General features: G+C 42.3%; 45 protein-coding genes (1 of these 45 only partly in view). 22 read left to right on the top strand and 23 right to left on the bottom strand.

Annotated elements, in window-relative coordinates:
• Positions 1–24 precede the first annotated feature (24 nt).
• The 3 genes from ACRZ9O_RS08415 to ACRZ9O_RS08405 all read left to right on the top strand — a co-directional run bounded on the left by ACRZ9O_RS08415 (position 25) and on the right by ACRZ9O_RS08405 (position 3,617).
• Positions 25–504, top strand: coding sequence for a hypothetical protein (locus tag ACRZ9O_RS08415; protein ID WP_459458212.1), 480 nt, complete (start codon positions 25–27; stop codon positions 502–504).
• 51 nt (positions 505–555) lie between these two features.
• Positions 556–1,581, top strand: a complete 1,026-nt coding sequence (gene thiL, locus ACRZ9O_RS08410; protein ID WP_459458210.1) for a thiamine-phosphate kinase — start codon at positions 556–558, stop codon at positions 1,579–1,581.
• A gap of 116 nt (positions 1,582–1,697) precedes the next feature.
• Positions 1,698–3,617, top strand: coding sequence for a polysaccharide biosynthesis protein (locus ACRZ9O_RS08405; RefSeq protein ID WP_459458208.1), 1,920 nt, complete (start codon positions 1,698–1,700; stop codon positions 3,615–3,617).
• Here the strand turns inward: ACRZ9O_RS08405 and ACRZ9O_RS08400 are convergent.
• On the bottom strand, positions 3,610–4,227 hold the full coding sequence (locus ACRZ9O_RS08400) for a phosphatase PAP2-related protein (protein ID WP_459458206.1): 618 nt from the start codon (positions 4,225–4,227) through the stop codon (positions 3,610–3,612). The genes ACRZ9O_RS08405 and ACRZ9O_RS08400 overlap by 8 nt on opposite strands.
• A 58-nt stretch (positions 4,228–4,285) precedes the next feature.
• On the opposite strand from ACRZ9O_RS08400, the gene msrA reads away from it, so the two are divergent.
• Positions 4,286–4,945, top strand: a complete 660-nt coding sequence (msrA, locus tag ACRZ9O_RS08395) for a peptide-methionine (S)-S-oxide reductase MsrA (protein WP_459458204.1) — start codon at positions 4,286–4,288, stop codon at positions 4,943–4,945.
• Here msrA and ACRZ9O_RS08390 read toward each other — a convergent pair.
• The gene (locus tag ACRZ9O_RS08390; protein WP_459458202.1) at positions 4,942–7,647 is read right to left on the bottom strand and encodes a putative LPS assembly protein LptD; all 2,706 of its coding nucleotides are present in this window, start codon (positions 7,645–7,647) and stop codon (positions 4,942–4,944) included. The two genes, msrA and ACRZ9O_RS08390, sit on opposite strands and share 4 nt — an antisense overlap.
• Positions 7,648–7,738: 91 nt before the next feature.
• On the opposite strand from ACRZ9O_RS08390, the gene ACRZ9O_RS08385 reads away from it, so the two are divergent.
• The 4 genes from ACRZ9O_RS08385 to ACRZ9O_RS08370 are packed head-to-tail and all read left to right on the top strand — an operon-like array spanning position 7,739 to position 13,300.
• The gene (locus ACRZ9O_RS08385; RefSeq protein ID WP_459458200.1) at positions 7,739–8,536 is read left to right on the top strand and encodes an N-acetylmuramoyl-L-alanine amidase family protein; all 798 of its coding nucleotides are present in this window, start codon (positions 7,739–7,741) and stop codon (positions 8,534–8,536) included.
• Positions 8,537–8,541: 5 nt separating this feature from the next.
• Positions 8,542–9,489, top strand: coding sequence for an MlaD family protein (locus ACRZ9O_RS08380; protein ID WP_459458198.1), 948 nt, complete (start codon positions 8,542–8,544; stop codon positions 9,487–9,489).
• A gap of 5 nt (positions 9,490–9,494) precedes the next feature.
• Entirely contained in the window at positions 9,495–10,316 is an 822-nt protein-coding gene (gene prmA, locus ACRZ9O_RS08375; protein WP_459458196.1) for a 50S ribosomal protein L11 methyltransferase, read from the top strand.
• Positions 10,317–10,363: 47 nt separating this feature from the next.
• The gene (locus tag ACRZ9O_RS08370) at positions 10,364–13,300 is read left to right on the top strand and encodes a DEAD/DEAH box helicase (RefSeq protein ID WP_459458194.1); all 2,937 of its coding nucleotides are present in this window, start codon (positions 10,364–10,366) and stop codon (positions 13,298–13,300) included.
• On the opposite strand, the gene ACRZ9O_RS08365 is transcribed toward ACRZ9O_RS08370, so the two are convergent.
• Complete coding sequence (locus ACRZ9O_RS08365) at positions 13,292–13,957, bottom strand: metal-dependent transcriptional regulator (RefSeq protein ID WP_459458192.1); 666 nt, start codon at positions 13,955–13,957, stop codon at positions 13,292–13,294. The genes ACRZ9O_RS08370 and ACRZ9O_RS08365 overlap by 9 nt on opposite strands.
• A gap of 72 nt (positions 13,958–14,029) precedes the next feature.
• On the opposite strand from ACRZ9O_RS08365, the gene ACRZ9O_RS08360 reads away from it, so the two are divergent.
• Entirely contained in the window at positions 14,030–15,352 is a 1,323-nt protein-coding gene (locus tag ACRZ9O_RS08360; RefSeq protein WP_459458190.1) for an Nramp family divalent metal transporter, read from the top strand.
• Here the strand turns inward: ACRZ9O_RS08360 and ribD are convergent.
• The 8 genes from ribD to ACRZ9O_RS08320 all read right to left on the bottom strand — a co-directional run bounded on the left by ribD (position 15,300) and on the right by ACRZ9O_RS08320 (position 26,545).
• Positions 15,300–16,283, bottom strand: coding sequence for a bifunctional diaminohydroxyphosphoribosylaminopyrimidine deaminase/5-amino-6-(5-phosphoribosylamino)uracil reductase RibD (gene ribD / locus ACRZ9O_RS08355; protein WP_459458188.1), 984 nt, complete (start codon positions 16,281–16,283; stop codon positions 15,300–15,302). The two genes, ACRZ9O_RS08360 and ribD, sit on opposite strands and share 53 nt — an antisense overlap.
• Positions 16,273–19,347, bottom strand: a complete 3,075-nt coding sequence (locus ACRZ9O_RS08350; RefSeq protein ID WP_459458186.1) for an efflux RND transporter permease subunit — start codon at positions 19,345–19,347, stop codon at positions 16,273–16,275. Before ACRZ9O_RS08350 ends, ribD begins: the two co-directional genes overlap by 11 nt.
• 7 nt (positions 19,348–19,354) lie before the next feature.
• Complete coding sequence (locus tag ACRZ9O_RS08345) at positions 19,355–20,446, bottom strand: efflux RND transporter periplasmic adaptor subunit (RefSeq protein WP_459458184.1); 1,092 nt, start codon at positions 20,444–20,446, stop codon at positions 19,355–19,357.
• A gap of 62 nt (positions 20,447–20,508) precedes the next feature.
• Complete coding sequence (locus tag ACRZ9O_RS08340; protein WP_459458182.1) at positions 20,509–20,991, bottom strand: Lrp/AsnC family transcriptional regulator; 483 nt, start codon at positions 20,989–20,991, stop codon at positions 20,509–20,511.
• 1 nt (position 20,992) lies between these two features.
• On the bottom strand, positions 20,993–21,481 hold the full coding sequence (gene gldH / locus ACRZ9O_RS08335; RefSeq protein WP_459458180.1) for a gliding motility lipoprotein GldH: 489 nt from the start codon (positions 21,479–21,481) through the stop codon (positions 20,993–20,995).
• Complete coding sequence (locus tag ACRZ9O_RS08330; RefSeq protein WP_459458178.1) at positions 21,453–22,946, bottom strand: PSP1 domain-containing protein; 1,494 nt, start codon at positions 22,944–22,946, stop codon at positions 21,453–21,455. Before ACRZ9O_RS08330 ends, gldH begins: the two co-directional genes overlap by 29 nt.
• A complete protein-coding gene (gene purD / locus ACRZ9O_RS08325; protein WP_459458176.1) occupies positions 22,936–24,222 on the bottom strand; it encodes a phosphoribosylamine--glycine ligase in 1,287 nt (428 codons plus the stop codon). The genes ACRZ9O_RS08330 and purD overlap by 11 nt, the downstream gene beginning before the upstream one ends.
• 7 nt (positions 24,223–24,229) lie before the next feature.
• Complete coding sequence (locus ACRZ9O_RS08320) at positions 24,230–26,545, bottom strand: RecQ family ATP-dependent DNA helicase (protein ID WP_459458175.1); 2,316 nt, start codon at positions 26,543–26,545, stop codon at positions 24,230–24,232.
• Between the two features lie 80 nt (positions 26,546–26,625).
• Here ACRZ9O_RS08320 and ACRZ9O_RS08315 point away from each other — a divergent pair, with 80 nt between their 5' ends.
• Positions 26,626–27,594 (top strand): KpsF/GutQ family sugar-phosphate isomerase, encoded by a 969-nt coding sequence (locus ACRZ9O_RS08315; protein ID WP_459458173.1) that lies wholly within the window; start codon positions 26,626–26,628, stop codon positions 27,592–27,594.
• A 3-nt stretch (positions 27,595–27,597) separates the two neighbouring features.
• On the opposite strand, the gene ACRZ9O_RS08310 is transcribed toward ACRZ9O_RS08315, so the two are convergent.
• Both ACRZ9O_RS08310 and crtD read right to left on the bottom strand, forming a co-directional pair.
• Positions 27,598–28,074: a DUF4293 domain-containing protein gene (locus ACRZ9O_RS08310; protein ID WP_459458171.1), complete on the bottom strand. Its 477-nt coding sequence runs from the start codon at positions 28,072–28,074 to the stop codon at positions 27,598–27,600.
• Between the two features lie 26 nt (positions 28,075–28,100).
• Positions 28,101–29,570 (bottom strand): 1-hydroxycarotenoid 3,4-desaturase CrtD, encoded by a 1,470-nt coding sequence (gene crtD / locus ACRZ9O_RS08305; protein ID WP_459458169.1) that lies wholly within the window; start codon positions 29,568–29,570, stop codon positions 28,101–28,103.
• A 90-nt stretch (positions 29,571–29,660) separates the two neighbouring features.
• On the opposite strand from crtD, the gene aspS reads away from it, so the two are divergent.
• Complete coding sequence (gene aspS, locus ACRZ9O_RS08300; RefSeq protein WP_459458167.1) at positions 29,661–31,424, top strand: aspartate--tRNA ligase; 1,764 nt, start codon at positions 29,661–29,663, stop codon at positions 31,422–31,424.
• Positions 31,425–31,487: 63 nt separating this feature from the next.
• Here the strand turns inward: aspS and ACRZ9O_RS08295 are convergent, their stop codons facing one another.
• From ACRZ9O_RS08295 to ACRZ9O_RS08285, 3 genes are read right to left on the bottom strand one after another with little or no spacing between them, the layout of a single operon-like run.
• Positions 31,488–32,117: a carbonic anhydrase gene (locus tag ACRZ9O_RS08295; protein ID WP_459458165.1), complete on the bottom strand. Its 630-nt coding sequence runs from the start codon at positions 32,115–32,117 to the stop codon at positions 31,488–31,490.
• Position 32,118: 1 nt separating this feature from the next.
• Positions 32,119–33,645: a SulP family inorganic anion transporter gene (locus tag ACRZ9O_RS08290; RefSeq protein ID WP_459458163.1), complete on the bottom strand. Its 1,527-nt coding sequence runs from the start codon at positions 33,643–33,645 to the stop codon at positions 32,119–32,121.
• A 33-nt stretch (positions 33,646–33,678) separates the two neighbouring features.
• On the bottom strand, positions 33,679–34,815 hold the full coding sequence (locus ACRZ9O_RS08285; protein WP_459458161.1) for a toxin-antitoxin system YwqK family antitoxin: 1,137 nt from the start codon (positions 34,813–34,815) through the stop codon (positions 33,679–33,681).
• A gap of 105 nt (positions 34,816–34,920) precedes the next feature.
• Here ACRZ9O_RS08285 and fcl point away from each other — a divergent pair, with 105 nt between their 5' ends.
• Both fcl and ACRZ9O_RS08275 read left to right on the top strand, forming a co-directional pair.
• On the top strand, positions 34,921–35,859 hold the full coding sequence (gene fcl / locus ACRZ9O_RS08280; RefSeq protein WP_459458159.1) for a GDP-L-fucose synthase: 939 nt from the start codon (positions 34,921–34,923) through the stop codon (positions 35,857–35,859).
• The gene (locus ACRZ9O_RS08275; RefSeq protein WP_459458157.1) at positions 35,859–36,596 is read left to right on the top strand and encodes a class I SAM-dependent methyltransferase; all 738 of its coding nucleotides are present in this window, start codon (positions 35,859–35,861) and stop codon (positions 36,594–36,596) included. The genes fcl and ACRZ9O_RS08275 overlap by 1 nt, the downstream gene beginning before the upstream one ends.
• Here the strand turns inward: ACRZ9O_RS08275 and ACRZ9O_RS08270 are convergent.
• The 4 genes from ACRZ9O_RS08270 to ACRZ9O_RS08255 are packed head-to-tail and all read right to left on the bottom strand — an operon-like array spanning position 36,593 to position 44,438.
• Entirely contained in the window at positions 36,593–40,492 is a 3,900-nt protein-coding gene (locus tag ACRZ9O_RS08270) for a S8 family serine peptidase (RefSeq protein WP_459458155.1), read from the bottom strand. The genes ACRZ9O_RS08275 and ACRZ9O_RS08270 overlap by 4 nt on opposite strands.
• An 18-nt stretch (positions 40,493–40,510) precedes the next feature.
• The gene (locus ACRZ9O_RS08265) at positions 40,511–41,098 is read right to left on the bottom strand and encodes a ribonuclease HII (RefSeq protein ID WP_459458153.1); all 588 of its coding nucleotides are present in this window, start codon (positions 41,096–41,098) and stop codon (positions 40,511–40,513) included.
• Positions 41,099–42,436, bottom strand: coding sequence for a dihydroorotase (locus tag ACRZ9O_RS08260; protein WP_459458151.1), 1,338 nt, complete (start codon positions 42,434–42,436; stop codon positions 41,099–41,101).
• Positions 42,429–44,438: an OmpA family protein gene (locus ACRZ9O_RS08255; RefSeq protein ID WP_459458149.1), complete on the bottom strand. Its 2,010-nt coding sequence runs from the start codon at positions 44,436–44,438 to the stop codon at positions 42,429–42,431. Before ACRZ9O_RS08255 ends, ACRZ9O_RS08260 begins: the two co-directional genes overlap by 8 nt.
• Before the next feature lie 130 nt (positions 44,439–44,568).
• Here ACRZ9O_RS08255 and ACRZ9O_RS08250 point away from each other — a divergent pair, with 130 nt between their 5' ends.
• Positions 44,569–46,134, top strand: coding sequence for a pseudouridine synthase (locus ACRZ9O_RS08250; RefSeq protein WP_459458147.1), 1,566 nt, complete (start codon positions 44,569–44,571; stop codon positions 46,132–46,134).
• Between the two features lie 144 nt (positions 46,135–46,278).
• On the opposite strand, the gene ACRZ9O_RS08245 is transcribed toward ACRZ9O_RS08250, so the two are convergent.
• Positions 46,279–47,205, bottom strand: coding sequence for a helix-turn-helix domain-containing protein (locus ACRZ9O_RS08245; RefSeq protein ID WP_459458145.1), 927 nt, complete (start codon positions 47,203–47,205; stop codon positions 46,279–46,281).
• Between the two features lie 294 nt (positions 47,206–47,499).
• On the opposite strand from ACRZ9O_RS08245, the gene ACRZ9O_RS08240 reads away from it, so the two are divergent.
• The 8 genes from ACRZ9O_RS08240 to ACRZ9O_RS08205 all read left to right on the top strand — a co-directional run bounded on the left by ACRZ9O_RS08240 (position 47,500) and on the right by ACRZ9O_RS08205 (position 53,989).
• Positions 47,500–48,525: a rod shape-determining protein gene (locus ACRZ9O_RS08240; RefSeq protein WP_459458143.1), complete on the top strand. Its 1,026-nt coding sequence runs from the start codon at positions 47,500–47,502 to the stop codon at positions 48,523–48,525.
• Between the two features lie 6 nt (positions 48,526–48,531).
• Positions 48,532–49,371 carry a rod shape-determining protein MreC gene (gene mreC, locus ACRZ9O_RS08235; RefSeq protein WP_459458141.1) on the top strand — a complete coding sequence of 280 codons (840 nt, stop codon included), beginning with the start codon at positions 48,532–48,534 and terminating at the stop codon, positions 49,369–49,371.
• Between the two features lies 1 nt (position 49,372).
• Positions 49,373–49,882, top strand: a complete 510-nt coding sequence (mreD, locus tag ACRZ9O_RS08230; RefSeq protein ID WP_459458139.1) for a rod shape-determining protein MreD — start codon at positions 49,373–49,375, stop codon at positions 49,880–49,882.
• A 69-nt stretch (positions 49,883–49,951) separates the two neighbouring features.
• Positions 49,952–50,557 (top strand): sigma-70 family RNA polymerase sigma factor, encoded by a 606-nt coding sequence (locus ACRZ9O_RS08225; protein ID WP_459458137.1) that lies wholly within the window; start codon positions 49,952–49,954, stop codon positions 50,555–50,557.
• A 38-nt stretch (positions 50,558–50,595) separates the two neighbouring features.
• Entirely contained in the window at positions 50,596–50,877 is a 282-nt protein-coding gene (locus tag ACRZ9O_RS08220; protein ID WP_459458135.1) for a phosphohydrolase, read from the top strand.
• Positions 50,878–50,889: 12 nt separating this feature from the next.
• On the top strand, positions 50,890–51,456 hold the full coding sequence (gmk, locus tag ACRZ9O_RS08215; protein WP_459458133.1) for a guanylate kinase: 567 nt from the start codon (positions 50,890–50,892) through the stop codon (positions 51,454–51,456).
• Positions 51,456–52,028 (top strand): nicotinate (nicotinamide) nucleotide adenylyltransferase, encoded by a 573-nt coding sequence (nadD, locus tag ACRZ9O_RS08210; RefSeq protein WP_459458131.1) that lies wholly within the window; start codon positions 51,456–51,458, stop codon positions 52,026–52,028. Before gmk ends, nadD begins: the two co-directional genes overlap by 1 nt.
• A gap of 17 nt (positions 52,029–52,045) precedes the next feature.
• Positions 52,046–53,989, top strand: a complete 1,944-nt coding sequence (locus tag ACRZ9O_RS08205; protein WP_459458129.1) for a ComEC/Rec2 family competence protein — start codon at positions 52,046–52,048, stop codon at positions 53,987–53,989.
• A 33-nt stretch (positions 53,990–54,022) separates the two neighbouring features.
• On the opposite strand, the gene typA is transcribed toward ACRZ9O_RS08205, so the two are convergent.
• Both typA and dxs read right to left on the bottom strand, forming a co-directional pair.
• The gene (typA, locus tag ACRZ9O_RS08200; protein WP_459458128.1) at positions 54,023–55,831 is read right to left on the bottom strand and encodes a translational GTPase TypA; all 1,809 of its coding nucleotides are present in this window, start codon (positions 55,829–55,831) and stop codon (positions 54,023–54,025) included.
• 95 nt (positions 55,832–55,926) lie between these two features.
• Positions 55,927–57,671, bottom strand: the 3' portion of a protein-coding gene (dxs, locus tag ACRZ9O_RS08195) for a 1-deoxy-D-xylulose-5-phosphate synthase (protein ID WP_459458126.1). Its footprint extends 208 nt past the window's final position; the window shows 1,745 of its 1,953 coding nt (coding positions 209–1,953); its start codon lies beyond the right edge, outside the window; its stop codon occupies positions 55,927–55,929.

Raw genomic sequence — 57,671 nt, 5'->3', positions numbered from 1 at the left:
TTTTACACACTAAAATAGATCACTATGAAAAATTTCATTTTCTTAATCTGTGCCATAGCCGTTATGGCATGCAGTGGAGCAGGATCAGATCCTGCACCTACACCGGTACCACCGACCCCTACGGTTGATGTGGCCACGTTAGTTAAGAAGGTTTGGACAGCTAGTTCCGCTCAATGGGACGGGGTCACTAAATATGATAAAACAAGTACTTCTAATGTTGTACAAGGTTATTCTCAGTTTAAACTTGATCTTTCCGCTGGAAGTGCTGTTACGTTAACTGAATTTGATGGGAAAATTTTCACAGGGACCTATTCCGTTTCAACTGATGGTAAAAGCTTGACACTTAATGGACTTACCAGCTCGGCAGGAGCTCCTACAGGAACGGGCGGAATAATAACTTATTCAATTTTGGCAACACCTACTGCGACAACCTTAAGTTTACAACAAACAACGGCCTATGTGAAGGCAAGTAGTGCCATTGTAAAACTAGCTTTAGTGAATTAATACGATTTAAAAAATGGAAAGCCGTCCTTGTGGCGGCTTTTTGCGTTATATATGGAAAAGAGAACTGAAATTGGCGAAATTGGCGAATTTGGATTAATTAATCACCTAGCCTTACAATTCACAGGAAAACAAGACTGGACAGAACTGGGTATTGGTGATGATACGGCGGTTTTAGATCCTAAAGGGAATAAGGTGTTGACCACGACCGAATTATTAATTGAAGGAGTTCATTTTGACTTAGCCTATACACCATTGCAACATTTAGGGTTTAAGGCAGTTTCGGTGGTTTTGTCTGATATTGCTGCTATGAATGCGATTCCTACGCAAATCATGATTGGATTGGGTTTATCAAATCGTTTTTCGGTGGAATCGGTAGATGCTTTGTACGAAGGAATTCGATTAGCGTGCGAAGAATACAAAGTGGATGTAGTAGGAGGGGATACGACTTCTAGTCCGCAGGGATTGATTTTGTCCATGGCGGCAACGGGAGTGGTAGAAGCGGATAAGTTAGTAAAGCGAGGAACAGCAAAAGCAAATGATGTACTTTGTGTTTCAGGGGATCTAGGTGCTGCCTTGATGGGATTACATTCATTGGAAAGAGAAAAACAAGTGTTTTTGTCTAATCCAGAAATGCAACCTGAATTAGAGGGCAAAAGTTATGTCGTTTTACGTCAGCTTAAACCGATGGCACGCTTTGATATCATTCATGAATTAAGAGAACTAGGAGTGGTGCCTACTTCGATGATCGATTGTTCGGATGGATTAGCATCTGAGATTATTCATTTATGTAATGCATCGGGATTAGGCGCCCGTATTTTTGAAAAAAATATTCCAATTGATGATGAGACGTATCTCTCAGCAACAGAATTTAATTTAAGTCCATTAACGGCTGCCTTGAATGGGGGAGAGGACTATGAGTTACTATTTACGGTCTCTCAAGAGGATTTCCCTAAAGTGGAGAAGATCGCGGATGTTACTGCTATTGGATACATGACTAATATCCGAGATGAACGTGTTATGGTCATGAAATCGGATTCAATCGTTAATTTAACGGCTCCAGGATTTGGTAATTCGTAATCCGTTCGTCGACAAAATTTGCCGTTTAATAAGTTTGCATTTGTTTTGGTGAATTAATTGGTAATTTTGAATGTTCATTATTTCACCTGTGTGCCCGTGTTTTAGTACAATCTATTATGACGAAGTCTTCCTTCATTCGGAAATATTCGAATCGCTTTCTCTCGAGATGGCTCGTATTAGTCTTTGATTCACTGATTGTCATCTTCTCCTTCTTTATTGCTACCTTATTACGGATGAATTTCCAGCTTTCGGAAATTGATTTAACCGTATTTGCATCCCAATTAGTCTTTGTACTTGGATTGCGCTTATTAGCGTTTTTGTTCTTCCAATCCTATGCAGGAATTATTCGGCACACGAGTATTGAGGACGCTATTCTTATTTTAAAGGCTGTTTTCACAGGAACAGTAGGGGCCGTTTTAGTCTCCGGAGTGATCAGAAATACATTAGGTTTTGAACACGTATTTAATTTATCAGCCTCTATATTAATAATTGACTTTTTTATCTGTCTTTTCTGGATGGTTATTCTTCGCTTCTTTGTGAAGAGCTTTTATGAGTCATTTGTTAATCAATTTAAACCCACCATTGGGGTACTTATCTATGGAGCTGGTTATACAGGGATGTTGACTAAGAATGTGTTCCAAACGGACCGTTCCACTAACTATAAAATTCTAGGCTTTATTGATGATAATGAATCCAAGATTGGGAAAACGATTGAAGGTATCAAGGTATTTAGTTTGCCAGAGGTATTGGATAAGTTTGTAGGCTCGAATGATGGAATGGAGGTTATTATGGCCTTCAATAATATGTCGGCTAAATCGAAACGCAAAATTTCAGATATCTTCTTAGATCGTGGCGTAGTAGTTAAAGCTTTACCTCCTGTCGATAAATGGGTGGAAGGTGAGTTTGCCATGAATCAAATTCATAACGTAAAGATTGAGGATCTTTTGGGTCGTGAGGTGATCCAAATGAACAATAAGCGGATTGGTGAGGAGATTTCAGGCAAAGTGATACTAGTAACCGGCGCAGCGGGATCCATTGGAAGTGAAATCGTCCGTCAGCTTATCGCTTATTTCCCCTCTAAACTTGTACTGGTGGATCAGGCTGAGTCAGCGTTATATGATTTAGAGTATGAATTAGCGGGCAAAGTTCCCGCCAACGTACAGCTTATTGTTAATGTGGCTGATGTATCTGATACGCGACGTATAGCTAAGATTTTTAAGAGTCATCAGCCTAATATAATTTTCCATGCTGCGGCTTATAAGCATGTCCCTTTGATGGAAAATAATCCGTATGAAGCGATTAAAACCAATGTGATTGGAACGCGGATTTTGGCTGAAATGGCCTCCGAAGTAGGTGTTGAAAAATTTGTGATGGTTTCAACGGATAAGGCGGTGAATCCTACGAATGTGATGGGAGCGACGAAGCGTTTGGCGGAGATGTATACTCAGTCTATGAATCAATTGGAAGGGGTAAAGACGAAGTTTATTGCCACTCGTTTTGGAAACGTATTGGGATCTAATGGGTCAGTAATACCCCTATTTAAGAAACAAATTGAGCGTGGTGGTCCGGTAACAGTTACACATCCAGAGATTACTCGGTATTTTATGACCATTCCTGAAGCATGTGAGCTCGTATTAGAAGCTGCGACCATGGGACAAGGCGGAGAAGTATTTGTATTTGATATGGGCGAATCTGTGAAGATTATAGACCTGGCTAAGAAGATGATTACTTTAAGTGGCTTGAGAGTAGATAAAGATATTGAAATCAGATATACGGGTTTACGTCCAGGAGAAAAGTTGTATGAGGAGTTATTGAATAACGATGAGAATACGCTACCTACCCACCATCCTAAGATTTTGATTTCAGAAGTAAATACGCCTTCCTATGCTTATATGGAAGTGGCGACAAACGATTTAAATCACTTATTGTCGAGTGGAAATAATAATTCCATTGTTGCTAAAATCAAGGAGATAATTCCAGAGTACAAATCAAACAATTCTGTGTTTGAGACGCTTGATAAGAAATCGATTAAATAATTCCTGCCTTTTTAACAATCCAGATAGCTGCCAAGGTAAAAATTGGTGCAGCGGCTATATCTAAACTATAATGCACGTGTTGTATAAGCAGTAGGGTCATGAGGACTAAACTCAGTCCGATGGCAATTCTTCTTTCTCGCCTGGAAGGCAAAAAAAAGCACACAAAAACCATCGTGGCTGTATGTCCCGAGAAGAATAAATCTTTCGTGATGGCCATATTTTCACCATAGATGAAAATCTCCGCCAAAGGATCATGTAAATCTACTAGGCCTGCGGGGGGATTTAAGGCCACAAAATAGATACTTATAAAACGGAATCCGGTCTCCATATTGAAGGCCCATGTGAACCAAAGGAATCTTTTAGGATCTTGTAACAACCGATATAACAAGTAAATAACGGACAAATAAATGATGCCAAAAATCGGATAGGAAACATTTAGGGAAGGAAGTACGTTAAGTAGTGGATCGTTCCACTGAATACCTTCACGCAATTGAATCCATTGGAAATAATCATCCGCTTTAAAAGGAAAAATTAGGAATACAGCTAGTGCTGCTACGAATTGTAGCGCAAAGGTGCGATCTTCAAAGGCGACTTTCCAGGATTGTTTCAAGTTTGAACGAAAATTGGGTAATTTGGGAAGCGAAATTAGTGCTAAAAAATAATATAAGATGAAAAAGATCTCAAAAATTACAGTAATAGTGTTGAGTATCATCACGAGCGCTTTTCATTTCTCCTGTGGAAGTGCTGGAGAACGAGGTGTGTCAGGTCAAAAAAAGCAAACAAATAAGATGGATCAGAAATTAGAGAAAATTACGTTTGGAGCAGGATGCTTCTGGTGTGTAGAGGCTGTTTTTCAGCGTGTGAAAGGGGTGAAATCAGTTACATCTGGTTATATGGGGGGTAAGATGAAGAATCCAACCTACCGGGAAGTTTGTTCAGGACTGACAGGTCATGCGGAGGTTTGTCAATTGAGTTATGATCCGAATGAAGTAAGTGTGGCGACCTTGCTGGAGATTTTTTGGCAGACACATGATCCTACTACTTTAAATAGACAAGGGGCAGATACGGGTACGCAATACCGCAGTGCGGTATTTTTCCATACACCAGAACAGCAAAAAGAGGCAGAGTCGTGGAGGAAAAAACTAAATGATCAACGAGTTTTTCCTAATCCAATTGTAACAGAGATTACCCCAGCGTCAGAATTTTATGTAGCAGAAGATTACCATCAGAACTATTTCAATGAGAATGGGACAGAGCCTTACTGCCAAATCGTCATTAAACCTAAGATGGATAAATTCTTGAAGGCCTTTAAATCCAAGTTAAACTAGAAACCACCTTTGTCATAGAAACTGCGTCTACGAGAGAGTTTTAGGTCCTGTAATAGCGTAGATTTTACGCGAAGGTCAAAGGAATAGTTACTCGCACGCCCGTAGAATGGGCTCGCGATAGGTGTCCAATTAAAGTTCATTTCCCAGCAATGTAAATCGCGGTGCACAGACATATTCGTGTACGTCAACCCTTTGTACTTAAAGTCAAATCCAGAACTCATGGAAATTTTCCATTTTTCGGAAAGGCTTATGTCACCTTGGAAGCTAAGACCGCTGATATTTTGCGGGGAAGCTAAGCCAGTTCTATTCAGACTGAATTGATAGGAGAAAGAGAAATTCCAAGGCACATTCCAGTCGATAAAGTCGTCTAGATTTCGGTTAATTTGATTCATCTGTGCCTCGCTGGCATTTTTATTTTCCTTCGGCTTCGGCTTAGTAGGAGAGAAGCGTCGACCTAAGGAGAAATTAAATCCTTGCAATCGTGCTAATCCTGCCCCTTGGCTGAACATTAAGTCTGGCGTCCTTCTCCCTACGTCAAAAAATAAGGGATCCTCCACATATAAATAGGGGTCAAAGCTTCCACTTAGATTGATGTCAAAATCTTTCACCCTTGACGCTACATTAAATCCGATGTTAGATAATCCATATTCTTTTGCCAGAAAATTATAGCTTCCACTTAAACCAAAATTATCCAGGATTCGCACCTTCTCTGTGAGCACGCTTGCGGTATCCGACTTGGTTCTCAATTTAGCTTCTAACGTATTTTGAATACCGAATGAAATGGACCCTGAGGCACCTCCATAACTCAAGGTACGCGGATCAAATGTGCTTATACGCCTAATATCACCAATTTGTTCCTTCCCTTCTGAATTGATAAATTTCCGATTGTTGATTCTGACATCTTGGAAATACCCAAATTCGGGTTCTGAATAATCAGGTGTATAGTTAAAACTGATGGATGGAACGACCGTATGACGTACAGCTTCCAATCGACCTTTTTTAAATCGCAAAGTTCCGAATAAGCGGGTATTCATGCTGGCTGTATAGGAAATTTGAGAGTTAAATTTAGGTAAACCTCCTACTGTATCAATTCTGACTGTTGAATCCGCTGCCACATAGGTGTATTTATATGATCTTGTGTACATATTTCCAGACCAGGCTACCCCAGGTGTCAGATTAATATGTTTTGTTAACTTTAAATTAGGCAAGGATAGGGGGATGCTATAATTAAATTTCGTCTGAGCTTTTTCCCAAAGAATCGGAAGCGTACTTGCATCCACCGGAATTACTCCTGCAGGTACATCATCGTCGCCCGTGGGAATAAATGGCTTTTGAATAGTACCCCTAAGCGCATTAGAAGAACGTGGGTAGACATCGAATTCATAACGGGTGTAGGGGTCACCTACTTGGTTCGTCATTGAAATACCGCCAGAAAAGTCTAAACCAATTCGGAATTGATCGATAAAACGATCCCCTATAGCGTTTTTCTTTTTAAATGGCTGAATTTGGTTTAGTCCAAAGTTAAAATCAGTTCCCGCATCAAATACTCGTGTACTCGTATTCTGGTTTATTCGAAGGTTGACGCTTGTGCGAACCGTTTGGCCAAAATTTCTAGAATATTGTACCGATGAACCGATTGTATTTGAAAGGTATTGCTGCGTATTAAACGAATTGTACTGGTTATAGGAATTAGAGGCCAGATTCACGGAGGCAGAAAAACTAGAATTTCCTAAGCTTCGCGGAGAGTGGGCCCATTGAAGAGAAAAATCGGTTCTTTTGGAGGGATTAAACTCTTCTCCATTGCTATTGCGATTTAAAGCTAAATTGAAACTACCCGTATATCGATACCGTTTATTGTATTGCGAATTTACACCTAAGCCCCACCCACCTTTAGAGTAAATTTGACCCGTGAATCGGATGCCAATATTTTCGCTGGCAGCCCAATAATAGCCTCCATCTCGTAAATAAAAACCTCTGCCACTCGGCTCCTCACCATAGGTAGGCATAAGAATACCTGATTTTCCAGCCTCTTTGGGCTGAGAATAAGGGAAAAAGCCAAAAGGTAAACCGATGGGCAATGGGATATCATTCAGTTCAAAATGAAATGGCCCGGAAACAATCTCTTTCTTTCCCACTACTTTAATCTTATTCGCTTTGATGTGAAAGTGTGGATGGGTTAAATTACAGGTGGTATAAATCGCATTTCGGATGTATAGGTTCTCCTCTTCATCTTTTTTAACATTTTTCCCTTGTACAAATCCCTCCCCTTGTTGTGTGACAATTCCTTTAATGATCGCCCGTTTGGTTTTGAAATTATAGCGAATCTCGTCGGAATCGTATTTATCTCTTCCTTGTAAGAATACGGGGAGCCCAATCATTTTTTTCGTCAGTGTATCCTGCGTTCCGATGGCGTAAACCTCATTCTTAGCCCAGTCAAGGCGGATATAATTCGCCTCTAGAGAGATTTCGCCGTATTTTACTTTGGCTCCTCCATATAGATTTACGATTTGCTTTTCTGCATCTAATATCGTGGAGTCCAGGGCAGAATAGAAAACGGTGGTCTCTAATTTAGCGGCCGTGTCTTTAGGAATGGATTTTTGTAAAGTATCCGTCGAGATTATCCGTTGTGCTTTCGCTTCTGAAATAGAGGCAAAAAGGACAAGCAGCGTAATAAAAAGGTAATATGTGGATTTCTTTACCAAATGGAATTTAAAAATTATATTTGTACTTATTAAATACAAGCCTACAAAATTACATCTTTGCTTGTTATCAACGTGTAACAATTAGAAAATAATGTTTAATCAGATAAAATCTATCGGTTTATTTTTTTCGTTGGGTTTATTGCTGACTGCTTGGACGCCTAGTGGTTTTCAGAAGGGAGACATTAAGAATCGAATAAAAGTCGTTTGTTTAGATGCCGGTCACGGAGGAAAAGATCCCGGTTGTTCTGGGCCGAAAGGTTCTCACGAGGGGATTGTAACGTTGAAAATCATTCAAGAATTAGGGAAAAAGCTGAAATCTGCCCATCCAGAATTGAAGATTGTTTATACGCGGGACACAGATACGTTCATTGAATTAAATGAACGAGCTAATATCGCAAACCGCAATAAAGCGGATTTGTTTATCTCGGTACATTGCAATGCCGCGGTGAATAAAAATGCTTACGGAACAGAAACCTACACGATGGGTTTGCATAAAACAGATGGTAATTTAAATGTAGCCAAGCGTGAGAACTCTGTCATTTTGCAAGAGAAAGATTATCAAAAGACTTACGATGGTTTTGACCCTAATTCACCATTAGCTCACATTATGATGGCGAATTACCAGAGTGCTTTCATGGCCAGTTCGGTGAAATTTGCCTCGAAGGTGGAGGAACAATTTTCGAAGACCTATCAACGCAAGAGTTTTGGGGTAAAACAAGCTGGATTTTTAGTAATTTGGCGTACGGCGATGCCCAGTGTATTAGTAGAGACGGGATTTTTAACGAACCCGGAGGAAGAAAATTATTTAGCTTCTGAAAAAGGACAAAACGAAGTGGCAACAGCCATTGCCACCGCGTTCAAAGCATACAAAGAAGAAATCGAAAAATAGATACGATGTTCAAAAGCAATGAGTTAAAAGTAGGGTTTTTGGCATTGTTAGCCTTCTTAATCCTCTATTTCGGGTTTAATTTTCTAAAGGGGAATGACGTATTCTCGTCTGCTCGTCTCTATTATGTAGAATACGAAAATGTAGATGGATTGATGGTTTCGAACCAGGTAATGGTCAATGGAATCGAAGTAGGGAAGGTGAAGAAAGTGGAGATCCAACCATCCAAAGGCAATAAGATTTTAGTGACCCTGCGATTTAGCCAGGACATTGTCATCCCTGATAAAACAGTAGCTGTCCTTTCGGATGGGGCCTTATTAGGAGGTAAAATCATTCGTTTGCGATTAGAGGGCAAGGGCAATTTACCCGAAGATTCTTTCTTGAAAGGTGAAACTGAGGTGGGAGTAACAGCGCTTTTAAAAGAGCGTGCCATTCCAGTGATTGCGAATGCGGATTCGCTTTTGGTATCCTTCCGTCAAATCTCCGACAAATTTGACCACACTGGAACCTATCTAAATACCTTACTAAAGACATCCAATGAGACGGTTTCTAATATCAATGGTTCTGTCAATGGAATCGTTACAGATAACCGAGCAAATGTGGCACAAATCTCCGCAAATATGAAAGTATTGTCTGCAGATTTGATGGAGACTGAGAAACAATTGCGCCCCTTGTTAACGAAATTCAATACGGTAGCCGACTCGTTAAATGCCTTGAAGATAGGCAAGACTTTGAAAGAAGTGGATGCGACGGTACTTTCGTTGAAGAAAATTGTGCAAGGTTTAGAACGTGGGGAAGGTACCGCAGGTAAGTTAATTAAGAACGATAGCCTGTACCTAGGCCTAAATAAAACGCTAGTAGATCTGGATAAGCTGCTACTTGATTTTAGATTGCAGCCGAAGCGCTATATCGGCATTTCTGTTTTCGGAAAGAAAAACACGCCTCCCTCTAATTAATTTCTATGTCTACGATTCAAGTGAAAATTACAGCCAGTCCTGAGCTGTCTGATATTTTAGTCGCTGAGCTAGGCGAAATTCAATTCGATATTTTCGAGGATTCGGAGTCAGGTGTGGTTGCCTATTGTCCGGAGGTTGATTTTTCAGAGCAGGCGCTGACAGAAATTATGTCTCGATATGGCTTGGATACCTATGAGACGAATCGCATCGAGAAGCAAAACTGGAACGAGGTGTGGGAAAGTAATTATGATCCCATTCGCATCGAGGACTTGGTGCTGATTAGAGCTAGTTTTCACCCTTCAGAACCTGGATTTCAAATGGAGGTGGTGATTAATCCCAAAATGTCGTTCGGCACTGGCCACCATGAAACAACCTCGCTGATGACCAAGGCTTTGTTCGATGTAGATCTGACGGGCAAAAGTGTGTTGGATGCCGGTACAGGCACAGGTCTTTTAGCATTCGTAGCTAAGAAGCGAGGTGCGGATTTTGTTCGTGGATTCGATATTGACGAATGGTCAGTGGAAAATTCGGTGGAGAATGCGGGATTGAATGACTGTTGTGAAATTCCTTTTGGATTGGGTACTATCGTAGACGAAGATGACACGCCATACGATGTTCTTTTAGCGAATATCAATCGCAATATTTTACTTGCCGAAATGGCCGATTACGCCGCGCGCATTAAGCCCGGTGGTTTACTTTTCTTGAGTGGTTTTTACACAGAAGACATTCCACTTTTACTGGAATCCGCTGAAAAGCAGCAACTTAATTTTATCGCGCAAGCATCAAAAAACAACTGGGCTTGCTTGCAATTGAGAAAAAAACCTTAATTTTAAAGGTTTGACTCTTGTAATCCGGGAAATCGGGTGTTTATAAAATGAAAATCTCTCCTAACAAACCTTTTCAGGTTGTTTATTCTTTGTTGTCTCACGAATGCCTCGGATATTTGTTCGAAGTCTTTGTGGTGCAATTAAATGAGAAGAGTCAGTTGACTTGGGAGTACCAAACGCTTACTTCCCGGAACTTCCATGAATTTGAACACGCCTTAGACGATCGCGATCGCACGGCGGTGGGTTTGATTGAGAGCATGAAGCCGGTGGCGGTTTTTGAAAAGTTCAATACCTCGAAGCGCAAGACGATGGAGGAATTCTATTTGAAGACATGGGATGCAGAGAAAGGGGAGAAGGAGATTCAAGAGGCGGTGATGTCGGTTGTGGAGAAGAAGAGAGGTCAAGTTTTTGGATTAATTTGTCCGGATAAGACGCTTTTCATTATGGGGAATGATGGAAATCCGATGCGTCAAGCCGTTCAAATCGAAGCGGAGGCGGTAGATGTCTTATTTCACTTCATGCGTAACGAAGAGAATACACACTATTTCCCTACGCTTAAATACCTAGGTAATAAACTCGAGTTCCAGTACAAAGACGCAGTCGTGTTATGCGACGAGCCGGCTTGGATGCTGATGAACCAGAAATTATATCACTTCAATCCAGAACTAGAGGGCAAAAAATTGCGCCCTTTCTTGAACAAGAAATTCGTTGCGATTCCTAAGAACATGGAAGAAGATTACTTCCGCAAATTCGTGAAGGCAATGGTCGCACGTTATCCCGTTCACGCGAAGGGATTCGAGATTACGAATACCGAAAAACCGGTTCAATTCTTACTTTCTTATGGCCCAACGGCCCCTAAATTAGACGAGGAAGAAACCTTAAAAAAGAAGGCCGCTTTAGAGGCAGCTGATCGCTGGAACTTTGTACTTTCCTTCCAATACGGAAACAATCGCTTCCCATGGGATGGATTGTCCTCAGAAGCGAATGTACTTTTTGAAAAGAAAGCAGATAGCTACGCCTTTCAAAAAATTATGCGTTCCCATGTGAAGGAAAAACGCGCTTTCCAACAACTGAAAACCTTAGGGTTAAAGATGGAGAACGACGGTAGAGCCTTTCTACAACGTGGCGATGCAGTTCAATGGTTAACTGCGAATAAAGAATCACTGGATCAAGCAGGCTTTGTTGTTCAATTCAAAGGCGACGGGCAAGCTCCCCGCTATTTCTTAGGGAAGCCAGAAATCAATATTCGCATTGGTGAAAAACTAGATTGGTTTGATATTCAGGCTATTATTTCCTTTGGAGAGTTCCAAATTCCCTTCTTGAAAATCCGTCAATTGATCTTACAAAAGAAGAAGGAATTCCATTTGCCGGATGGTTCCATTGCGATGATTCCGGACAATTGGTTCCATGATTACCAAGATTTATTTTATTTCTCCGAAACGCGTCCCGGGGAAGAAGGCGTCTTCTTGCGTCGTCAACATTACCAGCTAGTTCAGGAGTGGGAGAATCAGGATTTAGTGAAGACAGCCTTGCGGTCGAAAACGGTAAGCGATTTAGCGCTGGAGGCAAAAGAATATCCTGTACCGAAGAACTTTAAAGGAACTTTGCGCCCCTATCAATTGGAAGGTTATCGTTGGATGCGTACGCGGCAGGCGGCTGGCTTAGGGGCTTGTTTAGCGGATGATATGGGTCTGGGTAAAACGGTGCAGACCCTTTGTTTATTACAGAGCTTGAAGGAACAAGGCGAGACTTTGCCTACTTTGCTCGTGATGCCTACTTCTCTGTTGTATAACTGGGAGATGGAGGCGAAGAAATTTACGCCGCAGTTACGCGTTTTAGTCTATAGCGGACCGCAAAGAGAGAAATTACAGGCACAAATAGGCAAGATTGACTTACTATTGTGCTCGTTCGGGATGGTGCGTTCGGATATTGAATGGTTCGAAAAACAAGCATTCTCGTATGTGATTTTAGATGAGTCGCAGGCGATTAAGAATCCGTTAGCGAATATTACCAAAGCCGTTCAGAAATTGAATGCGAAATTCCGCCTTGTCATGACGGGAACTCCGCTCGAGAATTCGACGATGGACCTGTGGTCCCAGATGAATTTCGTCAATACAGGTCTGCTTGGAACCCAACGTTATTTCAAAGACCATTTCCAATTGCCTATCGAGAAGAAGGCAGATATGGAGAAGAAAAAGCGTTTGTATTTCCTAATCAAGCCGTATTTATTGCGTCGGGAGAAGCGTCAAGTAGCCGCAGATTTACCAGAAAAAATGGAATCGGTCACCTACTGCTCGATGACCGAGGAACAAGAGCGCTTGTATGACAAGACGAAATCGTTCTATCGTGATGTTTTATTGAAGCAGATTAAGGATGAAGGTTTGCAGAAATCGCGTTTCTCTGTCTTACAGGGTTTGACGAAATTGCGTCAGCTTGCGAACCATCCATCGCTATGCGAGGAAGGCTATACTGGAGATTCGGGTAAGATGGAGGCCGTTTTAGAAAAATTAGAGACGGTCTTAGAGCAGCACCATAAAGTATTGATCTTTAGTCAATTTGTGCAACATTTGAATTTGATCAAGGCAGCCCTAGAGGAGCGTGGCATTGCCTATGCGTACCTAGATGGTAGTACGGTCGACCGGAAGGGACAAGTAGAAAGTTTCCAAAAAGAGGACGGTCAATCCGTTTTCCTTATTTCCCTAAAAGCTGGTGGGGTAGGTCTCAACCTGACCGCGGCAGATTACGTGTTCTTGTTAGATCCGTGGTGGAATCCAGCAGCGGAGGCTCAGGCCATTGACCGTGCACACCGTATTGGCCAAAAGAAAACTGTATTCACCTATAAGTTCATATCGAAAGAAACGGTGGAGGAGAAGATACTAGCGTTACAGCAACGCAAAAAGGATTTGGCTTCAGAGCTAGTGACATCTGACGAGAGTATCCTACGCGCTTTGAGCGAAGACGAGGTACTCGATTTATTAAGCTAGAATTTTAACGAGGATATTTTTCGCCACTTCATGACTAATGAAGATGGGAGCTGCGTCGTTGATCGAAACGAAGATAGAACGATCAAATTCGTTGATCTCTTTTATGTCTAATTTTGCCCCTAAATTCAGATTTAATTTAGTCAACAACTGAAGGAATACGGCTGAATCCTGAGCTACACCCATCAGTTTACAGGTTTTAGTTGCCTTGATATCTGATAGATGAGAATAGGCTAATTCTGGTAGAACACCCTCTTTGTTTGGAATTGGATCGCCGTGTGGATCCGTTTTAGGAAATCCAAGGTATTCATCTAGTTTGTTTACAAGTTGGTCCGATTCGATGTGCTCGAGTTGTTCTGCAATTTCGTGCACTTCGTCCCAATTAAAGCCCATTTTGTCCACTAAGAAGACTTCCCAAAGTCGGTGCTTTCGCACAATTGACAACGCAATTTTTTCGCCCTCTGCACTTAAACGAACTCCTTGGTATTTTTGGTAATTCACCCATCCTTTATCGGCTAGCTTGCGCAACATATCTGTCACCGATGCAGCTTTCGTTTGCATTAACTCGGCAACTGCATTCGTTGAAATGTCCTCAGAAGTAGCCTCTGAGAGTCTGTGGATAACCTTTAAGTAGTTTTCTTCTGTGAATGAAATGGCCATGCGGTAAAGATAGTAAATTAAATTTTTAGGTTAATCTAAAAATTATTTTTAAATTGTACAAAATTTTCAATTATGTCGAGTCCTTGGCGTTCTAGTCCTAAAATAAAATCCCTCTCTGAAGTGTTTGGGACGATTCCCGTGCCTACGGGGAATGGATTTTGGCAGAATTTACGCGCCTTCATGGGACCGGGTTTTTTAGTCGCGGTAGGATATATGGATCCCGGTAACTGGGCGACAGATTTAGCTGGGGGTGCTTCTTTCGGGTACACTTTATTATCCGTTATCCTCGTTTCTAGTATTTTCGCGATTGTTTTGCAGCATTTAGCCTTGAAATTAGGCGTTGCCTCGGGACGCGATTTAGCACAGGCTTGTGGGGATGCCTTTTCTAAACCGGTGGCTATTTTTCTCTGGGTGGTCTGTGAGATTGCGATTGCTGCCTGTGATTTAGCGGAGGTGATCGGGTCAGCCTTGGCGCTTCAATTGTTGTTTGGGATTCCGATTTTAGCGGGAATTGTGATTACGATTTTAGATGTATTCTTGATATTATATTTCCAAAACAAAGGATTCAAGGTCATCGAATCTATCGTGTTATCCCTCTTGATTGTCATCGTTTGCTGTTTTGCCTACGAGCTCTTTATCTCTCAACCTTCCATCGCAGGTATCGTAGGAGGTTTGGTTCCCCAAGCATCAGTGGTGATGAATCCAAGTCAGTTATATGTGGCCATTGGAATTCTAGGAGCTACGGTGATGCCACATAATTTATATCTGCACTCGAGTATAGTCCAAACCCGTGCCATCAAGGATACGGATGAGGATAAAGAGAAAGCCATCAAATATGCGACATGGGATTCCACGATTTCTTTGGGTTTCGCCTTTTTTATCAATGCGGGGATATTGATTTTAGCAGCGGCTGCTTTCCATGGGAATAATTTGACCCACGTCGCAGATATCCGGGATGCCTACCAGTTATTAGATCCCGTCTTAGGGAGTCAATTAGCGAGTATTTTATTTGCAGTTGCTTTATTAGCATCGGGTCAGAATGCTACGTTGACGGGAACTTTAGCGGGTCAAATCGTGATGGAAGGATTCCTTGATCTTCGAATAGCTCCGTGGTTAAGACGATTGATTACCCGGTTGATTGCCATTATCCCTGCTTTCTTTATTACTTGGATTTATGGGGAATCGAAGATAGGGGAGTTGTTGGTATTTTCTCAAGTCATCTTATCGATGCAGCTGAGTTTCGCCGTGATTCCGCTCGTACTCTTTACAGGAGATAAGCAGAAGATGGGGAAATTTGCTAATTCCGCGCTCTTACAGGGAGTTGTTTGGGTGATTACCGCGATTATTTTAGGTCTAAATATGTACTTACTGGCGCAGGTTTTAGGACTGATTTAAACCAGGTGTCGTCGCCTAGGTAGTCAATAGCACGCCATTTCACTGGCAGTTTAGGTTCAAAGATTCCTTCAAGAAGTGTTTTGGCACTTCTGATTTTCCAAATCTCATCCACTAGTCCATCCGCAAATAACATTTCCATCGTCTTTGCTCCTCCTTCTACTAGGATGGATTGAATGGATAAGGATGCTATTTCTGCAGATGAACGCAAAACGATAGTTTCCCCACCATCTTGTAGGATTTTTGCCGTTGATGGTATTCTGCCCGACGGATCTAAGACGATTCGGATGGGATTCGAACCGACTACTAATCGAGTAGTAAGAGAAGGGTCATCATTGATAATGGTTTGGACCCCCACTAAAATTCCTTGGTGCTCTGCGCGCATTTGATGTACGCGAAGGGCAGATAATTCATTGGATAATTGAACGGGTGCACCCTTAAGGCCTGCGATGAATCCATCGGCACTAACAGCGTACTTGAAAGTAATGTAAGGCCTTTTCAACCGGTGAAAGGTAAAGAAGTGGCGGTTGATCCATTCACCTGTTTCTGCTAGTAACCCGATGTGGCAAGTAATGCCCGCTGCTTCTAGTTTCTCAACTCCTTTCCCTGCTACGAGTGGATTAGGATCTAGGTTTGCTATGTAAACAGTGGAGATGCCGGATTGAATCAGTAAATCAGCACAGGGAGGTGTTTTGCCAAAATGAGAGCAAGGCTCTAAGGTCACATAGGCAGTCGCTCCTTCTACCGATTCCGTGGAGGAATGAATCGCATTGACTTCTGCGTGTGGACCACCAAACTGTTGGTGATAACCTTCACCTATGATGCGGTCGCCTTTGACAATGACACAACCTACTAAAGGATTAGGTGCAACGCGCCCTGAGCCTAACAAGGCTAGGTCAAAGGCGCGTTGCATCCAAATTTCTTTATTCGGCATGAACAGGTTTGCGGTTACTCGATAAATAACTGTAAATCGCTGGTATGATGTACAAGGTTAAGGTGGTAGAGAATAACATACCACCAACAACAGCGATACCCATCGAAACCCTACTTTGAGAACCTGAACCTAAGGCTAAGGCAATCGGTAAAATACCTAAGATGGTACAAAGCGAGGTCATGATGATAGGACGGAAACGGGCTACTGCCGCCTCTTGAACCGCTTTCGTCTTTTCTGAACCGGTCTCCTTCCGTTGGTTAGCGAACTCCACGATCAAGATACCATTTTTGGTTACTAGACCGATGAGGACAATGATACCGATTTGGGAGAAGATGTTCAATGTTTGACTGAAATCCCAAAGTGTTAATAAGGCTCCAGCCACCGCTAAAGGTACGGTAAACAAGATGATGAATGGATCGATGAAACTTTCAAACTGAGCTGAAAGAATCAAGTAGATCAAAAGAATGGCAAGAGCAAAGGCGAAGAGTAGCGAAGAGCTAGACTCTTTGAATTCCTTACTTTGGCCATCATAGGCTGTAGAAAAGGATACATCAAACGTCTCTTTCGCTAATTTATCCATCTCATTTAGGGCTTCCCCTAAGGTGACTCCTTTCGCCATTTGCGCCGTAACTGTCGCAGCTACATAGCGGTTGTAACGGAAGAGTTGTGGAGGCGTACTTTGCTCTGTAATCTTCACTAAATTGTCCAATTGGATCAAATCGCCTCGGTTATTCTTCACATACAGGGATTTCAAATCGGTGACATCATTCCGCATCGGACGGTCGATCTGACCAATGATTTGGTATTGTTTGCCATCCATCACGAAATAACCAAAACGTCTACCCGAAAGACCTAATTGCAAGGTAGTAGCCACATCTTGAATGGAAATTCCCAAGTTTTGTGCTTTATCTCGGTTGATTTCCAAACGTAATTCTGGTTTGGTAAAACGAAGATTCACATCCGCTGTTTCGAACTTCGAGCTTTCGCGCACTTTCGCCATAAATAAGGGGATATTCTTTTTCAAGCTTTCAAAAGTCGATGCCTGAATAACGAAAGCCACCGGTAGACCACCACCACCACGTTGACCTGTAGAAAGGGTAGGTTCTTGAATTAAAGTAGCACGCGCACCCGTAAATTTCTTGATCTTCGGCTGAATTTCTTCCGCAATTTGTTGCTGCGTTCTGCGACCTTCCGGGTCCGCTAGGATGACACGCATAGTACCGGTATTCGATCCGCCATTCCCAAAAGGAGGGGAGGTGATCGAGTAAACGGCATTGCGTTCTTTAGCAGGGATAGCTGTCATTAAAAATTTGGCCATCTCATCCGTATAGTTCAACATATATTCAAAAGTTGCCCCTTCTGGAGCCACCGCATTCACACGTAGACCACCTCGATCCTCTAAAGGAGCTAATTCAGATGGAATCGCCTCGAATTTAAATAGGGCATAAATAATGCCAAACAAGGAGAACATAATCACCCAAGCCATCCAGCGAATCTTAATAAAGGCAGCCAGAGAATTTTCATAACCTTTTGTTAAAGCAACAAAGAAGGGTTCTGTCACGGTATAGAACCATGGTTTCGTATGGTTCCCTTTTAATAAACGTGAGCTTAACATCGGAGTTAAGGTCAAGGAAACAAAGGCAGAAATAATCACAGAACCAGCCACCACTATTCCGAATTCGCGGAACAATCGCCCTGTAATCCCTTGTAAGAAAATCACAGGTAAAAATACCGCAGCAAGGGTAACCGTCGTCGAAATGACGGCAAAATAGATCTCTTTAGACCCTTCGACCGCGGCTTCCCACGGGCTAAGACCCTCTTCTATTTTGGTATAAATATTCTCTAATACCACAATGGCATCATCCACCACGAGTCCAATCGAAAGTACGATACCTAACAAGGTCAATACGTTGATAGAGAAGCCCGCTAAATACATAAAGAAGAATACCCCGATCAAACTGACTGGAATAGCGGTCAATGGAATGATAGTAGATCTCCAGTCACGAAGGAACAAGAAGATAATGATGGTCACCAATAAAATCGCCGTCAAAATCGTTTCCTCCACCTCTTCAATGGATTTCCGAACATATTTAGTGTTATCGAAACCTTCCTTCATTTCCACATCAGCTGGCAAAGTCAGGCGAATTTGCTCTACTTTTTTGTGGATGGCATCAACGATTTGAATTTGGTTTGAACCGGGTTGCGGAATAACGGCGATGGAAATCATCGGCTTTAAATCACGCTTAAAGAAGGTCTTATTATTCTCCGGCGATAATTCGGCCCTACCCACGTCTGAGAATTTTACCGAACGGTCTCCTTCCTCTTTGATAATTAAATTATTGAAATCCTCTTCAGTCGTCATTCGACCTTGTGTTCTCACCGTCAATTCCGTATTTGCCCCTTCGATACTACCTGATGGCAATTCGATGTTTTGTTTGGCCAAAGCATTCACAATATCAGGCGCAGTCAAACGGAAGGAAGCTAAGCGCTCTGGATCGATGTGCAAACGCATGGCATATTTCTGCTCACCCCATAATTGGACGGAGCTTACGCCAGGAATCGTTTGAAACTTCTCCTTGATGTTACGTGTAGCTAATTCGTTTAATGACAGCAGGTTACGCGTAGATGAGAATACGTTAATGTTGTAAATCGGGCTAGCGTCCGCATCTGCTTTCGCTACGATAGGAGGATCTACGTCTTTAGGTAATTGTCCCATGGCGCGCGACACCCGGTCACGTACATCATTCGCTGCATCTTCGATGTTTACCGAAAGATCAAATTCTACGGTGATACTGGAACGTCCATCACGGCTTGAGCTGGAAAGGGTACGAATACCGGCGATACCGTTAATCGATTCCTCTAAAGGTTCGGTAATTTGGGATTCGATAATATCCGCATTTGCTCCAGTGTAGGAGGTTTGGACATTCACTACCGGCGGATCCACCGATGGATATTCGCGGACACCTAAGTAGGTATATCCGATGATGCCAAATACAATGATCGTGATGGACATCACAATCGAAAGTACCGGTCTTTTTATACTAATCTCTGAGAAAGATGCCATAGCTAGTTTATTTTACGACTTCTTTGATTTCTACATCCCCATCTGGTTTCACTTGAATGATACCGTTCGTAATCAAGGTATCTCCAATAGTTAAACCATCTAATATTTCAACCGTCTTGTCACCGCGCGTTCCTAATGTCACTTTCGTGGAAACAGATTTGCCATTTTTAACGATGAATACCTTGTTACCTTTTGCCTCAGGAATCACCGATTCAGTCGGGATTAAAATGGCCGATCCTTTCGTTTTTAAGATCAAATTCACTTTCGCGAAGGCTCCTGGAACTAATTGATTTCCAGGATTAGGTGCTTGCGCACGGATTTGCAAGGTTCTTGTCTGCGGGTCGATTTTCGGATCGATGGCGTAAACACGACCCGTAAAGGTCTTCTCCTCGTTCTCCGTCATAAATTCAATGGTTCCCCCATTTTTTACTTGAGTTGCATATTTTGCTGGGATAGAGAATTCAATTTTCGCTGGATTTGTATTAGTCAGCGTTGCAATTTGAGTGCTTGGAGAGATATAACTTCCAGTACTTACATAACGGAATCCAATTCTGCCAGCAAACGGAGCACGTAAAGTTGTCTTTAAGATTTGGGCTTTTAGATCTTCGATGTCCGCTGAAATGGTATTGACCGAGTTTACGGCAATATCATACTCCCGTTGTGAGATGGCTTCTTTTTGAAGAAGAACTTTTTGGCGGGCCTCATTATCCTCTGCTAATTTCTTGTTGAAACCAAGTTTTCTAAGTCGCGCTTGTAAATCATCGTCATTGATACGTAGTAAAACAGTGCCTTTAGCCACTACATCACCTTCTTTAATATTAAGTAAAATGATACGTCCAGCGATTTCCGAACGAATTTCGACCTCTTCATTAGGCAAAATAGACCCCGTCGAGCTAATCATATCATCTAAACGAGTCGATTTTACTACCGTCACAATCACGGCTGTTTTGCCTCCTTTGCCCCCTGGGCCACCTTTTTCTTTCCCTTTTTCCTTCGTTTCAGCGGCGAAAAAAGTCTTTTTAATCTTCGGATAAAACGCCAAACCCAAGATCAAGGCAATGGTCAATACCGACAAGATAGTCTTCGTAATTTTATTCATAGTAATAGGTTTTCATACTAAGGTAATCAAATCCAAGGAAAAGTTTACCCTAACTTATAGGCTTAATTGGTTAAAGAATTTGAAATCCAGGGCATAAAGTGCTCATTTCCTACTTCGTTCATAACGAAATGGCTCTGTGCATTGCCAATATTTTTTATACTTGCTAATTTGTGCAAGATGAATTCGCGGTATTCGTCCATATCTGTGACCACAATTTTAAGTAAAAAATCGCTTTGGCCTGAGACGCAATAGCATTCTGCAACTTCCTCCAGTTTCATTACATCCTTTTCGAATTGGTTCAAATACGCTGCAGCATGTTCTTTTAAGGAGATATCACAAAAGACCGTTAACGTTTTGCCTAGTTTTGCCGGGTTAATCATCGCTCGGTATCCCGTAATCACACCTTCTTTTTCCATTCGTTTAATTCGCTCATGGATAGGAGTGGCGCTCATCCCTAGTCGTTGTGCCATCTCTTTATTAGAAAGAAACGCATCTTCGTGTAGGAAGGAGAGGATTTTTTTATCGATATCGTCTATTTTTGCCATGCTAGTTTTTTTCTAAAAGCAGTCCAATAGAAACCATTCCTTTTAGTGTATCCACCCGCATCGATTGTTCAATACGAATTTTGTAGGCCCCTTTTTTGGGAAATCTCAAAGCTGGATATACTAGGAATTTTTTTTCATAAATATCGCCAAAACCGGCGCCTTTCGGCTTTCCCGTTTTAGGGTCATACAAAATTGCTTCAGCTAATCCCCTTTGGAGTGTTTTGTCGCTTTCATCTAAGATGCTAGGACTGAAATATAAATTGTAAAATGGGTAGGCGTTGTTTTGGCGCACCACCACATACAGGGCATAACTTGCGGAATCAACCGGAATTTGAACATTAAATTGTGACGGTTGTTTTTGTACCCATCCAGATGTAGGAAAGTTATGAGACTCATCAATAACCACACTGGAATCACTACAGGCGAAAAAAAACAGCTCCAATAGGAAAATGAATCCTAGACTAAGCTTCAGGGGTAGGCGCTGCACCATCTCTCGGAGGTCTTGGTTTAAACTTCTTTTTCTTCTTGAATGGTTTAGGAGTGGCCGTTCCACCATCGGCTGCTGGCGTACTTCCCTCCGGTCGATTTTGTCCTTCCGGACGAGGTCCGCGTTCTTGTCCCTCTGGTCTCGGTCCACGATTTTCACCTTCTGGTCTCGGCGGACGAGGTCCGCGCTCTGGACGAGGTCCTCTTTCAGGACGCGGTCCACGGTCTTGTCCTTCAGGTCTTGGAGGACGTGGTCCTCTTTCAGGACGTGGCCCGCGGTCTTGCCCTTCAGTACGTGGTCCGCGATTTCCGCCATCGCGATTACCTCTGTTATTTCGGTTGTTGCGATTGCCTGATTTAGCCCCGCCGTATTTCTTGTCCATCCGCTCTAAATCAGAGTTTAGCTCAGATAAAGTAGGTTTTTCCACCGCTGGAGCATCTGGATTCAGATCCTCAAACGACTCAGGAATAATCCCTTTCTTATTTAAATCAACAATCTCTGCGACGCGATCACAGCTTACTGGAATCCAGATGGCCTCTTCACCCACAATCCCGAACCACATCATCCGCTTGAAAATATCCGTCTTCTGAAGGATAGCTTCTCCACGTTTCGTTTTTAAGCGACCCTCTATCGTAGGGATGCTTTTTAGAGCATCCATATAGGTCTCTAACTCGTAGTTCAAGCAGCATTTCAAACGACCACATTGGCCACTTAATTTGACTGGATTCAGTGATAAATTTTGGTAACGAGCCGCTGACGTAGTCACGTTTTTGAAATCAGTTAACCAGGTCGAACAACACAATTCGCGACCACAAACCCCGATTCCCCCTAATCTTCCCGCCTCTTGACGAAGAGATATCTGCTTCATTTCGACGCGAATCTTGAATTCGGTCGCTAGTAGCTTGATTAATTCTCGGAAATCGACGCGGTCTTCAGACGAATAATAGAAGATCGCTTTGGCCCCATCGGATTGGAATTCCACATCCGAAAGTTTCATGTTTAGTTTTAAGTCGCTGATAATTTGACGACCACGGTACATCGTAGGTAGGTCACGTGCCATTGCTTGCTCGTGCTTTTCGATGTCCTTTTCTGTCGCTACACGGAAGATGTTTTTAACCTTATCGTCGTCTTTGATATTCTTTTTCAACAACTGAAGTCGAACCAATTCTCCCTGTAGAGAAACGACGCCTAATTGAGTACCGCTGCTGGAATCGACCATGACTGAATCTCCTGTATGCAATTCGAGTTGATCAGCATTGCGGAAATACTCTTTTCTTCCCCCTTTAAACTTCACTTCCACGATGTGAAAGCGCTGAAAAGAAGGGACGTCTAAGTCTGATAACCAGTCAAAAACGTTCATTTTATTGCAACCACCTGAGCCACAACCGCCATTACTTTGGCAGCCTTTTACCTCTCCGCTAGTGCTGGTAGAGCCACATGACCCACTGGAACACGATTTACATGCCATATCTTAATACATCTAATCCGATGTCTCTTCTAAAGTTTTTACCTTCGAATTGGATGGTTTGGGCGGCCTTTTGTGATTTTTGGATCGCTCTTTCCAAGGTATTCGAAGTTCCAGTTAAGGCCATAACTCGGCCGCCACTGGTGATAATTTCGCCATCTTTTGACGTCGTACCTGCGTGGAAAACGATCGCGTCCTCCACTTTTTCAACCCCTGTTAATACATCGCCTTTGCGGTATTCCTCTGGATAACCTCCTGCCACTAACATGGTTGTTACGGCATATTGGTCCAAAATGGAAATTTTTTGTTCGCTCAGCGTGCCATTAGAGGCTGCAATTAGCAAAGATAGGAAATCTGATTCGATTCTAGGTAAAACTACCTCCGTTTCAGGGTCCCCCATTCTAGCGTTGTATTCGATGACATAAGGCTCGCCTTCGTGGTTCATTAATCCGATGAAGATGAATCCTTTGTAGTCTATATTTTCTGCTTTCAAGCCTTTCACAGTAGGTTCAATAACCTTTTGCTTCACGACCTCCATAAACTTAGCGTTTGCGAATGGAACGGGAGAAACGGCACCCATACCACCGGTATTTAAACCTTCGTCGTTTTCTCCAATGCGCTTGTAATCTTTCGCCTCAGGTAAAACCACATAGTTTTCGCCATCGGTTAAAACGAAAACGGATAATTCGATTCCACGAAGGAATTGCTCGATCACCACTTTGGAACTTGCATCACCGAACTTCGCGGCTAAGAGCATCTCATTTAAAGCTGTCTCCGCCTCCGCCAAAGTCAAAGCGATAATGACTCCTTTTCCTGCCGCTAATCCGTCTGCTTTCAATACGATGGGTAAGGATTGTGTCTGCAAATAGGCCAGACCGTCCGCGATGGTGTCCTTCGTGAAGGTTTGGGATGCAGCAGTTGGTATGCCGTATTTGTGCATGAAGTTCTTAGAGAAATCCTTGCTACCTTCGATTTGGGCACCTTCTGCACCTGGTCCCACGATTCCTACGTGTTTCAGGTCAGATTGAGATTCGATGAAATCGCGTATCCCTTTTACCAATGGTTCTTCAGGACCCACCACCACTAATCCAATGTCATGTGTTCGAATGGCCGCGGCGATTCCTTCGAAATCGGTCACGCCGATGGCTAAATTAGTACCGCATTGTGCGGTTCCCGGATTACCCGGTGCAATGTATAAATTACCTAGGATAGGGCTTTGGCTAATCTTCCAAGAAAATGCGTGTTCACGGCCTCCTGCACCTAAAATTAAAACGTTCATATGTTGATTAATTGGCTAATTCACTCAAAAATTTAATGCGCATTAAACGAAGTTCTTCTTCTGTTACGTCTTCGATATCACAATTTTCCAAGGCCTCTATGATGTCATCACTATCCGCAGACATGAAGTATTCGTAGATTTCTTCTTGTTTATCAAGCTCAATGACTTGATTAATATAGTAATCCAGGTTTAATTTCGTACCCGAGAAGCAAATGGTTTCAATCTCTTCGATTAATTCCGCCATGCTCACTTCTTTCTGTTCTGCGATCAGGTCTAAATCGATTTTTCGATCGACCTGTTGGATAATGTAAATCTTGATTTTGGACTTATTGACCGTTGATTTTACGACCACTTCTTTCGCCGTTTCGATCTCGTTTTCTTCTACGTAACGATTAATCACATCGAGGAATGGCTTACCGAATTTCACGACTTTACCCATTCCCACGCCGTTGATTTGGGCCATTTCGTCCTGTGTAGTCGGATAAGTAGTGGCCATCTCTTCCAAAGAAGGATCTTGGAAAATCACATAGGGAGGTAAATTTTTCTCCTTCGCGATCTTCTTGCGGAGGGTTTTAAGTATGTCAAAGAGGGCGTCATCATAGGCTTTGGCCCCTAAAGCAGCTCCCTCGTCCTCATTTTCAGCGGGCTCCGCCTCTTTCTCGTAATCGTGGTCTTTGTAGAACGTAATAGGGAAGGATTCCTTCAAGAAAGCTTGTCCTAAAGCGCTTAAACGAAGAACGCCGTAGTTTTCGATGTCCTTATCCAATAGCCCGAAAATGGCCATTTGCTTAATGAACGAAATCCAAGCCGATTTTTCATCTTCGATAGGCACCGGTTTTGATGCTGTTTTGCGCATCTTCGGCTTCTTCGGAACATCCTCGTCTCCGTCTTCATCCTCGTCCTCTTCGTCTTCTTCATCTACCTCAGGACTAATCCATGAAACCGTTTTTCCAGCACCAAACAAGGATAATTTTTCCTGTTCGTGACTCTGAATGAAGGAATTTGATTTACCTTCCAAGAAGTCAGCGATGTGTTCTGCATCGAATTGTTCGCCGGTTTGTTGTACCGCTTGTAAGACCAGACTTACTTCGTCTTCAGCTTTGAATGTTGGGGTCGGATGTAGGCAATTGTCACAGAAACCACAGTTTTCAGCCATATGCTCCCCAAAATAGTGAAGCAATTGCTTGCGACGGCAAACACCTAAATTCGTATAGTAGACCATTTCGGACAAAAGAATTTTGGCATTCTCCTTCTCCGTAACGGCCTTATCTTTATTAAACTTGTCTAATTTCAGGATGTCATCGTAGGTGTAGAACAAGATACATGTCCCATCTAACCCATCGCGCCCTGCGCGCCCTGTTTCCTGGTAATACCCTTCTAACGACTTAGGAGCGTCATAGTGAATCACAAAACGCACATCCGGCTTATCAATACCCATCCCAAAAGCAATCGTCGCGACCATCACATCTACTTCCTCATTCAAGAAAGCTTCTTGGTTAGACATTCTCACTTGCGGCTCTAAACCCGCGTGGTAGGGAAGGGCCTTCACGCTATTCACGTGCAATAATTCTGCAATTTCCTCTACCCGCTTTCTCGAAAGGCAATAAATAATACCCGCTTTGCCGTTATGCGACTTAATGAAACGGATTAATTGCTTGTCAATATCCTTCTTCGAACGGATCTCGTAATAGAGGTTCTTGCGATTAAAAGAGGACTTAAAAACAGTCGCATCTTCTAGATTTAAGGTCTTTTGAATATCGATTTGCACCTTAGGGGTAGCCGTCGCCGTTAGAGCGATGATGGGCATTTTCTCATCAATGGTCTCGATGATGGTGCGAATTTTACGGTATTCTGGTCTAAAATCGTGTCCCCATTCAGAGATACAATGTGCCTCGTCGATCGCGACGAAGGAGATTTTAGCCTGTTTTAGGAAGTTTAGGTTCTCTTGTTTGTTGAGTGATTCCGGGGCGATGTACAATAACTTAACAGCTCCGGAGATAACCTCTGCTTTCACGCGATTGATTTCAGCACGGGTTAGCGAAGAGTTTAGGAACTGTGCATTAATGCCAAAAGCCACCATTTGATCTACTTGATTCTTCATCAAGGCAATCAAAGGCGAGATCACAATTGCCGTTCCTTCCATCACAATCGCAGGTAATTGATAGCAAAGCGACTTGCCTGCGCCTGTAGGCATTAACACAAAACTGTTTTTGCCTTGGATGGTATTCAGAATGATGGCTTCTTGCTCCCCCCGAAATTGGCTAAATCCAAAGGTTTTTTTTAGCTGTTCCTTCAAGCTATCGATGGTCATTGGATGGGGCATATATTGATTAATGTGTTGTTTCGGCGATTGTTAAAGTCTGAGGGCTTCTACTTATCTTTGCCCTACAAATTCTTCTAAGATTGAAATTAAGCAAAAATATCCAATCCACAGCAAAAAAAGTTTTAACACAGGAAGCTGAGGCCATTCTGCAAGTGAGCGCCGGAATTAATTCGGATTTTGAGGCTTGTGTGGAACATTTGTTAAGTATTCCTGGGCGCATTGTCTTCACTGGGATTGGTAAATCTGCCATTATTGCGCAGAAAATTGTAGCTACGATGAATTCCACCGGGACGCCAGCCTTGTTTATGCACGCGGCGGATGCGATTCATGGAGATTTAGGGATGATTCAGGAGGGAGATGCGGTGATTTGTATTTCGAAGTCTGGAGATACGCCCGAAATTAAGGTGTTAGTACCTTTGATAAAGCGACTGAAAGTGAAGTTAATTGCGATGGTGTCCAATAAGAACTCCTATTTAGGCCAGCAGTCAGACTATATTTTACACGCTTTGGCAGACCAAGAGGCGGATTTATTGAATCTGGCACCCACGACTTCCACGACGGTAGCCTTGGCTTTAGGCGATGCCTTAGCGGTTTGTTTGTTAGAATGTAAAGGATTTACGGCTCAGGATTTTGCCAAATACCATCCAGGCGGCGCCCTGGGCAAACGTCTTTATTTAAAAGTGGGCGATATTTATCCAACCCACGAATTCCCAGCTATCTCCCACACAGCCTCCATTCAGGAAGCCATTCACGAGATTTCGTCGAAGCGTTTAGGCGCAACCGCGGTATTAGATGGGAAAGGGGATTTAGTAGGGATTATCACCGATGGTGATGTTCGCCGTACTTTGGAAAATTCAAAGGATTGGGCTATCATCGTTTTAGCGGATATGATGAATACTACGCCTAAGACGATTGATGCGGAGGCTTTTGCTACAGAGGCATTGGCAATCATGCAAAGCAAAAATATCACACAACTGGTGGTGACGGCAAATAAAAAGGCCGTGGGATTTGTACATCTCCACGACCTGTTGAAAGAGGGTATCGTCTAAAAATCAGCGCATTCTGTTCGATGATTGCACTAGCATCTCGTCCTTGCGGATGAGGCGGTTTGCAATCATATTCGCTAGTAGGGAAACCACTAAGGCGTAGAATCCGTAACCATATTTACCCTGAATTTCTGGTTCAAACGTAGGCATCGCCTCCTTGAAAATCACCCAAAAAGCATAGCCCATTGCTCCCGCTAAAACCAGGGAATTGACCAGGCCTAACATCATTTGACGCATGCGGTTTTTGAATGAGAAAATCGTTATTAGCGTGATAACCGTCGATAAAGTCACTAAAAGGGCAATGGCGATGTTACTGTGTGCGGCTACTTCTTTTCCGTTTTGGAATAATTGCCATTGGTTAGAGAAAAGCTCTGCTTTCTGGCCTGAAGTACCTATTTTTTGCCAAATAGAAATGCCAGATGTCGCGATCGCATTACCAATAATCGCTAAGGCTAAGAAAAGGGTTTGTGGTCTTTGAATCATAATTTTATTTCATTGAATAGACGAAATTACGCATTTTCTGCAAAAAGCTTCGCCGCAATTTTTGCCGAAGATAAACAAAGCGGAATTCCACCGCCCGGATGAACGCTTCCGCCCACCCAAAACAAATTTTTAATGGCCTTTCGGTAATTCGGGTGACGTAAAAAGGCTGCAAATCGGTTGTTCGAAGCGTTTCCATAAAGCGCACCTCCAGCTGATGAAGTTCTAGCCTCAATGCTGCGCGGGTCTAATAGGTCCTCGGCGACGATGTGTTTCTCGATGTCTTTGCCTAAGTTGCGCGATAATTTCTCGATCACATTTCTTCTCATCTTTGCCACTAGCGCATCCCAATCTTGTCCCTCGTTCGCTGGAACATTCATCAAGATAAACCAGTTTTCGCCGCCTGTTGGCGCATCTGATTTTTCTACCTTCGAAGAAATATGCAAGTAAATGGTCGGATCATCGTTGATGGTTTTGTCTTCGAAGATGGCCTTGAACTCGCCTTGGTAATCGTCCGAGAAGAAGATGTTGTGCACCCCTAATTCGTCGAAAATGCGGTCCATTCCCCAATAGAATATGATGCCGGAGCTGGATTTGGGTTGATTTAAGAGCTTTTTCGGTTGTGGTTCTTGTGATAGGAGTTTTGTGTAACTCGGGCGGATGTCTGCGTTGCAGGCAATGTAGTCAAAGGTATAATTTCCTTTTTCAGTCTCTAATCCAGTCGCAGTATGATTTTCGGTAGTGATGCTGGACACTTTCTCGTTGAAGTGAAAGTTCACACCTAGTTCTTCGGCGAGGCGGTGCAGCGCCCGAGGAATGCTGATGATGCCGCCTTTTGGGAAAAAAGCACCAATGTTGTATTCTAAATGGGGAATAATCGATAAAGTTGCCGGCGTTTGGTAAGGGTCCGAGCCGTTGTAGGTGGCGTAGCGGTCAAAAAGCTGGACCGTTTTCGGATTCTTAAAACGCTTCGCGTGGGAGCGGTGCATCGTGTTGAAAAGACCTAGGCGCGGGATATTCAGGTAGCCTTTCAGGGCTTTAGGCCCCGTCCAGGTTGAGAAGGAATGCAAAGAGTTATCCAAGAAAAGCTCACTAATGATGTGGTAATTTTCTCCGATTTCGCGTAAAAAACGTGCTACATTCTCGGAGGATTCTCCTAATTGCGAAGCAATCGCCGCCGCTGTTTCTGCGGGTGCAGCGTTCGTTTGCAAGCGTGTGCCATCTTCCCAAAAGTAGCGGCAAATCTCTGGCAATCTTTCATAGCTGAAATAGTCGCGGGGATTTTTGCCTGCCAGCGTGAACAGTTCGTCCACTAAATGTGGCATTGTGAAAAGAGAGGGCCCGGCGTCAAAACGAAATCCGTTGGTTTCGATTTGGGCTAATTTGCCTCCAGGATAGGAATTCGCTTCGAAAACGGTGACTTGGTGACCCGCCACCGCGCTGCGAATGGCAAAGCCCAAACTACCCATTCCCGATCCAACAATCCCTATTTTTGACATAATTCAAAATTAAGTAAAAAAGAATAAAGCCCTAAATGTTTTTCTCTCCCTGCGCTTTTCTGTAATTTTGCCCGAATTTTAATATTTTCTATGCTACGTACACATACAAATGGCGAATTGCGCATCGAACACGCGGGCACCGAGGTAACTCTTTGTGGCTGGGTTCAGCGTTCACGTGATAAAGGGGGGATGATTTGGGTGGATCTTCGGGATCGTTACGGGGTCACTCAATTGATGTTAGAGGAGGGGAAATCGTCTGCGGAGGCTTTGGCATTAGCCAGAGGATTAGGCCGTGAATTCGTCGTAGAAGCGAAAGGGGTCGTGGTAGAGCGTTTGTCGAAAAACGACAAAATGCCCACTGGCGATATCGAAATCAAAGTAAAAGAATTGCGCGTATTGAATCCGGCGAAATTGCCTCCGTTCTTGATCGAAGACGAGACAGATGGCGGCGATGACATCCGCATGAAATACCGTTATTTAGACTTGCGCCGTAACCCGATTCGCGAAAGTTTGCAATTGCGCCACCACGTGGGTCGCGAAGTGCGTAATTACTTAGATAAGCAAGATTTTATCGAGGTGGAAACACCCGTTTTAATTAAATCAACACCAGAGGGTGCGCGCGATTTCGTCGTTCCTTCTCGGATGAATCCAGGCGAATTTTATGCCTTACCGCAGTCTCCGCAAACTTTTAAGCAATTATTGATGGTGTCCGGTTTCGACCGGTATTACCAAATTGTGAAGTGTTTCCGTGATGAAGATTTGCGCGCGGATCGCCAGCCAGAATTTACTCAAATCGACTGCGAAATGTCGTTCGTGGAGCAAGAAGATATCCTGAATATGTTTGAGGGATTGATTCGTCACCTGTTCCAAAACGTAAAAGGTCTTGACATAGGTCAAGTGCCACGTATGACCTACGCGGATGCAATGAAAAACTACGGTTCTGATAAGCCGGACATTCGTTTCGATATGAAATTCGTGGAATTGAAAGGCGAGGGTGTGGATTTGACGTCTGGCAAAGATTTCCAAGTTTTCGATGCAGCGAACACGGTGGTAGGTATCTGCGTAAAAGGCGCAGCGGAATATACCCGCAAGCAAATCGATGAATTAACTGATTTTGTTCGCCGCCCACAAATCGGTGCGAAAGGATTGATTTACGCTCGCGTTCAAGCGGACGGCGTAGTGAAATCTTCTGTAGATAAATTCTACTCAGAAGCTGATCTAGCGACTTGGGCTGCGGCATTTAACGCAGAGCCAGGCGACTTAATTTTAGTACTTTCAGGTGAGGGAGATAAAGTCCGCAAGCAATTGAACGAGCTTCGTTTAGAAATGGGAACGCGTATGGGATTACGTGACCCGAATAATTACAAAGTACACTGGGTGGTAGATTTCCCACTATTAGAGTACGGTGAGGAAGAAGATCGCTGGTTTGCGATGCACCATCCGTTCACGAGCCCTAAGCCAGAGGATATTCCATTGATGCTGGCTGGAGAATTCGGTAAAGTGCGTGCGAATGCCTACGATTTAGTCGTGAATGGCGTAGAAGTGGGTGGAGGGTCGATTCGTATCTTCCAAAAAGATTTGCAATCAAAAATGTTCGAAGTCCTTGGATTCACTCCGGAGGAGGCGCAAGCGCAATTCGGATTCTTATTAGATGCCTTTGAATATGGGGCGCCGCCACACGGTGGTTTGGCTTTTGGTTTTGACCGTCTTTGCTCGTTGTTTGGTGGAACAGATTCGATTCGTGATTACATCGCATTCCCTAAGAACAACGCGGGGCGTGACGTGATGATCGATTCGCCATCGCCACTAGCGCAAGCGCAGTTAGATGAATTGAAGATTAAAACGACGGTTTAGTCGAGTAGATATAAAAAAAGGGGGCCGCGTAGCGGCCCCCTTTTTTTATAAACTAAAGTAAGCTTAGAAATCGTAATGAAAAACGGGGCTAGTCCATTCACCCGCGTTGATATTGATGACTTCCTTGATTTCGCCGTGGTGAATATCAAATACCCACCCGTGTAGATGGGGGAATTTGCGTTTCTCCCAGGCCTTTTGAACGATGGTTGTTTTGGCCAAATTCTGAATCTGTTCCGCTACATTCAATTCGACTAAGCGGTTAAATCGAGCCGTTTCATCCGTGATATTTTGCAGATCCTCATAGTGCTTTTCATACACTTCTTTGATGTTACGAAGCCACTTGTTGATTAAACCAAAATCGTGATTCGTCATCGCCGCTTTTACTCCTCCACAGTTATAATGACCGCAGACAATAATGTGTTTTACTTCTAAAACCTCTACCGCATATTGCAAGACGGACAATAGATTGATGTCCGTATGCACCACCATATTTGCTACATTACGGTGAACGAAAATATCACCTGGATCTGCATGCGTGATTTCCTCAGCTGGAACCCGGCTATCTGCACAGCCGATCCATAGGAAAAGAGGATTTTGGTCTTTTGATAAATTATCGAAATAAGTAGGGTCTAATTCTAGACGCTCACTTGCCCAAGCCTTATTGCTTAAGAGTAATTTTTTATATTCTTTCATCTTATTTCTTTTTAAGGTCGACTTCGATGCCGCGTTCTTGTGCTGTACTTATAAACTCCTGGATCAATAGGTTAATATCGTGGTCCATAAAATGCACTTTGGTCGTATCGATATATACTTCCGATCCAGTTGGAATTTTACGCAATGTTTCCTTTAGGGACATTTTATGTAAAAAGGTGACATCTTTCTGAAATTTAATTAAAATTTCATTTCCCTTTTTGAAAACAGTAAAGACGGATGAATAATTCGTGATAACTACAAATACCAAACCAACTAAAGTTCCCACGAAAATTCCCCATAATAAATCTACTCCTACCACTACAGCTACTGTGATTAAAAAGGGAACATATTGTTTCCAGCCTTCTGCAAATACTTTTTTGAATTCCTTAGGATGGGCAAGTTTATATCCAGTATATAACAGGATACTAGCTAGGCAGGCGAGGGGGATCTTATTTAAATAAAGCGGCAAAAGCATTACCGCCACGATTAATAAAATACCGTGAAAGAATCCAGACATACGACTTTTACCTCCTGAATATATGTTAGTCGAAGAGCGTACAATGACAGAAGTAATAGGTAAGCCACCTAAGAGTCCACTGACCACGTTTCCAGCGCCTTGTGCCAGCAATTCGCGGTCAGGCGAGGAGATTCTTTTGAGCGGATCTAGCGAGTCAGTTGCCTCCAGGGATAAAAGTGATTCTAATGTCGCGACGATAGCTAAAGTTAAGGCAATAGAATATACTTTCGGGTGGCTTAAAAAGCTCCAGTCAGGAGAGATGAGTCCTGCAAAGATTTCGCTGGTTGAGGCAAAAATGGGAAGGTTGACCATATGATCCATTGAATCTCCTAAGTACCAGTCTGGATTCCAGCTAGCCAGTCCTTCATTAATTCCCACTCCAGCTAACACCACAAAAAGGGAGGCCGGTAGTGCATTCATCCAGGCGAATTTTTGGCCTAGTTTCGTCCAAGAAAATAAGATAATAAGTCCTAAAAGGGAAATAAGTAGCGCGCCCATTTTGATAGAAGCGAGCGATTTCAAAATCTCTGTAAAGGTATTTTCTCCATCTTTTTGGTCAAATTCGAATTCTCCAATAAAGTCCAAATCATCCCCAATTGCATGTGGAATTTGTTTTAAAATGATGACAATTCCAATCGCCACCAGCATACCACGTATGACTGACGAAGGAAAAAATCCACCAATCTTTCCTAATTTCAAAAGGCCTAAGGCTAACTGAATGAGGCCAGCGATAATCACCGCAACTAAAAATCCGGGGAAAGAACCTAGGTCACCAATAGCTGTTGCGACTATAATAGTTAGACCAGCAGCAGGGCCACTCACAGAGAGTTCAGATCCAGATAAAAGTGAGACAAGTGTTCCTCCTACAATTCCTGCCACTAGGCCGGCTAATAGGGGGGCTCCTGATGCGAGAGCGATGCCTAGGCAAAGGGGTAATGCGACTAAAAAGACGGCAATGCCTGATTTCCAATCCCCTTTAATGAAGGATTGAATGTATTCTGATTGTTTCATAAGCTTGTTTAATTAATGAACTGATTATTTAAATTAAACAGGAATATCGGGTGGAGTTAGCGGGGTACACATAAATCCTGCTGATAATATAAATTGTAGTTCAGCTAATTTATTTTTGGAGGGGATAACTGTAAATACAAAAATAGGATGAGAGCGAACAATCCCTTCTTCTTGAGGAAGGTCATCCTCTTCGGAATCTTCGTCATCCGGGTTTAAAGGGGGGGATTTTGCCGGTTTATGCTGTGAAATGGGTTCCTTGGTTTGAAAAATAATTTTAGACTGTTGATCCCGTTCTTGAATCAAAATAGGATCAGCCGTATCAAATTTATCTGCTCTATATTTCCACTCTTTTTTAAGGCGACCACCAGAACCTACCTCATGGTATTCACGCCAAACCCCCACCTTAACACTATCATCTAATTTCCCCGCTTCTTTTAAGTTACCATTCGCATAAAAAGACTGATAAGTACCTCTAACTTTTCCATATTGGCGCGGTATAACCTCTTTAATTTTCTTTTTCGAGGCATCATAATACTGAAAGTACGAGCCTTTTAAGAAACCTTTTTGATAATAAACCTTATTCTCTAATTCATTTTCAGGACCATAGTTTTCCCATCTACCATCCTTAACTCCCATATAATAAAAGCCTTCTTCCACGAGTTTTTGATTTACATATTTTTTGAAAGGGCCATGGCAAATCTGTGCATTTTTTGCCTCTTTAAGTGGAATAGTTGTAACGCGGGATTGTGCGGGATCGAAAATGGAAATTTCCTGTAAATAAGGACTTAGGGCCTCGTCTTCCACATATTTCACGACATGTGCCTCCTCAGCAGTCATGCGGACACCGCTACCATAGCTGCCTAATCTAATTTCCGTTTTGATACCTACATATTCATCTTTAGGCTGTAGTTTCTTTTTAGCGGTTTTTACTATTTTTTTACCCAAATCTTTCACACCAAGACTTTCAATAAAGGCTTTGCTGTCCTCTTTGAATTTTTTAGCCTCTTTAGCTTTTTCTTCTAGTCCTGTGGAGAGTCTGCCATTAAATAAACCGTTTTCGTGAACGGTGGTATCTATCAGGGGCTTGTTGGTAGAAATTACCCTATTCTGTGCTTGAGCAGTTAAGCTCAGACTTAGTATTATGCTAAAAAGTAGAAAGCGTGAAAGCATTAATTTGCTTAAAAAGATTTCCTAAAACTACGAATTAAACTTATTACCTGAGAGACTTTATGTATTTTTGCATGGATTTTTTTGAAGCCTTATTTGAATCATTCATTGGAAAAACAAGCAAAAATATATGTAGCAGGTCACCGTGGAATGGTGGGTTCCGCTATCGTGCGTAAATTAAAGAGAGAAGGGTACACGAATTTAGTGCTGAAAACTTCGGCAGAATTAGATTTACGTGACCAAGTAAAAGTAGCTGACTTTTTCGCTGCAGAAAAACCTGATTACGTCTTTTTAGCGGCGGCTAAAGTAGGGGGCATCGTCGCGAATAATACTTACCGCGCTGATTTCTTATATGAGAATTTAGCCATCCAAAATAACATCATTCATTCTTCCTTTGTCAATAAGGTAAAGAAATTACAGTTTTTAGGATCCTCTTGCATCTACCCTAAGTTAGCACCTCAGCCTCTGAAGGAGTCGTATTTATTAAGTGGATATTTGGAGGAGACGAATGAGCCTTATGCTATTGCAAAGATCGCCGGCATCAAAATGTGTGAGGCGTACCGCGCACAATATGGATGTGATTTTATCTCCGTTATGCCGACAAACTTGTACGGGCCTAACGATAATTATGATTTAGAAAACTCTCACGTCTTACCTGCAATGATTCGCAAGTTTCAGGAGGCTAAAGAACGAGGGGAAGCTTCGATGACACTTTGGGGAACGGGTTCACCTATGCGGGAGTTCTTGCATGCAGATGATTTAGCGGACGCCTGTGTCTATTTAATGGAAACTTATAGCGATGCTGAACTAGTAAATATAGGAACCGGGATCGATGTAACGATTAAAGAATTAGCCGAAACCGTGAAAGAAATAGTGGGCTTTACGGGGACTATCGATTGGGATAGCACGAGACCTGATGGGACCCCACGTAAATTAATGGATGTATCTAAATTGCATTCTCTAGGCTGGAAACATAAAATCGAATTAAAAGAGGGAATTTCATTAGCCTACCAAGATTTCTTAACGAATGTCAGTATTCGCAAATAATGGAGGAAAAAGAGTGGTTTAGTACCTGGTTTGATTCCCCTTATTATCATATTCTATATGCAAAAAGGGATGAAAATGAAGCAGCCAAATTTATTGCCTCCTTGCAGCAAAAGTTAAATTTAGCCGACGGTTCGCGTGTATTGGATGCTGCCTGTGGAAAGGGAAGGCATGCGATAACACTTAGTCAATTAGGCTTTACTGTGGATGCATTCGATCTTTCACCTGCTAATATTGAGGCCGCTCAAGTTTTCGAATGTCCTGACCTTCTTTTTTTCGTACACGATATACGGGAGGCATTGCCGCTTCAAAATGAATACGATGCTATTTTTAATTTCTTTACCAGTTTCGGTTATTTTGATAATCGAATGGATAATCAAAAAGCCTTTAATACTTTCGCCGGGGGCTTGAAAAAAGGGGGAATTCTTGTGCTTGATTTCTTTAACCCCACCTATGTATTAGCTAATTTAGTCTCTTCAGAAACCGTTGATCGTCAAGGAATCTCTTTTCAAATCAAACGATGGTCAGATGCCGGGTATCTGTATAAATCGATTGATTTTACAGACAAGGGTACAACCTATTCATTTGTGGAAAAAGTGGAGTTAGTTACTAAAAACGATTTTTTGGCGTATGCTGCTCAAGCTGGCCTTCAACTCGTTGATTTCAAAGGAAGCTATTCGCTAACTTCCTTTGATGAAATCAACTCGCCAAGAATGATTTTTATTTGGTCAAAAAATTAGTTTTTAACGAATTTGATGGAAACTGACTCCTCCAATTCCGGAAAACTAAGAATATAATTTCCTCTATTCAGTTTAGAGACATCTAATTTGATCGCAAAATTCTCAACCGCAATCGTTTCTTCCTGAATTATCCTTCCTTGAAAATCACTAATTCGTATTCGGTAGTTCGAGGCTCCATAATTTTTAGGTAGACCTACGGTTAACAGATGATTACTTGGGTTAGGATAGGCATAAAAACTCGAGTTAGGATTATCTAACGTCGTCGCTAAAATGATAATCCCTAAAGAGGCTGAGGTAAGGCAGCCATTAGCATCCTTTAATCTAACCTTGTAAGTTCCATTTGAGGTGGGCTTATGAGTAGTTGAGGTGGCACCTGCAATGGCAACATCGTTAAAGAACCATTGAATTTCTGTTCCTGCTGATGACGTCAAAATACCATTATCAAAGGAGATCGTTGGCTCCACTGGAGTCGTTGTTGTAATAGCGCTAACGGGCGAAACAATTGGACACGACCCATTAAAGCTGGCATTTACTTGGTAATTTCCTGTAGTGCTCACCTCTAATTTATTGGTTGTTGCTCCTATAATAGATACGCCGTTTTTCAACCATTGATACGTTGGATTTCCAGAGGCAGCTGTTGCCGTAATCGTTAATTTATCTCCAACACATAATTTCGAAGCACCGGTAGGGCTAACAGTGATTACGGGGCTGGCTCCCGTCGTGACAGCCACCTGAACTCGTGGGCTTGGGCAGGCATAGGATTTGAATTTCATGCCATATAAATAATAAAAGGCTGATTGGATTTCACCTCCGTTAAATAACGCTCCTGTTAAAGTTAAGACTCCTGGAATGGTATAAGGATAACCAATGTTTGTAACAGCATTAACCGTATCTGCCTTCGTCCGGTTACTTCTAAAAATAGAAGCTCCATTTGAACAAACATGAGATAAAATATAATTGCCTGCTTTAGGGAACGGTAAATTGAGGACAACGGTTTGACCGGGGTCTGTTTTATCGTCAATTAACTGGCTGCTTACTGTAGTCGAATTAGATTGCGTTCTGGTGGCTACTAAATCTTTACTAATAGAAGCAATTAATTCTCCCGTGTCTTTATTAAAAATACCGAAAGTGACCGTTCCAGAAGTTCCAATATAGACAGTCGCACTCTCTAGAATGGTGGGTTGTGTTACCACAAAGATGGGTTCTGGTCCAAAATTCGAATAATAACTACCTCCACCAAAATCCGATTTGGCTGCCGGTCCTACTGTACCACTAAAGTTATTGAATGCAGCAAAGAAGGTACCCGTATTTGTTGCCTTAAACGTTGATCCAGAGCCAATTAAGGTATTGCCATTATACCATAGTGGGCTTCCATTCGAAGCAGAAAGTGTTAGTTCTGTTGAGTTGCTACAAATGGTGCCTGTTACAACAGGAGCCACCGGACTACTTATTGTAATAGAGCTTGTGACAAGGTCGTTCGTTGTATTTTGATCTCCTGTCAGTTGACTACTTAATTGAAGCGAATAGGTACTTCCTGCCACTAAGGTCATATTACCTGATAAGATGACATCCGCTTCTCGATTTGAAGACAAAGTACTGATGATTCCTGTAGCAGTTCCCACTAAAGTACTACCATTTTTGATCTCTAATTTGACAGCAACATTTGTTTGAGTCACCGAACCTGAGTTTTTGACTCTCGCATTAAAGGTGGTATTCCCGGTACTTGCACAAAATGTTTCTGTTGATTGTGATACAGAAACAGCGCTGAAATCTTTCGATGCTTGTAGTATTTGAATGGAATAATCTTTCGTCTCACCTGAGCTAATACTGCCACAGGAAGGCGCTAAACTAGATCCTGACCCATTTTCAATGACCCAGCGCATTCGGTAGTAATCGTCTTGTTTTAAAGTGCTTGGGATTTTTATGTTACCAGTTGCTGCCGAAACGGTAGTATTTTGGGAGTTATACAATTCCTCCCCAGTATCCTCAAAATCTCCATCTTGATTCCAATCTGCAAATAACTTTACTTGTTTAGCACTCGTATTTTTAAAATTAAATTTAGCGGCGATATTCTCACCTAACTCAGCTTTAAAAACAGGATTAAGGCCCGTAGAATCTTTAGCAGTACCTAAGGTAAACGTTTGTAGGTTGCTCGTGTTCGTAGTAGGAGCAAGATTACAATAAGATGAACCTCCTATGCCAGATACTGCTAATCCAAAGCCCTGAGGAATATTATTCTTTAAAACTCCTTTTTGGCTTACCGTTAAGGTGAAACTTTGACCTGGAAGGGGATTGTTTACTAAAATTTGTTCCACATTGTCGCGGACATTATCAGCAGCAACAGGCAATGCCTCAGGGGAGGCAGGGTTTAATGTAAAGGGAAAGTAAGTGGATGAGCCACTAGTCAATCGAATATCTAGATCGTTTACAAGACGAGGAGTCCTGTCATTTAACTGAGAGGAAGTATTAGCCTCTGGATCTGTCCAGGCGATGGTGGCTTTCAATGGCCCTTTACCAGAACTGACAAGCGTATATGTTTTTATCTGACCTTGAATTAAACTACTTTCAGTCAATAAATGTGAGGCACTTTTATTTTGAACAACCTCTGCAGCTTTATCTAACTGAATCAACCCAAAGCCTGTTTTGTAGTCTGGGCCAGGGGTTTCCATGTCTAAAGCCGTATGAATCGCTAGTGCTTTTAGCGTGGAGGCGAGCATGAAGCTGTTATTATTTAGACGATTGTATAATTGTTGAATCAAATAAAAAGATCCAGCCGCCTGTGGTGAAGCCATGGAGGTTCCTCCCTTTGTTGAATAGGATTGGTCGTTTGCAACACCAGTGGAAAACATACTTGTTCCGATGGCCATGACATCTGGTTTAATTCTACCATCGTCTGTAGGTCCCCAACTTGTAAAACTTGAAATGGACACTTCAGATGCCTTTGTAGGAATTAATGAACTTAGGTTTGCCGCCCCTACGGTTAAGATATTTTTGGCTGTTCCGTTTGTAGAAATAATATCATAGCCATCATTTTTTGATCTGGCTATATTAGAAGAGTCGGTGGTGGATGCTTTTAAGAAATAATATTCTCCAGCAGCAGGTCCATTTTCACTTCTATTATTTCCGGCAGACTTGAAGATTAAATAGTTAGGACTATTGTACGCAATTTTGTCCCAGGCTTGTGCATTAGACTCATAGAGGCCAAATTTGACATCCTCAAATGTACTTACCGCATCATTTCCCCACCATTGCCATTTTTTCTTCGTTTCATCGTAAGTCCATCCTGCCTGATATCCATACGAGTGATTACTTATTATTAAAGGAGAGGAAGCGGAAGCTGTACTCATTTCGGCATTATCGTTCGTATAATCCCAAACTTTTAAATCGGCTTCATAGGCCATCCCTTTTGCATTTGGGCTAATTCCCGCTGCCACCAAAGTTCCAGCCACGTGTGTAGCATGATCACTCGTTCCTGTACTAGTCTGAGAAGGTTGCATGCTCGCACGTCCACCAAATTCCTGGTGCGTTGTTAATATGGCTCCACCATCCCACATTCCTAGTTTGCCTTTGATTGAATCTGATTTACCTGTTAATCCTAATGAAAGACTTCCACCAGGGTAAAGCAGATTTGTTTTGGTCATTTTCGCAGCTTGGCTATTTGATTCCGTCCGTAAATAAAGGGCTTCGCCTATTTCTGAAAAACCTTGGAAGGTAAGAACTTTGCCTTCTCCAAGTGTTCGAGTCAGTGGAATTCCTCTTTTTTTAGCTAGCTCTTGTGAAGCATGGTAAATAGAATCCTGTTGTCTACCAAATCGCAAACCGCGCTCCTTTCTGAAGTCATCTTGTGCGAAGGTGGAGAAACTTAACAGGAAAATAAGTAGTATGTGAATCTTCATAGTTGCTAATTTACTAAATTATTTTATTTCTACTTTAAACGTCTTTCTATGCAGAATTGTTAAACCTTTTTCTACTATAGCTTTTCGATGTTGTAGAGTGGGATAGCCCGCATTTTTTTCCCAGCCATAGCCTGGGTGCTCTTGAGCTGCCTTTTCCATGAGTTCATCTCGGTAGGTTTTTGCCAAAATGGAAGCAGCCGCGATAGAAAAGTATTTTGAATCCCCCTTGATAACGCAGGTATGTGGAATTAGCGGGTAGCTATAAAATCGGTTGCCATCAACCAATAAATGTTCAGGACGATGCGTAAGTCGATCCACTGCTAAGTGCATGGCTAGAATACTAGATTTTAAAATATTGATTTCATCTATCTTGCCAGCATCTACCTCCGCAATAGCAAAATCAATTGCATATTCCCGAACTAATCTTTTTAATTCGTTGCGCTGGCGCAAGCTCATTTGCTTCGAATCAGTTAAAAAAGGGTGATGAAAATCTTTAGGTAAAATAACCGCTGCAGCCACCACTGGACCCGCTAAACATCCTCTCCCAGCTTCATCTAAGCCAGCTTCTAGTCCAATTGGAGAATAAAAGGGGAGTAATGCTGACATTTATCTTTCAAATAACAATCTTTTTCCTTTAACGGACTCATTAAATAAACCTTTTGAATAGGCTAAATGTCCCGATACAAACGTGTGTTCAACCGAAGCGGACAAGGTCTGTCCCTCCAGGGGAGACCAACCGCATTGGTAATGGATGTTGTCTTTCGACACGGTCAAAGGTTTATTCAAATCTACGATGGCTAAATCCGCCCAATACCCTTCTCGGATATATCCACGTTCTTCTATTTGGAAACAATCCGCCACAGCATGGGCTGTTTTTTCAGCGATGAGTTCGAGGCTAATATGACCTTCTTTGGCCAAATCAATCATCAACAACAAAGGGTGCTGCACTAAGGGTAAACCAGATGGCGCTTTCCAAAACTCCTGCGATTTCTCTTCCCAGGTATGTGGTGCATGATCGGTAGCAATAATATCTAATTCCCCAGACACCAATGCCTTGCGCAAAGCCATCTTGTGACGCGCGTCTTTAATGGCCGGATTGCATTTAATTTGATTCCCTAACGTGTCGTATTGTGCTGCGTCAAACCACAAATGGTGGACGCAAACTTCTGCCGTAATACGTTTATCTTTTACGGCTTTACCCGTTTCAAACAGGGCTAATTCCTCCTCTGTCGAGATGTGCAGAATATGCAAACGCGTATTGTTTTTCTTCGCTAAATCCACTGCCATAGAAGAGGACAAATAACAGGCTTCCTCGTTTCGGACCAACGGATGAATGTAAGCGGGGGCATTTTCTGGGTATTTTTCTTTGAAAAGTTCTGTTCGCGCACGAACCGTCGCTTCATCTTCGCAGTGCGTTGCAATTAACATTTCGCAGCTGGAGAATAACTTCTCTAAGGTCTGCGCATTATCTACGAGCATATTTCCCGTCGAGGACCCCATGAAGATTTTCACTCCGCATACATTGCGGGGATTTGTCTTTAAAACTTCCTCTAAATTATCGTTTCCGGCCCCCATGAAGAAGGAGTAGTTTGCCAAAGATCCAGCCGCCGCAATCGCGTATTTATCTGCCAATAATTCTTGTGTTAAGGCATTGGGTACGGTATTGGGCATCTCCATAAAACTGGTAACCCCCCCAGCCACTGCTGCGCGAGCTTCGCTAGCGATAGTCGCCTTGTGCGTTAAACCAGGCTCTCTGAAATGCACCTGATCGTCGATCATCCCTGGGAAAATATGCTTTCCACTGAGGTCTAGTATGACCTCATCTGGCAGAGGACTAAGGTTAGGAGCTATTTTTGAAATCCGTCCGTTTTCTATCCTAAGATCTGAATTTATTGTCTTGCCTTCATTGACGATTTGGGCATTTTTTAAGAGAAATTTAGTCATTGAGATCCGTAATTTTAAATTCAGTTCGGCGGTTTTCTTGGTGTGCCTCTTCACTACAATCAACCCCATCGGTACAGCCATTGATTAACTGCGATTCACCATACCCTTTAGCTTTTACTCTATTTGCGCTAATTCCATGATCGATGATGTATTTCACCGCAGAATCAGCTCGTCTTTGGGACAATTTTAGGTTATAGGACGCAGAAGCGCGCGAATCTGTATGAGATCCTAGTTCGATGGAGATTTCTGGATTGTCTTGTAAAACTTGAACAATTTTATCTAGTTCCAGTGCTGCATCTGGTCGAATTACAGCTTTATCTAAGTCATAATAGATCGGATTAACACCAAACATCGCCCCTAATTCTTCCCCGATTTCAGCAATTCCCAAGGTGATTTTATGATCAAATGTCGTATCTGTCAATTCTTTTTTCAAAAGCTGTTTAGGAATCTCTTTCCCATCTAACAAAAATTCACTGCGTTTTGTCAAGAATTTCTCTTTGCTCGCATTAAAACTGATTTGGTCTGCAGGGTTTAAATCGATGATGGGTAAGAATCCTTTGGCATCACTATACAGCACAGGTTCAATCTCTCCATTGCGTTTAATTCCCACCTTTGCGTTCGCAATTGGCTTGTTTCGACTGTTTAAAATTTGCGTCCTTAAGTGATATAAAGCCACTTTAACGGGCTCTGAGCTCTCTGCAATCGTGGTTTCATTTGACCACCAACGATCCTCAGAATTAGAAGATTGAAAGAAATAGATATCATCGTCTCCTTTACCCCCTGTTCGATTTGAGCTAAAATAGCCTTGATTCGTATCAGATAAAAATAGGCCAAAATCATCTCCTGAAGAATTCATCGGAACGCCTAAATGTTCCACTTGTATCTCCTCATCCCTCCGTGTAGCAACAAAAATATCTAGGCCACCTAAACTAGGATGCCCATCTGAGGAGAAAAAAAGTTTACCGTCCTCGGATACATAAGGGAATAGCTCATTTCCACGCGTATTGATGCTAGAGCCCAGATTAATAGGTTTCCCAAACCGACCTGAGTTATCCATCGGTGCTCGATATAAATCCAATCCTCCTTTTCCTCCTCTTCGATTCGAACTAAAATAGAGCGATTTCCCATCTCGTGAGAACGATGGGCTGCCGTCCCAACCTAAGGAGTCAGAAATAGGCAGACGCTCTGGGACTGACCATATTCCGTCTCTAAAGGATGATATATATAAATCTACATCAGGTGAGGGGTCTTTACTTTTTCCGGAGTTTCCTCTAGCAAATACCATCGTTTTCCCATCTTTCGAAAAGGCTGGTGTGCCCTCATTTGCATTGTCATCTAAAAGATTAGAACTAAAGACCTCTAATTGTTCAATTTCAGTGGGGCTTTTTAAACGAGCTTTATATAAACCTAGATAAGGGAGCCCATTATTTTTGTAGATTAATGGTTTTTTAGAGCTAGTTAGAATGAGTTCCTCCCCATTTTTTATCGGGCCAAATTCTGCCTGCTTCGTATTCCCAATCAAGCCTTGAATTTTAACTGGGCTAGGGTTTTTAGTGTATTCCTCGACGGAGGACAGGTTTTCTAATTCAATTTCTGCTTTAATGGCGTACTCACGTGAGCTGGGTTTACTCGCAATAAATTCCTGTAAATATTTTTTAGTTTCGGCATATTTGCCATTTGCTTTAGCTGAATAGGCTAAATGTAAACTAAGGAGTGGATCTTCATTTCCTTTTTCCTTCGCTATTAAATAATAAGGTCCTGCAAATTGAATGCGATTCGAGAGACGATACGATTCCGCCACTAAATAATTTGTTTCTATTGATCTGTAATTCCGATCTGCTAACGGTTTTACATCTCGTATGGCCCATTCATATTCTCCTAATTCGAAATTTTCTATGGCTGTTTTAAATAATCGGGCATCAGAATTACAGGCATTTAGTAATCCCACTATCAGGAAAAGATAGAGGTAAGTGGTTGGTTTAAATGGCTTTATATTGTTCATAGATGATTAAGCGAATATAAAAATAAATACAAAACCGATTATATTCTCTACCTTTGCCTAAATTTCGACAATCGAAAGCAAGATGACAAACGTTCGTCCTCTTTTATTCCAGCAGTGATGTTGTACAACCATGAGAAAAAGAATTTCAAACGACGATAGCCGTCGTAGCAGCCGACCATCAGAAGGTCGTGCACCAGAGGGAAGATCCACAGCAAGATCTACCGGCAGATCAGAAGGTCGCCCTTCCACAGGTCGTGATTTTAACGGCCCACGTAATGATCGCCATGACTCAGGAGCTCCTCGCGAGTTCAGAGGCCCACGCAACGATTCAGGTACCCCACGTGCACCGCGTTCAGAATCATCCAATCGTTTTTCAACAGATCGCAAGCCATTCAATTCAGAAGGAGGAGAGCGTCGTTCCTTCGGAGATCGTAAACCATTTGATGGAGAGCGTAAGCCCTATCAAGGAGGAGAACGCAAACCGTATCAAGGTGGCGAAAGAAAACCATTCAATCGCGATAACCGCGAGGGTGGTGAACGCCGTTCCTTCGGAGATCGCAAACCTTTTGATGGGGAAAGAAAACCGTTTAACCGCGAAGGCGGCGAGCGTAAACCGTATCAAGGCGGCGAACGCAAGCCATTTGGCAGAACTGAAAATCCAACACGTACACCCTATAAAGGAGATAATCGCTGGGATCGCAATGCGGCACCTAAGGTAGAAGGATCGGAAGAATCGACGACACCTCGTGATGAGAATCCAACGGCACGTATCGGGCGTCGCTACGAGGAGCGCACTGAGCGTTCTGCAGAGCGTGGCGAGCGTCCAGAAGGGGCTCGTAATCCACGTTATTCTGACCGAGAGACTTTTAAAAGTCGCTCTCGTTTTGATGCAGGCCCGGCATACGAGCCTCAATATAAATTAGATCGCTATAAGGAGCGTGCTCCTTCGAAAATCCAAAAGAAAATTGCTCAAACTGATCGTCGCTCTGACGAAATTCGCTTGAATCGCTACATCGCAAACGCGGGAATTTGTTCTCGTCGTGATGCAGATAAATTAATCGAAGCAGGGGAGATCAAGGTTAATAACAAGGTGATCACAGAAATGGGATACCAAGTGATGCCGACGGACATCGTGAAATATGGTAACCGCAAATTGAACCGCGAAAAACCAGTTTACTTATTATTAAATAAGCCAAAAGACTTCTTAACTACTACCGAAGACCCGAACGATCGCAAGACCGTAATGGAACTTGTTAAGAACGCGACAGAATCGCGTATTTACCCGGTGGGACGTTTGGATAGAAACACGACTGGTTTATTGTTGATTACGAATGATGGTGAGTTAGCGGATAAATTGACGCATCCATCGAACGAAATCGAGAAGATTTACCAAGCGGAATTAGACAAGCCTTTGACGGACGAAGATTTCGAGAAAATCAAAGAGGGTTTAACCTTGGAGGATGGAGAAATTAAAGTGGATGATTTGGCCAAAGTCACTCCAGACGGTTACGTCATCGGTGTGAAAATCCACTCAGGTAAAAACCGCATAGTTCGTCGTATTTTCGAACACCTAGGTTACGAAGTGACAAAACTAGACCGCACGACTTTTGCTGGCTTAACGAAGAAAGATCTTCCACGCGGAAGCTGGAGATTCTTGACGGAGAGGGAGTTAGTGAAGTTGAAGTATTTACTTTAGTCGCAGCTCCGCTGCGACACAGTGGGCAGTGGGCAGTTGACAGTAAGTAGAGTTTTACTAATTACTGACGACTGCCGACTGTCGACTAACAAAAAACCCGCTGAGATTTCTCAGCGGGTTTTTTGTTTATCAGCGGGTTTTTTGTTAAATATTCATCAACGACTCTCTTCGTCTCATCTTTCCAGCTGGAATACCAAACATCATCTTGAAACGACGGCAGAAATACGCCGTGTCTTTGTAGCCCACTTCGGAACCGATTGCGCGGATGGATTTCTTCGTCGTGCGAAGTAAACCTACCGCCGCTTCCATACGTTGGTACTCGATATAATCTTGTGGGTTAATACCCGTTAACATCTTGAAATATTGACCTACATAGTCTTCCGATACGTTTGCGACGTTTGCCAAAACCTTATTGGACAAATCACCACCCAAATGATCCTTGATGTAAGCGAAGATATCGATTAAGCGTGGGTCTTTAAAGTAAGTTGAATTCGTAGCTAATTGCTCTACGAATAAACGATTCTCAATGATGTAACGAATCACTTCGATCACGATCTCTTCCGTTTTGATCTTAATGATACGTCCTTTTCCGATGGCATCTGAAAGATCTTCTTCTAAAATCTCACGGATGGTGGCTGCTAGTTTATCGTCGCGTTTAATTAAAAACGGAGGAATGTCTAGCGAAGTAAAGAAGTTAACGGAATCAAAAACTTTCGCTTCGAAGGCCACCATTCCAAATGAATTAGGCTGTTCTCCAATAAGCGATGCATCCGTATTTTGATCAAAATACAATTCGCGATGCGTCATGAACTCTTCATTGTTCACCGCTCTCGGTTTTTCTGCATTTCCGTAGGTTACGCTGATCATTTTACCCCCTGGGATAAAAAGCATGTCACCTTCCTCTACAGGAGTCTCCTCCTCGCCAAAAGACACTTCCCCTTTGTACAATATCAAGAGCGAATTTTCTACGTCATAGAAATTCTTGATACGAATCGGTTGTAATATTCTAATGTTTCTCGCTTTGATGAATTTAACACCTAAGGACTCGATGATCTTGTTATAATCTTCCATAATTTGTCACCAAACGGAGTAAATAATACGATTTTTCAAATAAACTTGGACAAAACTAATAAATCAGATAATAATTCCAAATTATTTCGTCGATTAATTTGGGCTAATTGTCCTGTTTTTTTTCGGGTATTTATTTGTAATATATTAATAAGAAGGTGTTTATTTGATTTAGGTAATTCAGAGATCCTACTTTGGCCTATTTTATAATTATTTCGTGGAAAATGTAAAAATCGATTTTTTTAAAATTTTAGCTCAATTTTTATGTAAATTTGTGTTTTACAATCACAAAATCAGATGGGATTATTTAATTTTCTTTCGAAGGATATAGCCATGGACTTAGGTACGGCGAATACCTTGATTATTCACAAAGATCAGGTTGTCGTAGATGAGCCTTCGATTATTGCGTTAGATCGCAATACGAATAAGGTTTTAGCGGTGGGTCGTCAAGCGATGATGATGCACGAGAAAACGAATGATAATATTAAAACCATCCGTCCTTTAAAAGATGGTGTGATTGCTGATTTTACCGCAGCTGAATTAATGATGCGTGGTTTAATCAAGATGATGGATAAAGGGAATTCCTTCTTTTCTCCTTCATTGAGAATGGTTATTTGTATTCCTTCAGGTATTACGGAGGTAGAAAAAAGAGCCGTTAAGGACTCAGCAGAGCATGCTGGAGCGCGTGAAGTATATATGGTACACGAACCGATTGCTGCGGCCATCGGTATTGGAATTGATATTGAACAACCGAATGGCTCTTTAGTTGTGGACATCGGAGGTGGAACAACGGAGGTGGCTATTATTTCCTTGAGCGGAATCGTGGTTGAAAACTCGATTCGTGTCGCAGGGGATGAGTTTACTCGTGATATTAAAGATTATTTGTTACGTGAACACAAGTTAGTTATCGGTGAGCGTTCAGCGGAGCAAATCAAAATTCAAGTAGGTTCTGCCTTACCAGAACTAGAGAATCCTCCAGCAGACTTTGAGATCCGTGGTCGTGATCAAATGACCGGTATTCCTAAAGAAATCTTGATTAACTATTCAGAAATCGCTTATGCCTTAGATAGCTCAATCACGAAAATTGAGGTGGCGATTATGGAGACATTGCAAAGAGCTCCAGCGGAATTATCAGGAGATATCTTCCACAATGGTATTCATTTAGCCGGTGGTGGTGCGATGTTACACGGATTAGATAAGCGTATTGAGAAGAAGACTCAATTAAAAGTACACGTGGCGGATGATCCGTTGAAAGCGGTTATTCGTGGTACAGGAGAAATCTTGAAAAACTTAGAGAAATACCGTCCGGTATTGATTACCTAGTAGGGGATGAATCAACTGTTTGAGTTTTTATTGCGTCAGCGAAATCTGCTTCTGTTTATTTTGCTGCAGGTTATCAGTCTTTGGTCTGTGTTCACTTACAATAATTACCAGCATACGCTCTATTTTAATACAACTAATTCTTGGGCAGCCTCCATCTTGTCCACCAGGCAAGAAGTTGCAACCTACCATCAATTGCGAGAAATCAATGGGGAGTTAGCAGCAGAAAATCAGCGTTTACATCAACAGATTTTTAAATTACAATCACAGGTTCAACAGAAAGCTGATTTACCTGTCTTTTTCAGTAAGGCATCACTCGATCGATACAAGCCAATCGCCTGTAAAGTGATTGATCAGAGCACGAGAAATTCGCAAAACTATTTAACGATTGAAAAAGGCTACTTGGATGGAATCAAGCCAGGAATGTCTGTTATCTCTTCGACAGGGGTGGTAGGGAAAGTTATTTCGTGTACAGAGAATTTGGCCTTAATTGTATCAGTTTTACATACAAGTAATACCGTCTCTGCTAAAATTAAGTCCTCAGGCGAATTAGGTTACATCAAGTGGCCTGGCTATCAAACAGAAGTGGCGGAGTTAATGGATGTGTCGAAGTACAAAAAAGTCGTTAAGGGGGATACAATCGTCACCTCAGACTATAATGCCGTTTATCCTCCTAATATTCCGATTGGTATTGTGGCCAAAGTAGGCTTGCAAGATGATGGAACTTTCCACGATATTAAGGTGATGTTATTAACACACTTCTCAACGCTTCGCTATGTATATGTGATTGAAAATAAGTTTGCTGGACAGCAGGATAAATTAGATCAAGCAAAACCTAAAATCGACTAAAATGAGTGCTAATTTTCAATACAAGTGGTGGATTGCGGTGGTATTGTCCATCGTAGTACAGCTATTGTTTTTGCGGGATTTGGCCTTATTTTATTATGGCTTCTGTTTCATTTATTTATGGGCTCTTATCAAAGCACCTATTGAAACACCTCCGGTAGATCTCATTTTAGGAGGATTTGTATTGGGCTGGTTGTTAGATTCCTTCTATAATACCCATGGGATGCACGCTTTTTCAACGGTATTGGTAGCGTGGTTGCGCCCCACTTTCTTTAAAATTTTGACTCCTGCGAACGGCTATGATGAGCGATCTTCCATTAGTTTAGAGGAGATGAAGTGGATGTGGTTCTTTCCCTACCTTGGATTGATGCTTTTTACGCATCATATTGTATTGTTTCTATTGGAAGCAAGCGAAGGAAGTTTGTTTGGTCTTAGTCTGCTAAAAGCCTTTTTAAGTACTTTTTTAGGCATGGCTGTATTTACTTTATTGGAGTTATTTAATAAAGAGAAATAAGCCTTTTTGTCACCTTTTCTTTTTGGCGTTTAAATTGTAGGCCTTGCGGTATCTTATAGATAAACCGCCATGAGTACAGAAAGTAGTTCAGTGATTACACTGACAGAGTCGCAAGCCAGAAATCTCTTCGAAAAGGAGTTTGTTCCACACATGGATGCGATGTATAATTTTGCCCTTCGACTTACGAATGACGAGGATGATGCGCATGATTTAGTCCAAGATACCTGCATGCGGGCCTTTCGTTTCATAGGATCTTTTGAACCAGGTACGTATGCCAAAGCTTGGTTGTTTCGCATCCTCAAAAATAATTTCATCAACGATTACCGCAAGAAATCCCGCGGCCCGTCCAAGGTCGAATTTGAATGGGTGGAGCAGTCTTTTGCCGGGGATGATGATCCAGAACCTGCTTTTCAAGCTGATTTGCAGGCTGAAACAGTAAATGAAATGCTGGGGGATGAGATTACTTCAGCGATTCAAGCCTTACCGGTGGACTTTAGAATGATTATCATCTTGTGTGATTTAGAAGAGTTTAGCTACGAAGAAATGGCTAAAATTCTGAATATCCCCATTGGCACCGTTCGATCTAGACTTCATCGGGCACGAACCATGCTAAAAGAAACCTTAGCTGTGTATGCTGCAAAAAGAGGATACAAAACTGACATGTTGTCAGCCTAGCTCGGAACTATTTTTTTACCATCGATGTTAGAAACACTATGAAGTCGAATTGTTCCCATCAACCTGATTGCATGAAGCTGATCCAGCGGATCTTGGATAAAGAGGCGTCAGCAGAAGAGGAGGCTCGTTTTTTAGCTAATAAAGAACAATGTTTGCCTTGTCAGGAAGGTCATAAATTAGAGGTTGCCCTTCGCAATGCCTTAAAATCTACCTGCACTTCCACTTGCCCCGTGGGTTTAATCGACAGCATTCGTTCAAAAATATCATCCATTCTGCTCCTTATATTGCTCTTAATTCCCTTATTTTGTTGGTTCATATAATCATCAGAATTTTTGGAAGGTAAACTCATCATATTTTCAGCCCCTTCGGGTTCCGGCAAAACGACTATCGTTAAAGAATTATTGGCGCATAATGCAAATTTGGGCTTCTCGATCTCTGCATGTACGCGTGATAAACGTGGTCGACACGAAGAGCACGGGAAGGATTATTATTTTTTGACGCCTGATGATTTCCGCCAAAGAATTGCAAATGAGGAGTTTGTGGAGTGGGAAGAGGTCTATGCAGGTGCCTATTATGGAACTTTGAAGTCGGAGATTGAACGTATTTGGGCTTCTGGAAAACATGTGATTTTTGATGTGGATGTGCGAGGAGGTTTGGCCTTGAAAAAATACTATGGTGATCGTGCTTTAGCGGTTTTTGTGAAGGTACCTACTTTGGAAATGCTTGAGGAGCGATTGCGTTCACGTGGTACGGAAGATGAGGAGGCCTTGTCTAAGCGTATTTTTAAAATGAAATTTGAATGGTCTTTCCAAGATCAATTTGATGTGATTTTAGTGAACGATAAGCTAGAAGACGCGGTGGCAGAAGCGCAAGATTTATTTGATAAATTAACAAAATAATGAAAGTAGGCCTGTTTTTTGGTTCGTTTAACCCGATACACCAGGGTCATTTGATCATTGCGCAGGCCGTATTAAATCAGACGGACGTGGACCAAATTTGGTTCGTCGTTTCTCCTCAAAATCCGCATAAGAAGAGTAAATCGTTATTGCATGAGTTTGATCGTTTGGATCTAGTAGACCGCGCAATAGCAGCTAATTATGCCTTCAAATCATCGGATATCGAGTTTTCTTTACCTCGTCCATCTTACACCATTGATACGCTAGTTCATTTAGCAGAGCGCCATCCGGAAAACGAATTCAAGTTAATTATAGGAGGTGATAATTTAGAACAGTTCAAGAGCTGGAAAAACTATAACCAACTACTTGATTATTATGGTCTCCTCGTTTACCCACGTGGAGAAGAGCCAGCTTCGGATCTATGGTCCCATAAAAACGTTCAGCGGATCGAGGCACCCGTTTTACATATTTCTGCAACTTATATTAGAGCCTGTATTCAACAAGGAAAATCGATAAAATATCTAGTTCCTGATGAAGTGGAGGCGCTTATCTCTGTCAAAAAATTCTACCTTTAGGCCTATCCGCCTAATCGATGATCTCTTATTTTTCTCGTTTCCCTTTCGTCCGAATTCTGTTATTTTGGATGGCAGGAATCTTGCTTTCAGGATTCACTTATTGGCCTTTTCTAGGTTTTTTAGGATTTCTACTACCTGGTAGAAATTGTAAAAGTATAGGCATTTCCTCATTGATTATTGTTTTCGCAATGGCTTGGACGGTACGGCTACAACCTATTTTGCCAGCACGTCCAGCTGATGGTTTTGTATTTCGGGTGGAAGGGCTTGTGGAAGCAAAACCCAAAACTTGGTCCGTTTTAGCTAGATGTATGGGCCTACGGGATTCGACGCAGGTATGGCGCTCTACAAATGGATTATACAGGCTATATCTCGCTAAAACATTACCCAAACCCCAGGCTGGCGATGTGTTTGCCGTGCGTCAAGCCGTCAAGCCCTTCCCATTGCCTCTTTTCCCATTTGAGAAAGATTGGGGTGAATATTATGCTCGAAAGGGTATAACTGGGTCTGCCTTTGTTTCGTTTGATCGAATTCTACTGATGCGAAAAGGTACAATAGAGGCGACTTTTTTCGAAAAGGCTCAGGCTCATTTTGTGCATTTACTTGAGCGTGCCTTTGAGCCGGGTCGAGATCGAGATGTGGCAGAGGCGATGTTGTTAGGAGTGAAGACAAAGATTGATTTCGATACCTTATCCGCTTATTCGGCTTTGGGAGCCATTCACATTTTGTCTGTTTCGGGTCTTCACGTGGGTCTATTGTATATGGGATTAAGCCTTTTATTGGGGTTTTTAATCAAATGCAGACCTGCAGGGCCCTATGTGTTTTTCGGATTGATGATGGCTTTGCTTTGGTGCTATGCGGGTATTAGTGGTTTCTCTTTGCCGGTGCTGAGGTCCGCTTGGATGTTTTCGGTGATTCTTTTTGCGAAAACCTTCCTTCGAAGGCAGGAAAGTTTAAATACCCTAGCTTTTAGCGCTTTTGTGCTCTTATTTTTACATCCGGCCTCTTTGTATGATCCCGGTTTTCAGCTGTCCTATTTAGCGGTCTGGGGGTTGGTCGTTTTTCAACAACGCTGGGCTTCTCTTTTACATTTTAGCGGTTGGCTTCGTTTGCCACTGACTCAAATCTGGCAATTGACCTGTGTGGCATTAGCGGCTCAAGTATTTACCTGGCCGTTGATCGTGTATTATTTTCATCAATTGCCTCATCCACTTTCCTTTTTTCTGTTGAATCCTTTTTTGATTCTATTCTCCTCCATTGCCCTGTTTCTTGGTTTTTTGATGTTAGCTGTAGGTTCCTTTTTGCCAGAATGGGCCTTTCAGCCATTGGCATATTTATTAAAAACGAGCTTTCACCTGTTGCATGGTCTAATGTTTAGCTGGGTGGATCGGGTCACTTCAGTTATGCCCTTTTTAAGGATTTCGTTGCTTGAAATTTTGGCCTATTTTATGGCTATTGTTGTGCTTTTCTGGGCACCGAGGCGCTGGAAATTGGGGGCATGTATCACGCTGCTGTTTTGGCAAACAACAGAATCGTCACCTACGGCTTATCTCAGTACGGTAAAAGGAGATCCTGTTTGGGTAGAGAATGAAGGGGCGAAATCTATTGCTTCTTTGCCTACGAGTACGAATCCTGCGTGGATTCAAGCGCACTTAAGTCCGATGTGGGCAAACGTGGGCGTGACCGATACGCTGACGCGAAGATGGCCGGAGAAAGGCAATCTTCAATGGATATACCGGAGTGAAACGTATGCTTATGTAAGGATTCCGACAGAATGTAGAGCCCAACAACATTTGATCTTAGGGAAAGAAGTGAAATACCGAGATAAAGAATGGTTGAAAAGCTGGCAGGATGCAACCTGGTATTTTCTGAAACGACCTTCAGCGTATTGGCTGGGGGAACTGAAACCTTACTTGCCTCGGCATTATTATTTTTTGGACGAACAACCGGCTATTCAATTATAAAAAAAGGCTGCCGGTGAGGGCAGCCTTTAAGAATTAGCTTGGCTTCTTTTCGTTACGCTTACGCTCGTTCGGATCTAACCAAATTTTACGCATACGTAAAGACTTAGGAGTGATTTCTAAGTATTCATCCTTTTGGATAAATTCCATACACTCTTCTAATGAGAAGTTTAATTTAGGAGCAATTTTGGTATTCGAATCCGTACCTGAAGCACGCATATTCGTTAATTGCTTCGCAGCTTGAAGGTTCACTTCGATGTCGTTTTGGCGATTGTGCTCACCTACTACCATCCCTGTGTAAACTTCTTCACCTGGATCGATGAAGAACACCCCTCTATCTTGTAATTTATCAATTGCATAAGGAATCGCAGGACCTGTGTTCATCGAGATTAATGATCCGTTGATACGGCCTGGAATCGCTCCTTTGAATGGTTCGTAAGCGATGAAACGGTGAGCCATAATCGCCTCTCCGAAAGTCGCCGTCAATACTTTAGAACGCAAACCAATCAAACCACGTGATGGAATGTTGAATTCTAAGTGCTGTAAATCACCCTTAGGTTCCATAATCAACAACTCACCTTTACCTTGAGTCGCTAATTCGATTACTTTACCTGCTACCTCTGCTGGAACGTCTACTACCAATGATTCTACTGGCTCTAAACGCTCTCCGTTTTCTCCTTCTTTGAAAATAACCTGAGGTTGTCCTACTTGTAATTCATAACCCTCACGACGCATCGTTTCGATTAATACAGACAAGTGAAGAATACCACGTCCAAAAACTAAGAACTTATCTTCGCTTTCAGTCGTCAATACCTTCAAGGCTAAGTTTTTCTCCGTCTCTTTGAACAGACGATCACGGATGTGACGAGACGTCACTAATTTACCTTCTTTACCAAAGAATGGAGAGTTATTAATTGTGAACAACATGTTCATCGTAGGCTCATCGATGGCGATACGCGCTAAAGCCTCTGGATTCTCTGCATCAGCAACCGTGTCACCAATTTCGAAATCTTCGATACCTGTAATGGCACAAATCTCACCACATTCTACTTTATCTACTTTTACTTTTCCTAGACCTTCGAATACCTGAAGCTCTTTGATACGCATCTTCTTTGTAGAACCATCTGCTTTACAAAGTGAGATTTGCATCCCTTCTGTCAACGTACCACGCTCTAAACGTCCGATCGCGATACGACCTACGAATGAAGAGTAGTCTAGTGAAGTAATCTGCATTTGTGGAGTACCTTCTTGTACCTTAGAAGCTGGAATGTGCTCAATGATTGCATCTAACAAAGGAATGATGTTATCCGTTGGTTGTTTCCAATCCGTACTCATCCAACCTTGCTTAGATGAACCGTAGATACAAGGGAAGTCTAATTGATCTTCCGTTGCTTCTAAGTTAAACATCAAGTCAAATACACTTTCGTGTACTTCGTCCGGACGGCAGTTTTCTTTATCTACTTTATTCACAATCACGATAGGCTTTAAACCTAGAGCGATCGCTTTTGATAATACGAAACGTGTTTGAGGCATAGGGCCTTCAAAAGCATCCACTAACAAGATAACTCCATCCGCCATACGTAGAACGCGTTCTACCTCACCGCCAAAGTCGGCGTGACCAGGTGTATCGATAATGTTGATTTTTACTCCATTGTAACGAACAGATACGTTTTTAGACGTAATCGTAATCCCTCTTTCTCTTTCAAGGTCGTTATTGTCAAGGATCAAATCTCCAAATTCTTGATTTTCTCTAAAAATCTTGGATGCATGAATAATTTTGTCAACTAGGGTCGTTTTACCGTGGTCAACGTGGGCAATAATGGCAATGTTGCGAATGCTTTGCATAAAAATGTATTCGTTGAATGAAACGAAATTCCTTTAATTGGGAAATTCAAGGTGCAAAGGTAGGGATTATTTCTTTGAAAAGTACTAATTGCACTTTAAGAAATCATTGCTTTCGGATTATTTATCGCAGGAAGCGCGATAGTGTTCGCTTGGATTTTTGCTAAAATGCCTTTAGCATCAATGCCGCACTGTGCATACAGTTCTTTTTGCTCCCCGTGTTCGATGATTTCGTCCGGTATACCCAGGCGAATTACTTGAGAAGAATACTGGTGATCGACCATAAATTCCGCAATCGCAGATCCAAATCCACCTTGAATCGCTGCATCCTCTACGGTAATTACCTTCTTGAATTGCTTGAATACGCGGTGTAAAAGTTCCTCATCTAAAGGCTTCACGAACCGCATGTCGAATAATGCAGGTTTTAAACCCAGCGCACGCGCCGCTTCACAAGCAGCGATGGCTTCATTTCCAATATGTCCAATGGACAAGACTGCAATTTCTTCTCCTTCTAAAAGTTGTACGCCTTTTCCTATTTCAATCTCTTCAAAATCCATTCTCCAAGCTGGCATCACCCCTTCGCCCCGAGGATAGCGAATAGTGATCGCTTTTTCGTGGTTTTTGAAGGTATCTAAAGACGCTGTGTACATAATATTGCGTAGTTCTTGCTCATTGCGAGGAGCTGCTACAATCATGTTTGGCACACAACGCATAAAGGCTAAATCCAGCAATCCATGGTGCGTAGGGCCATCAGCTCCAGCTAAACCTGCGCGGTCTAGACAGAATATGACAGGTAATTTCTGTAAACAGACGTCGTGTACGACTTGGTCGTAACCGCGTTGCATGAATGAACTGTAGATATTACAGAAAACAGTTAAGCCTTGCGTCGCTAATCCCGCAGAGAAGGTGACGGCATGCTGTTCCGCGATGCCTACGTCAAAAGCGCGATCGGGCATCGCACGCATCATAATATTCAAAGAAGATCCAGATGGCATTGCAGGTGTGATACCCATAATCTTCGGATTCTTCTCGGCTAATTCTAAAAGCGTATGGCCAAAAACCTCTTGGTATTTAGGGGGCTGTGGATCGTCATAGGTTTTTTTATGAATCTCACCGGTCAGTTTATCGAATTTCCCAGGAGCGTGCCACAAGGTTTGATCTTTTTCAGCCAGTGAATAACCTTTCCCTTTTGTTGTAATGCAATGTAAAATCTTCGGACCAGGTATATCTTTTAAGTCGTTTAAAACCGTGGTTAAATTGTCGATATCGTGTCCGTCAATAGGGCCAAAATACCTCAAATTCAAGGATTCAAACAGATTGCTTTGGTTTAATAAGGTGGCTTTTAGGCCATTTTCGATCTTCGACACAATTTCTTGCGCCGTTTTTCCGAATTTGGACATCTTGCCTAACAGATTCCACACATCATCCTTCACCTTGTTGTAGGTGTGTGAGGTAGTGATATCTGTTAAATATTCTTTTAATGCACCGACATTTGGATCGATCGCCATGCAATTATCGTTCAAGATAATCAACATGTTGTTCGGGATATCGCCCGCATGGTTCATGGCTTCGAATGCCATTCCCGCTGTCATAGATCCATCCCCAATAACGGCGATATGTTGCCTGTATGTTTCCTTTTTATATCCAGATGCCACAGCCATCCCCAGAGCAGCTGAGATGGAAGTAGAGGAGTGTCCTACACCAAACGTATCAAAATTACTTTCTGAGCGCTTCGGGAAACCCGAAATACCTCCGATTAAACGATTGGTGTGAAAAACTTCCCGGCGACCGGTTAAAATTTTGTGGCCATAAGCCTGGTGTCCTACATCCCAAACCAATTGAT

It is taken from the genome of Aquirufa sp. HETE-40SA (assembly GCF_054558635.1).
The sequence above is the reverse complement of the archived record's forward strand: the minus strand, read 5'-3'. Positions and strand labels throughout refer to the sequence as shown.

Coding starts and splice junctions, on each gene's coding strand:
- ACRZ9O_RS08225 (WP_459458137.1), top strand. CDS start 49,952: ATGAGTACAGAAAGTAGTTCAGTGATTACACTGACAGAGTCGCAAGCC.
- ACRZ9O_RS08345 (WP_459458184.1), bottom strand. CDS start 20,446: ATGAATAAAATTACGAAGACTATCTTGTCGGTATTGACCATTGCCTTG.
- ACRZ9O_RS08405 (WP_459458208.1), top strand. CDS start 1,698: ATGACGAAGTCTTCCTTCATTCGGAAATATTCGAATCGCTTTCTCTCG.
- mreD (WP_459458139.1), top strand. CDS start 49,373: ATGAGTGCTAATTTTCAATACAAGTGGTGGATTGCGGTGGTATTGTCC.
- ACRZ9O_RS08275 (WP_459458157.1), top strand. CDS start 35,859: ATGGAGGAAAAAGAGTGGTTTAGTACCTGGTTTGATTCCCCTTATTAT.
- ACRZ9O_RS08290 (WP_459458163.1), bottom strand. CDS start 33,645: ATGAAACAATCAGAATACATTCAATCCTTCATTAAAGGGGATTGGAAA.
- ACRZ9O_RS08245 (WP_459458145.1), bottom strand. CDS start 47,205: ATGGAAGATTATAACAAGATCATCGAGTCCTTAGGTGTTAAATTCATC.
- aspS (WP_459458167.1), top strand. CDS start 29,661: ATGCTACGTACACATACAAATGGCGAATTGCGCATCGAACACGCGGGC.
- ACRZ9O_RS08295 (WP_459458165.1), bottom strand. CDS start 32,117: ATGAAAGAATATAAAAAATTACTCTTAAGCAATAAGGCTTGGGCAAGT.
- ACRZ9O_RS08255 (WP_459458149.1), bottom strand. CDS start 44,438: ATGAACAATATAAAGCCATTTAAACCAACCACTTACCTCTATCTTTTC.
- ACRZ9O_RS08370 (WP_459458194.1), top strand. CDS start 10,364: ATGAAAATCTCTCCTAACAAACCTTTTCAGGTTGTTTATTCTTTGTTG.
- ACRZ9O_RS08415 (WP_459458212.1), top strand. CDS start 25: ATGAAAAATTTCATTTTCTTAATCTGTGCCATAGCCGTTATGGCATGC.
- thiL (WP_459458210.1), top strand. CDS start 556: ATGGAAAAGAGAACTGAAATTGGCGAAATTGGCGAATTTGGATTAATT.
- ACRZ9O_RS08240 (WP_459458143.1), top strand. CDS start 47,500: ATGGGATTATTTAATTTTCTTTCGAAGGATATAGCCATGGACTTAGGT.
- ACRZ9O_RS08265 (WP_459458153.1), bottom strand. CDS start 41,098: ATGTCAGCATTACTCCCCTTTTATTCTCCAATTGGACTAGAAGCTGGC.
- ACRZ9O_RS08380 (WP_459458198.1), top strand. CDS start 8,542: ATGTTCAAAAGCAATGAGTTAAAAGTAGGGTTTTTGGCATTGTTAGCC.
- ribD (WP_459458188.1), bottom strand. CDS start 16,283: ATGCCGAATAAAGAAATTTGGATGCAACGCGCCTTTGACCTAGCCTTG.
- ACRZ9O_RS08320 (WP_459458175.1), bottom strand. CDS start 26,545: ATGCCCCATCCAATGACCATCGATAGCTTGAAGGAACAGCTAAAAAAA.
- mreC (WP_459458141.1), top strand. CDS start 48,532: ATGAATCAACTGTTTGAGTTTTTATTGCGTCAGCGAAATCTGCTTCTG.
- ACRZ9O_RS08285 (WP_459458161.1), bottom strand. CDS start 34,815: ATGCTTTCACGCTTTCTACTTTTTAGCATAATACTAAGTCTGAGCTTA.
- msrA (WP_459458204.1), top strand. CDS start 4,286: ATGAAAAAGATCTCAAAAATTACAGTAATAGTGTTGAGTATCATCACG.
- ACRZ9O_RS08260 (WP_459458151.1), bottom strand. CDS start 42,436: ATGACTAAATTTCTCTTAAAAAATGCCCAAATCGTCAATGAAGGCAAG.
- ACRZ9O_RS08360 (WP_459458190.1), top strand. CDS start 14,030: ATGTCGAGTCCTTGGCGTTCTAGTCCTAAAATAAAATCCCTCTCTGAA.
- purD (WP_459458176.1), bottom strand. CDS start 24,222: ATGAACGTTTTAATTTTAGGTGCAGGAGGCCGTGAACACGCATTTTCT.
- crtD (WP_459458169.1), bottom strand. CDS start 29,570: ATGTCAAAAATAGGGATTGTTGGATCGGGAATGGGTAGTTTGGGCTTT.
- ACRZ9O_RS08350 (WP_459458186.1), bottom strand. CDS start 19,347: ATGGCATCTTTCTCAGAGATTAGTATAAAAAGACCGGTACTTTCGATT.
- ACRZ9O_RS08310 (WP_459458171.1), bottom strand. CDS start 28,074: ATGATTCAAAGACCACAAACCCTTTTCTTAGCCTTAGCGATTATTGGT.
- ACRZ9O_RS08330 (WP_459458178.1), bottom strand. CDS start 22,946: ATGGCATGTAAATCGTGTTCCAGTGGGTCATGTGGCTCTACCAGCACT.
- nadD (WP_459458131.1), top strand. CDS start 51,456: ATGAAAGTAGGCCTGTTTTTTGGTTCGTTTAACCCGATACACCAGGGT.
- gldH (WP_459458180.1), bottom strand. CDS start 21,481: ATGGTGCAGCGCCTACCCCTGAAGCTTAGTCTAGGATTCATTTTCCTA.
- ACRZ9O_RS08270 (WP_459458155.1), bottom strand. CDS start 40,492: ATGAAGATTCACATACTACTTATTTTCCTGTTAAGTTTCTCCACCTTC.
- ACRZ9O_RS08385 (WP_459458200.1), top strand. CDS start 7,739: ATGTTTAATCAGATAAAATCTATCGGTTTATTTTTTTCGTTGGGTTTA.
- ACRZ9O_RS08205 (WP_459458129.1), top strand. CDS start 52,046: ATGATCTCTTATTTTTCTCGTTTCCCTTTCGTCCGAATTCTGTTATTT.
- ACRZ9O_RS08365 (WP_459458192.1), bottom strand. CDS start 13,957: ATGGCCATTTCATTCACAGAAGAAAACTACTTAAAGGTTATCCACAGA.
- ACRZ9O_RS08220 (WP_459458135.1), top strand. CDS start 50,596: ATGAAGTCGAATTGTTCCCATCAACCTGATTGCATGAAGCTGATCCAG.
- ACRZ9O_RS08340 (WP_459458182.1), bottom strand. CDS start 20,991: ATGGCAAAAATAGACGATATCGATAAAAAAATCCTCTCCTTCCTACAC.
- typA (WP_459458128.1), bottom strand. CDS start 55,831: ATGCAAAGCATTCGCAACATTGCCATTATTGCCCACGTTGACCACGGT.
- prmA (WP_459458196.1), top strand. CDS start 9,495: ATGTCTACGATTCAAGTGAAAATTACAGCCAGTCCTGAGCTGTCTGAT.
- ACRZ9O_RS08250 (WP_459458147.1), top strand. CDS start 44,569: ATGAGAAAAAGAATTTCAAACGACGATAGCCGTCGTAGCAGCCGACCA.